This is a genomic window from Ramlibacter cellulosilyticus, from assembly GCF_014297465.1.
GTDB classification, from domain to species: domain Bacteria; phylum Pseudomonadota; class Gammaproteobacteria; order Burkholderiales; family Burkholderiaceae_C; genus Ramlibacter; species Ramlibacter cellulosilyticus.
In genome coordinates this window covers 56,575-113,131 of sequence record NZ_JACORT010000012.1, presented here as the reverse complement: position 1 = coordinate 113,131, position 56,557 = coordinate 56,575, and the positions used below count along the sequence as shown (strand labels likewise).

At 69.5% G+C, this 56,557-nt stretch carries 51 protein-coding genes and 1 pseudogene; 23 read left to right on the top strand and 29 right to left on the bottom strand.

The genetic code is table 11. The features are described from left to right. Positions 1-82: 82 nt before the first annotated feature. Positions 83-343 carry a hypothetical protein gene (locus H8N03_RS22695; protein WP_187078510.1) on the top strand — a complete coding sequence of 87 codons (261 nt, stop codon included), beginning with the start codon at positions 83-85 and terminating at the stop codon, positions 341-343. 4 nt (positions 344-347) lie between these two features. Here H8N03_RS22695 and yjfF read toward each other — a convergent pair whose 3' ends face one another. From yjfF to H8N03_RS22670, 5 genes are all read right to left on the bottom strand, one after another. Continuing rightward, positions 348-1,373, bottom strand: coding sequence for a galactofuranose ABC transporter, permease protein YjfF (yjfF, locus tag H8N03_RS22690; protein WP_435531681.1), 1,026 nt, complete (start codon positions 1,371-1,373; stop codon positions 348-350). After that, positions 1,370-2,416 (bottom strand): ABC transporter permease, encoded by a 1,047-nt coding sequence (locus tag H8N03_RS22685; protein ID WP_187078509.1) that lies wholly within the window; start codon positions 2,414-2,416, stop codon positions 1,370-1,372. The genes yjfF and H8N03_RS22685 overlap by 4 nt, the downstream gene beginning before the upstream one ends. Further along, positions 2,413-3,912, bottom strand: a complete 1,500-nt coding sequence (locus H8N03_RS22680; protein ID WP_187078508.1) for a sugar ABC transporter ATP-binding protein — start codon at positions 3,910-3,912, stop codon at positions 2,413-2,415. The genes H8N03_RS22685 and H8N03_RS22680 overlap by 4 nt, the downstream gene beginning before the upstream one ends. Before the next feature lie 151 nt (positions 3,913-4,063). Next, complete coding sequence (locus tag H8N03_RS22675; protein WP_187078599.1) at positions 4,064-5,020, bottom strand: ABC transporter substrate-binding protein; 957 nt, start codon at positions 5,018-5,020, stop codon at positions 4,064-4,066. A 40-nt stretch (positions 5,021-5,060) separates the two neighbouring features. Next, on the bottom strand, positions 5,061-6,497 hold the full coding sequence (locus tag H8N03_RS22670) for an aldehyde dehydrogenase family protein (protein ID WP_187078507.1): 1,437 nt from the start codon (positions 6,495-6,497) through the stop codon (positions 5,061-5,063). Between the two features lie 124 nt (positions 6,498-6,621). Between H8N03_RS22670 and H8N03_RS22665 the strand changes: the two genes are divergently transcribed. Further along, the gene (locus tag H8N03_RS22665) at positions 6,622-7,584 is read left to right on the top strand and encodes a LysR family transcriptional regulator (protein ID WP_187078506.1); all 963 of its coding nucleotides are present in this window, start codon (positions 6,622-6,624) and stop codon (positions 7,582-7,584) included. 201 nt (positions 7,585-7,785) lie between these two features. On the opposite strand, the gene H8N03_RS22660 is transcribed toward H8N03_RS22665, so the two are convergent. The 3 genes from H8N03_RS22660 to H8N03_RS22650 are packed head-to-tail and all read right to left on the bottom strand — an operon-like array spanning position 7,786 to position 10,356. Beyond that, entirely contained in the window at positions 7,786-8,703 is a 918-nt protein-coding gene (locus tag H8N03_RS22660; RefSeq protein WP_187078505.1) for a dihydrodipicolinate synthase family protein, read from the bottom strand. A gap of 7 nt (positions 8,704-8,710) precedes the next feature. Then, a complete protein-coding gene (locus H8N03_RS22655) occupies positions 8,711-9,586 on the bottom strand; it encodes an SMP-30/gluconolactonase/LRE family protein (protein ID WP_354005167.1) in 876 nt (291 codons plus the stop codon). 5 nt (positions 9,587-9,591) lie between these two features. Next, the gene (locus H8N03_RS22650; protein WP_187078504.1) at positions 9,592-10,356 is read right to left on the bottom strand and encodes an SDR family NAD(P)-dependent oxidoreductase; all 765 of its coding nucleotides are present in this window, start codon (positions 10,354-10,356) and stop codon (positions 9,592-9,594) included. Between the two features lie 147 nt (positions 10,357-10,503). On the opposite strand from H8N03_RS22650, the gene H8N03_RS22645 reads away from it, so the two are divergent. The 6 genes from H8N03_RS22645 to H8N03_RS22620 all read left to right on the top strand — a co-directional run bounded on the left by H8N03_RS22645 (position 10,504) and on the right by H8N03_RS22620 (position 17,238). Further along, on the top strand, positions 10,504-12,246 hold the full coding sequence (locus H8N03_RS22645; RefSeq protein WP_187078503.1) for an IlvD/Edd family dehydratase: 1,743 nt from the start codon (positions 10,504-10,506) through the stop codon (positions 12,244-12,246). A gap of 30 nt (positions 12,247-12,276) precedes the next feature. Beyond that, positions 12,277-13,350, top strand: a complete 1,074-nt coding sequence (gene chvE, locus H8N03_RS22640) for a multiple monosaccharide ABC transporter substrate-binding protein (protein WP_187078502.1) — start codon at positions 12,277-12,279, stop codon at positions 13,348-13,350. Further along, positions 13,347-14,879 (top strand): multiple monosaccharide ABC transporter ATP-binding protein, encoded by a 1,533-nt coding sequence (gene mmsA, locus H8N03_RS22635; protein ID WP_187078501.1) that lies wholly within the window; start codon positions 13,347-13,349, stop codon positions 14,877-14,879. The genes chvE and mmsA overlap by 4 nt, the downstream gene beginning before the upstream one ends. Next, positions 14,876-16,084 carry a multiple monosaccharide ABC transporter permease gene (gene mmsB / locus H8N03_RS22630; RefSeq protein ID WP_187078500.1) on the top strand — a complete coding sequence of 403 codons (1,209 nt, stop codon included), beginning with the start codon at positions 14,876-14,878 and terminating at the stop codon, positions 16,082-16,084. The genes mmsA and mmsB overlap by 4 nt, the downstream gene beginning before the upstream one ends. 10 nt (positions 16,085-16,094) lie before the next feature. Then, a complete protein-coding gene (locus tag H8N03_RS22625) occupies positions 16,095-16,847 on the top strand; it encodes a FadR/GntR family transcriptional regulator (protein ID WP_187078499.1) in 753 nt (250 codons plus the stop codon). A 124-nt stretch (positions 16,848-16,971) separates the two neighbouring features. Beyond that, entirely contained in the window at positions 16,972-17,238 is a 267-nt protein-coding gene (locus tag H8N03_RS22620; RefSeq protein WP_187078498.1) for a hypothetical protein, read from the top strand. 69 nt (positions 17,239-17,307) lie between these two features. Here H8N03_RS22620 and H8N03_RS22615 read toward each other — a convergent pair whose 3' ends face one another. Further along, positions 17,308-17,655 (bottom strand): KTSC domain-containing protein, encoded by a 348-nt coding sequence (locus tag H8N03_RS22615; protein ID WP_187078497.1) that lies wholly within the window; start codon positions 17,653-17,655, stop codon positions 17,308-17,310. 205 nt (positions 17,656-17,860) lie between these two features. Here H8N03_RS22615 and H8N03_RS22610 point away from each other — a divergent pair. The 3 genes and pseudogenes from H8N03_RS22610 (at position 17,861) to H8N03_RS22600 (ending at position 20,917) form a co-directional block, all read left to right on the top strand. After that, positions 17,861-18,959, top strand: a pseudogene (locus H8N03_RS22610) (IS30 family transposase). A 217-nt stretch (positions 18,960-19,176) separates the two neighbouring features. Beyond that, a complete protein-coding gene (locus tag H8N03_RS22605) occupies positions 19,177-19,770 on the top strand; it encodes a hypothetical protein (protein WP_187078496.1) in 594 nt (197 codons plus the stop codon). Between the two features lie 118 nt (positions 19,771-19,888). Then, positions 19,889-20,917 carry a DnaJ domain-containing protein gene (locus tag H8N03_RS22600; protein ID WP_187078495.1) on the top strand — a complete coding sequence of 343 codons (1,029 nt, stop codon included), beginning with the start codon at positions 19,889-19,891 and terminating at the stop codon, positions 20,915-20,917. A 19-nt stretch (positions 20,918-20,936) separates the two neighbouring features. On the opposite strand, the gene H8N03_RS22595 is transcribed toward H8N03_RS22600, so the two are convergent. Further along, entirely contained in the window at positions 20,937-21,932 is a 996-nt protein-coding gene (locus tag H8N03_RS22595; protein WP_187078494.1) for a LysR family transcriptional regulator, read from the bottom strand. 90 nt (positions 21,933-22,022) lie between these two features. Between H8N03_RS22595 and H8N03_RS22590 the strand changes: the two genes are divergently transcribed. The 4 genes from H8N03_RS22590 to H8N03_RS22575 are packed head-to-tail and all read left to right on the top strand — an operon-like array spanning position 22,023 to position 27,256. Beyond that, positions 22,023-23,234 (top strand): CaiB/BaiF CoA transferase family protein, encoded by a 1,212-nt coding sequence (locus H8N03_RS22590; protein ID WP_187078493.1) that lies wholly within the window; start codon positions 22,023-22,025, stop codon positions 23,232-23,234. A 6-nt stretch (positions 23,235-23,240) separates the two neighbouring features. Beyond that, on the top strand, positions 23,241-24,515 hold the full coding sequence (locus H8N03_RS22585; RefSeq protein WP_187078492.1) for a DUF1254 domain-containing protein: 1,275 nt from the start codon (positions 23,241-23,243) through the stop codon (positions 24,513-24,515). 34 nt (positions 24,516-24,549) lie between these two features. Beyond that, positions 24,550-25,518 carry a Bug family tripartite tricarboxylate transporter substrate binding protein gene (locus H8N03_RS22580; protein ID WP_187078491.1) on the top strand — a complete coding sequence of 323 codons (969 nt, stop codon included), beginning with the start codon at positions 24,550-24,552 and terminating at the stop codon, positions 25,516-25,518. 4 nt (positions 25,519-25,522) lie between these two features. Continuing rightward, positions 25,523-27,256, top strand: coding sequence for a carboxylesterase/lipase family protein (locus tag H8N03_RS22575; RefSeq protein WP_187078490.1), 1,734 nt, complete (start codon positions 25,523-25,525; stop codon positions 27,254-27,256). Between the two features lie 6 nt (positions 27,257-27,262). Here H8N03_RS22575 and H8N03_RS22570 read toward each other — a convergent pair whose 3' ends face one another. Further along, positions 27,263-27,697: a GNAT family N-acetyltransferase gene (locus H8N03_RS22570; protein WP_187078489.1), complete on the bottom strand. Its 435-nt coding sequence runs from the start codon at positions 27,695-27,697 to the stop codon at positions 27,263-27,265. 127 nt (positions 27,698-27,824) lie between these two features. Between H8N03_RS22570 and H8N03_RS22565 the strand changes: the two genes are divergently transcribed. Then, a complete protein-coding gene (locus tag H8N03_RS22565) occupies positions 27,825-28,253 on the top strand; it encodes a VOC family protein (RefSeq protein ID WP_187078488.1) in 429 nt (142 codons plus the stop codon). A 21-nt stretch (positions 28,254-28,274) separates the two neighbouring features. Continuing rightward, the gene (locus H8N03_RS22560; protein WP_187078487.1) at positions 28,275-28,682 is read left to right on the top strand and encodes a hypothetical protein; all 408 of its coding nucleotides are present in this window, start codon (positions 28,275-28,277) and stop codon (positions 28,680-28,682) included. Between the two features lie 186 nt (positions 28,683-28,868). Here the strand turns inward: H8N03_RS22560 and glsA are convergent, their stop codons facing one another. Then, entirely contained in the window at positions 28,869-29,861 is a 993-nt protein-coding gene (gene glsA, locus H8N03_RS22555; protein ID WP_187078486.1) for a glutaminase A, read from the bottom strand. Between the two features lie 104 nt (positions 29,862-29,965). Here glsA and H8N03_RS22550 point away from each other — a divergent pair, with 104 nt between their 5' ends. Next, positions 29,966-34,243 (top strand): DEAD/DEAH box helicase, encoded by a 4,278-nt coding sequence (locus tag H8N03_RS22550; protein ID WP_187078485.1) that lies wholly within the window; start codon positions 29,966-29,968, stop codon positions 34,241-34,243. 51 nt (positions 34,244-34,294) lie between these two features. Here H8N03_RS22550 and H8N03_RS22545 read toward each other — a convergent pair whose 3' ends face one another. The 10 genes from H8N03_RS22545 to H8N03_RS22500 form a co-directional block, all read right to left on the bottom strand. Then, positions 34,295-34,669: a hypothetical protein gene (locus H8N03_RS22545; protein WP_187078484.1), complete on the bottom strand. Its 375-nt coding sequence runs from the start codon at positions 34,667-34,669 to the stop codon at positions 34,295-34,297. A 384-nt stretch (positions 34,670-35,053) separates the two neighbouring features. Beyond that, positions 35,054-36,871: an AI-2E family transporter gene (locus H8N03_RS22540; RefSeq protein WP_494338058.1), complete on the bottom strand. Its 1,818-nt coding sequence runs from the start codon at positions 36,869-36,871 to the stop codon at positions 35,054-35,056. A gap of 279 nt (positions 36,872-37,150) precedes the next feature. Then, a complete protein-coding gene (locus tag H8N03_RS22535) occupies positions 37,151-38,104 on the bottom strand; it encodes a Gfo/Idh/MocA family oxidoreductase (protein ID WP_187078482.1) in 954 nt (317 codons plus the stop codon). Further along, on the bottom strand, positions 38,101-38,958 hold the full coding sequence (locus H8N03_RS22530) for a class III extradiol dioxygenase subunit beta (RefSeq protein WP_187078481.1): 858 nt from the start codon (positions 38,956-38,958) through the stop codon (positions 38,101-38,103). The genes H8N03_RS22535 and H8N03_RS22530 overlap by 4 nt, the downstream gene beginning before the upstream one ends. Next, complete coding sequence (gene ligA, locus H8N03_RS22525; RefSeq protein ID WP_187078480.1) at positions 38,958-39,344, bottom strand: protocatechuate 4,5-dioxygenase subunit alpha; 387 nt, start codon at positions 39,342-39,344, stop codon at positions 38,958-38,960. Before ligA ends, H8N03_RS22530 begins: the two co-directional genes overlap by 1 nt. Before the next feature lie 15 nt (positions 39,345-39,359). Next, positions 39,360-41,042, bottom strand: a complete 1,683-nt coding sequence (locus tag H8N03_RS22520; RefSeq protein WP_354005163.1) for a tannase/feruloyl esterase family alpha/beta hydrolase — start codon at positions 41,040-41,042, stop codon at positions 39,360-39,362. After that, a complete protein-coding gene (locus H8N03_RS22515) occupies positions 41,039-41,980 on the bottom strand; it encodes an amidohydrolase family protein (RefSeq protein ID WP_187078479.1) in 942 nt (313 codons plus the stop codon). The genes H8N03_RS22520 and H8N03_RS22515 overlap by 4 nt, the downstream gene beginning before the upstream one ends. A 7-nt stretch (positions 41,981-41,987) precedes the next feature. Then, positions 41,988-42,671, bottom strand: a complete 684-nt coding sequence (ligK, locus tag H8N03_RS22510) for a 4-carboxy-4-hydroxy-2-oxoadipate aldolase/oxaloacetate decarboxylase (RefSeq protein WP_187078478.1) — start codon at positions 42,669-42,671, stop codon at positions 41,988-41,990. 2 nt (positions 42,672-42,673) lie between these two features. Beyond that, positions 42,674-43,708, bottom strand: coding sequence for an amidohydrolase family protein (locus H8N03_RS22505; RefSeq protein WP_222623107.1), 1,035 nt, complete (start codon positions 43,706-43,708; stop codon positions 42,674-42,676). A gap of 43 nt (positions 43,709-43,751) precedes the next feature. Next, positions 43,752-44,441, bottom strand: a complete 690-nt coding sequence (locus tag H8N03_RS22500; protein WP_187078477.1) for a substrate-binding domain-containing protein — start codon at positions 44,439-44,441, stop codon at positions 43,752-43,754. 98 nt (positions 44,442-44,539) lie between these two features. On the opposite strand from H8N03_RS22500, the gene H8N03_RS22495 reads away from it, so the two are divergent. Further along, positions 44,540-45,454 (top strand): LysR substrate-binding domain-containing protein, encoded by a 915-nt coding sequence (locus H8N03_RS22495; RefSeq protein ID WP_187078476.1) that lies wholly within the window; start codon positions 44,540-44,542, stop codon positions 45,452-45,454. 19 nt (positions 45,455-45,473) lie between these two features. Continuing rightward, on the top strand, positions 45,474-46,223 hold the full coding sequence (locus H8N03_RS22490) for a molybdate ABC transporter substrate-binding protein (protein WP_187078475.1): 750 nt from the start codon (positions 45,474-45,476) through the stop codon (positions 46,221-46,223). Positions 46,224-46,431: 208 nt separating this feature from the next. On the opposite strand, the gene H8N03_RS22485 is transcribed toward H8N03_RS22490, so the two are convergent. From H8N03_RS22485 to H8N03_RS22460, 6 genes are all read right to left on the bottom strand, one after another. Continuing rightward, on the bottom strand, positions 46,432-47,415 hold the full coding sequence (locus H8N03_RS22485) for a Bug family tripartite tricarboxylate transporter substrate binding protein (RefSeq protein WP_187078474.1): 984 nt from the start codon (positions 47,413-47,415) through the stop codon (positions 46,432-46,434). Between the two features lie 4 nt (positions 47,416-47,419). After that, positions 47,420-48,124: an ABC transporter ATP-binding protein gene (locus H8N03_RS22480; RefSeq protein ID WP_187078473.1), complete on the bottom strand. Its 705-nt coding sequence runs from the start codon at positions 48,122-48,124 to the stop codon at positions 47,420-47,422. Beyond that, positions 48,117-48,908, bottom strand: coding sequence for an ABC transporter ATP-binding protein (locus H8N03_RS22475; RefSeq protein WP_187078472.1), 792 nt, complete (start codon positions 48,906-48,908; stop codon positions 48,117-48,119). The genes H8N03_RS22480 and H8N03_RS22475 overlap by 8 nt, the downstream gene beginning before the upstream one ends. Beyond that, on the bottom strand, positions 48,905-49,870 hold the full coding sequence (locus tag H8N03_RS22470) for a branched-chain amino acid ABC transporter permease (RefSeq protein ID WP_187078471.1): 966 nt from the start codon (positions 49,868-49,870) through the stop codon (positions 48,905-48,907). Before H8N03_RS22470 ends, H8N03_RS22475 begins: the two co-directional genes overlap by 4 nt. Next, positions 49,867-50,730 (bottom strand): branched-chain amino acid ABC transporter permease, encoded by an 864-nt coding sequence (locus H8N03_RS22465; RefSeq protein WP_187078470.1) that lies wholly within the window; start codon positions 50,728-50,730, stop codon positions 49,867-49,869. The genes H8N03_RS22470 and H8N03_RS22465 overlap by 4 nt, the downstream gene beginning before the upstream one ends. Before the next feature lie 104 nt (positions 50,731-50,834). Beyond that, positions 50,835-52,007, bottom strand: a complete 1,173-nt coding sequence (locus H8N03_RS22460) for an ABC transporter substrate-binding protein (RefSeq protein ID WP_187078469.1) — start codon at positions 52,005-52,007, stop codon at positions 50,835-50,837. Positions 52,008-52,249: 242 nt separating this feature from the next. Between H8N03_RS22460 and H8N03_RS22455 the strand changes: the two genes are divergently transcribed. Beyond that, positions 52,250-53,395 carry an ABC transporter substrate-binding protein gene (locus tag H8N03_RS22455; protein ID WP_187078468.1) on the top strand — a complete coding sequence of 382 codons (1,146 nt, stop codon included), beginning with the start codon at positions 52,250-52,252 and terminating at the stop codon, positions 53,393-53,395. A 106-nt stretch (positions 53,396-53,501) separates the two neighbouring features. On the opposite strand, the gene H8N03_RS22450 is transcribed toward H8N03_RS22455, so the two are convergent. After that, the gene (locus tag H8N03_RS22450; RefSeq protein WP_187078467.1) at positions 53,502-54,260 is read right to left on the bottom strand and encodes a GntR family transcriptional regulator; all 759 of its coding nucleotides are present in this window, start codon (positions 54,258-54,260) and stop codon (positions 53,502-53,504) included. Positions 54,261-54,439: 179 nt separating this feature from the next. Between H8N03_RS22450 and H8N03_RS22445 the strand changes: the two genes are divergently transcribed. Continuing rightward, the gene (locus H8N03_RS22445; protein WP_187078466.1) at positions 54,440-55,483 is read left to right on the top strand and encodes an aromatic ring-hydroxylating dioxygenase subunit alpha; all 1,044 of its coding nucleotides are present in this window, start codon (positions 54,440-54,442) and stop codon (positions 55,481-55,483) included. Position 55,484: 1 nt separating this feature from the next. Next, positions 55,485-56,441 carry a PDR/VanB family oxidoreductase gene (locus H8N03_RS22440; RefSeq protein ID WP_187078465.1) on the top strand — a complete coding sequence of 319 codons (957 nt, stop codon included), beginning with the start codon at positions 55,485-55,487 and terminating at the stop codon, positions 56,439-56,441. The last annotated feature ends 116 nt before the right edge of the window (positions 56,442-56,557 follow it).

Genomic DNA, 56,557 nt, shown 5'->3' with positions numbered 1-56,557 from the left:
GCTCACGCCCGGGGCCGCCCGCCGCGGGGTGCGGGAGAGGCCCAGGCCTGTGTCCGGAAATGCACAAATGGCCCCACTATCCTTGGACCCGAAACAACGGGCGCAGGGCATGACGGAGCAGAACCACGGCGAGCGCCTGGCGCAGGCGGAGGAGCGGATCGCGCTGGCGCTGCGGCGGATCGAGGCGCAGGAAGCGCGCATGCGCACGCGCCGCATGACGCAGCAGGAGCAGGAGCGCGCGGAGGCGCTGCTGCGTTCCATGCGCGAGACGCTGGACCTGTTCCGGATGCACCGCGACAGCCTGGTGCGGCTGATCGAGGTGCGGAAGATCGGCCGCGGCTGAGGCCTCAGGCGGCGCGCCGGCGCTGCTCGAACAGGCGCTGCAGGAGGCAGAACAGGAACAGCAGCCCGCCGATCGCGATGCGCGTCCACCAGGAACTGAGGCTGCCGTCGAACATGATCAGCGTCTGGATGATTCCCAGCATCAGCACGCCGAACAGCGTGCCGAACACGTAGCCCACCCCGCCGGACAGCAGCGTGCCGCCGATGACCACGGCCGCGATCGCATCCAGCTCCAGGCCCACGGCATGCAGGCCGTAGCCCGAGAGCATGTAGAAGGTGAAGACCACGCCGCCCAGCGCGGAGCAGAAGCCGCTGAACGCGTACACGCCCACCAGCGTGGAGCGCACGGGCAGCCCCATGAGCATCGCGGACTGCTCGTTGCCCCCGATCGCGTAGACCGTGCGGCCGAACTGCGTGAAGTGCGCGACGAAGGTCCCGGCGGCGACCATCGCGAGCGCGATCACCGCGCCCACGGAGACCTGCGCGTCCGCCCACACCGGGATCCGCGCCTGCGACACCGCCGTGTAGAAGCCGTCGGTGATGCTGATGGAATCGATGCTGATCAGGTAGCACAGGCCGCGCGCCAGGAACATGCCCGCCAGCGTCACCAGGAAGGGCTGCAGGCGGAAGCGCTCGATGAGGAAGCCCATGGTCGCGCCGAATACGGTGCCCATCACGAGAACGAGCGAGATCACCACCAGCGGGCTCCACTGGTGGCGCTCCACGAGCGCGGCGGACACCATGGTCGTCAGCGCGATCACGGCGCCCACCGACAGGTCGATGCCGCCGGACACGATCACGAAGGTCAGGCCCACCGCCACGATGCACAGGAAGGCGTTGTCGATCAGCAGGTTGAGGAACACCTGCGCGGAGAAGAAGCCCGTGTACAGCACGGACCCGAGCGCCGCCATCGCCACGAACAGCGTGACCGTGACGAGCAGCGGCACGTACTTGCGGTCGAGGCCACGGCGCCGCGGCGCGGGCGCCGGCAGCGGCTGCTCCTCGACGGCCAGGCTCAGGTTGGCGCTCACCGCGTCGCCTCCTGCACCGGCAGCGGCCGGCGGGCCCACTGCGCCAGCGCCTGCCGGAACTCGGGCGACTGCAGCAGCATCACCGCGAACACCACGGCGGCCTTGACGACGAGGTTCACCTCCGGCGGCACGCCCACCGAATAGATGGCATAGGTGAGCGTCTGCAGGACCAGCGCGCCGACCACCGTGCCGGCCAGGCTGAAGCGGCCGCCGGTGAGCGAGGTGCCGCCCAGCGTGACGGCGAGGATCGCGTCCAGCTCCATCAGCATGCCGGCGTTGTTGCCGTCCGCGCTCTTGACGGTCGAACTCACGATGAGACCCGCGATGCCGGCGCAAAGGCCGCAGAACACGTAGGCCCAGAACGTGATGCGCCGCGCGGGCAGGCCCGCCAGGTGCGCCGCCGCCGGATTGATGCCGACCGCTTCGATGAAGAGACCGAGGGCCGTGCGCCGCACCAGCAGCAGGAGCGCGACGAACACCGCGGCCGCCAGCAGGAAAGGCACTGGCAGGCCCAGCACGTAGCCGTTGCCGATGGTGAAGTACGGCGCGTAGTACACGGTGATGATCTGGCCGTTGGTGATCAGCTGCGCGACCCCGCGCCCGGCGACCATGAGGATCAGCGTCGCGATGATCGGCTGCATGCCGACCCACGCGACCAGCGCGCCGTTCCAGGCGCCGCACAGCATGGCGACGAGCAGCGCGCACAGGATGGCGACCGGCATGGGGAAGCGGCTCACGTGGGTGCTCACGCCGTCGTGGATCACCAGCGAGCCGCCGATCATCCACGCGGCGACGCCACCTGCGATGGCGACCACCGCGCCCACCGAGATGTCGATGCCGCGCGTGGCGATCACGAGCGTCATGCCGAGCGCCACCAGCGCCAGCGGCGCCGCGCCCTTGAGGATGTCGATGAGGCTGCCGTACAGGTGCCCGTCGCGCACCGTGACGCGCAGGAAGCCGGGGTTGAAGGCTGCATTCAGCACGAGCAGCAGCACCAGCGTGACCACCGGCCAGAACAACCGATGCTTCCAGACCCGGTTCATGCCTGCTCCGCGATCAGGTGGTACACGTCCTGCTCCTGGCAGCCCGCGGGCAGTTCGCCCACCTTGCGGCGGTCGCGCAGCACGGCGATGCGGTGCGCGACGCGCACGACCTCGTCGATCTCCGAGGAGATGAAGAGCACCGCCATGCCTTCGCCGGCCAGCCGCAGGATCTCGTCCATCACTTCCTGCTTGGCGGCGACGTCGATGCCGCGCGTGGGCTCGTCCAGGATCAGCAGGCTGGGCTGCGTGGCGAGCCAGCGCGCGAGCAGCGCCTTCTGCTGGTTGCCGCCGGACAGCTGTGCAATGGGGATGTCGAGGCTGGCCGCCTTGATGCCCAGCGCGCGCACGAAGCCTTCGGCCAGCCGCGCCTGCTCCTGCGCGCCCAGGTTCTTCATCACGCCGCGGCGCGCCTGCAGCGCGAGCACGATGTTCTCGCGCAGCGACAGGTCGGCGACGATGCCGTGCGTCTTGCGGTCTTCCGGCAGCAGGCCCATGCCGAGCGCCACGGCCTGCGCGGGCTGCTCCACGCGCACCGGCGCGCCGCGCACGCGCAGCTCGCCCTGGTCGGCGCGTTCCAGCCCGAACAGCAGGCGCGCGAGTTCGGTGCGGCCGGAGCCGAGCAGGCCCGCGAGCCCGACGACCTCGCCCGCGCGCAGCGCCAGGTCGGTGGGCTGCACCACGCCCTTGCTGCCCAGGCCGCGCAGCTCGACCAGCGCGTCGCCGCCGCTGCCGGTGGCAGGCGCAGGCGCCGCCTCACGCCGTGCGGCGAGCTCGCGCCCCACCATGGCGGACACCAGCGCGGGCGCCGGCAGGTGCTCCACGCGGTACTCGCTCACGAGCTCGCCGTTGCGCAGCACGGTGATGCGGTCCGCGATCGCGTACACCTGGTCGAGGAAGTGCGTGACGAACAGGATGGCCATGCCTTCGTCGCGCAGGCGGCGCAGCACGGCGAAGAGGCGCCGCACCTCGTCCTCGTCGAGGCTGGAAGTGGGCTCGTCCAGCACCAGGACCTTGGCGGAGACGCTCAGCGCACGCGCGATGGCCACCATCTGCTGCACGGCGACGGGATGGCTCGAGAGAAGGCGGGTGACGTCGATGTCCAGGCTGAGGCGCGCGAGCAGCGCGCGCGCCTGGTCCTCCATCGCGCGCCAATCGATGCGGCCCCACTTGCGCGGGTAGCGACCGGCGAACACGTTCTCCGCGACGGAGAGGTTGGGACAGAGGTTGACCTCCTGGTACACCGTGCTCACGCCGAGGCGCTGCGCATCGAGCGGCGAGCGCGGCTGCACGAGCTCGCCGGCGATGCGGATCGTCCCCGCATCCGCCGCATGCACGCCGGTCAGCACCTTGATCAGCGTGGACTTGCCGGCGCCGTTCTGCCCCATGAGCGCATGCACCTCGCCCGCCTGCAGGCGCAGGTCCACCCCGGCGAGCGCGCGCACGCCGAGGAAGGACTTGGTGATGCCGCCCAGTTCGAGGGCGGGTGGCGAGGTCACGGCCGCCTGCCCTCACCCCAACCCTCTCCCAGAGGGAGAGGGAGCAACAACGCCACGGCCCGATCCGGTGCCACCGCGGAACCGGCTTTGCCGGGCCGCTGGTGGCGCCCCCTTGAGGGGGAGGCGCCGAAGGCGCTTCGGGGGTGGGCCATCAGTACTTGCGGGTGGGGAACACCTTGGCGGCGCTTTCCATCGGGAAGATCGTCTCTTCCGTCACGATGCGTTTCGGCACGGGCTTGCCGGCCACCACGTCCTGCACCGCCTTCATCAACTGCGGGCCCAGCAACGGGCTGCATTCCACGGTGACGTTCAGCTTGCCGGCCATCATGGCTTCGAAGGCGCCCTTCACCGCGTCGATGGACACGATCTTGATGTCCTGCCCCGGCTTGAGGCCGGCTTCCTCGATCGCCTGGATCGCCCCGATGGCCATGTCGTCGTTGTGCGCGTAGAGCACGTTGATCTTCTTCGGGTCCGCCTTCAGGAAGGCCTGCATGACCTCCTTGCCCTTGGCACGCGTGAAGTCGCCGGTCTGCGAGCGCACGATCTTGAACTGCGGCTTGCCCTTGATCACCTCCTCGAAGCCCTTCTTGCGGTCGATCGCGGGCGCGGAGCCCACGGTGCCCTGCAGCTCCACGATGTTGACTTCGCCGCCCTTGATGTTGTCGACGACCCAGCGCCCCGCCTTGCGGCCCTCTTCGAGGAAGTCGGAGCCCATGAAGGTGACCCACAGCGAGTCGTCCTTCTCGTTCACGGCGCGATCGGTCAGGATCACGGGGATCTTCGCCGCCTTGGCTTCGCGCAGCACCGTGCCCCAGCCGCTTTCGACGACCGGCGAGAAGGCGATCACGTCCACCTTCTGCGCGATGAAGGAGCGGATGGCCTTGATCTGGTTCTCCTGCTTCTGCTGCGCGTCGGAGAACTTCAGCTCGATGCCCGCGTCCTTGGCGGCCTGCTTGATCGACTCGGTGTTGGCGGTGCGCCATTCGCTCTCGGCGCCGATCTGGCTGAAGCCGAGGACGATCTTCTTCTGCTGGGCGAAGGCGCCCAGGGGCATCCCGGCGATGGCCAGGAGGGCGGTGCCCGCGAGGGCGGCGCGGCGGCGGTTCATCATGGTGTCGTCTCCTTTGGGAGTTGGTGGGTCAACCGGTTCAGGCACACACGTAGGCGGTCTTCACGGTGGTGAAGAACTCCGCCGCGTGGCGGCCCTGCTCGCGCGGGCCGTAGCTCGAAGCCTTGCGGCCGCCGAAGGGCACGTGGTAGTCCACGCCGGCGGTGGGCAGGTTGGCCATGACCATGCCTGCCTGTGCGTGCCGGCGGAAGTGCGTCGCGTGCTTGAGCGAGGTGGTGCAGATGCCGGCGCACAGGCCGTAAGGCGTGTCGTTGGCGAGCGCGAGCGCGTGCTCGTAGTCGTTCGCGCGCAGCACGACGGCGATGGGGCCGAAGATTTCTTCGCGGGCGGCGCGCTGTTCGGGCGTGGCGAGGAAGAGCGCCGGCGCCATGAAATGCCCGCGCGTGCGCCGCTCGACGAGCTCGCCGCCGCAGACGTGCTCGGCGCCTTGCGCGCGCGCGATCTCCAGCCAGGACAGGTTGGTGTCCAGCTGCGCCGCGCTCGCGACCGGCCCGATGTCGGTGCCGCGCTCCTCGGCGTGGCCCACCGTGAGCTGGCGCATGCGCTGGCGCAGCTTCTGCACGAAAGCGTCGTGCACGCCGGCTTCGACCACGAGCCGGCTCGATGCCGTGCAGCGCTGGCCGGTGGAATAGAAGGCGCCTTGCACCGCGCATTCGACCGCGCGGTCCAGGTCCGCATCCGCGAGCACCACCAGGGGGTTCTTGCCGCCCATCTCGAGCTGCACCTTCGCGCGGCGCGCGGCAGCCTGCTGCAACACCTGGTGACCGGTGGTTTCGGACCCGGTGAAGGTAATGGCGTCGACGCCGCGGTTCTCCACGAGCACGCGGCCGACCTGCCGGCCGCTGCCCATGACCAGGTTGAACACGCCCGCGGGCAGGCCGGCGCGGCTGATGATGTCCGCCAGCGCCCAGCCGCAGGCCGCGACCAGTTCCGCCGGCTTGAACACGACGGTGTTGCCGTAGGCGAGCGCGGGCGCGATCTTCCACGCGGGGATCGCGAAGGGGAAGTTCCAGGGCGCGATGACGGCGACGACGCCCACCGGCTCGCGGGTGACCTCGACCTCGACGCCCGCGCGGGGCGACGCGAGCTTCTCGCCCGGAATGCGCAGCGCCTCGCCCGCGAAGAACTTGAAGATCTGCCCGGCGCGCGCGACTTCGCCCACGGCTTCCGGCAGGGTCTTGCCCTCTTCCCGCGCGAGCAGGCTGCCGAGTTCGTCCTTGCGCGCGAGCAGCTCGCTGCCGACCGCATCCAGCACGTCGGCCCGGCGCTGCGGCGTGCTGAGCGACCAGCTCGCGAAGGCTTCGTGCGCCGCATCGATCGCGGCCTCGGCCTGGCGGGCGTCGGCGCGGGCGTAGTCGGCCACGGGGGCGGACAGGTCCGACGGGTTCTCGCTCGTGCCCGTCGTGACGCCGCCTTCCCAATGTCCGTTGATGTAGTTCTTGAGGACTTCGCGCATGCCCCTCCTGCCTCCGTTCCGGGGTGGGTGCGGATACTAGGGCGAGCAGGGATACGCGACCAATCGCGTTTCGGCACACTGCGATACCGGAATCGGCATTCATGCAAACCCTAGGGACGGCGGCTTGGTCAACTACTCGCACTGGTTCATCCGCGCGCGGCTGAAGACGCGGCAGCTGCTGCTGCTCGTCGCCCTGGACGAGGAAGGCAACATCCACCGCGCGGCCGAGGTGCTGGCCATGACGCAACCGGCCGCGTCCAAGCTCCTGAAGGACCTGGAGGACGTGCTGGGCGTGCCCCTGTTCGAGCGGCTGCCGCGCGGCATGCGGCCCACCGTCTACGGCGAGGCGATGGTGCGCCACGCGCGCACCGCCTTGTCCAGCCTGAACCAGGCGCACGACGAAGTGCAGGAGCTCAAGGCCGGGCGCTTCGGGCAGGTGAGCGTCGGCACGATCACGACGCCGGGCATCATGCTGCTGCCGCAGGCCATCGCGCGCGTGAAGCAGTCGCACCCGAAGCTGCGCGTGTCGCTGCAGGTGGAAACGAGCGACGTGCTGATGGAACGCATGGCGCAGGCCCGGCTCGACATCCTCGTGGCCCGCCTGTTCGCGCAGCACGACAAGACGGCGCTGCGGTTCGAAGCGCTGGCGGAGGAGCCCGTGGTCGCGATGGTGCGTCCCGGGCACCCGCTGCTGGAAGTGGACCACCTCACCTTGCGCGACCTCAGCGGCTGGGGCTGGATCGTGCCGCCCGAAGGCAGCGTGCTGCGGCATCGCTTCGACCTGATGTTCCGCGAGGAGAGCCTGGAGGCGCCGGCGAACCTGATCGAGAGCGCCGCGCTGCTGTTCGTCACCAAGATGATCGGCCAGGGCGACATGATCGGCCTGGTGGCGGGTGACGTCGGGCGCTACTACGAGAGCCACAACCTGGTGGCGGTGCTGCCGATCGACCTGCCGTGCCAGATGGACGCGTTCGGCCTGATCACGCGCACGGACCGGCCGCTGTCGCCGGCGGCGCGCGTGATGCTCGCGGCGATCCGGACGGCGGCGGCGGAGTCGTATGGGGTGGCGCTGGAGGCGGGGGTTTAGGGCGAAACGCGGGGCGGGGGTGACGTCGAAACGCTGGGGTTCGCTGCGCGAAACCCAGCCTACGGGAAACGCGGCGACCCTGTGGGCTGCGTTTCGCGCAATCGAAACGCTGGGGTTCGCTTGCGCGAAACCCAGCCTACGGGAAACGCGGCGACCCTGTAGGCTGGGTTTCGCGCAGCGAACCCCAGCGATCCCCCCTCATCACCCCCACCGCAACACCAGCGGATCCAACCGCTTCGCCACCGCCAGCAGCCCCTCCCGCACCGCCGGATGCATCGCCGGGAACGGATGCCGCGGCGCTTCGCAATCGATGATCCCACCCGCCTTCATCAAGGCCTTGGCGGTGAGGATGCCGCCCTGCCGGTTCTCGTAGTTGATGAGGGGCAGCCAGCGCTCGTACGCCCGCGCAGCCTCGTCGCGGCGACCGGCCTGCCAGGGGTCGAGGATCGTGCGGATGCCGTCGGGATAGCCGCCACCCGTCATCGCGCCGGTCGCACCGGCTTCCAGGTCCGGCAGCAGCGTGATGCCTTCCTCGCCGTCCCACGGCCCTTCCACCGCTTCGCCGCCGAGCCGGATCAGCTCGCGCAACTTGCTCGCCGCGCCCGCTGTCTCGATCTTGAAGTAGGCGACGTGTTCGATTTCTCGCGCCATGCGGGCGAGGAATGCGGCGGACAGGGGCGTGCCGGCTACGGGCGCGTCCTGGATCATGATCGGGATGGCGATGCGGTCCGAGAGGCGCGCGTAGAACTCGTGGATCTTCTCCTCGCCCACGCGCAGCGTCGCCCCGTGATACGGCGGCATCACCATCACCATGGCGGCGCCCTGCTCCTGCGCGCGGCGGCTGCGGGCAGCGCATACCTCGGTGCTGAAGTGCGTGGTCGTGACGATCACGGGCACGCGGCCGGCGACGTGTTCGAGGATGGCGCGCGTGAGGACCTCGCGCTCCTCGTCGGCCAGCAGGAACTGCTCGGAGAAGTTCGCCAGGATGCACAGGCCGGTGGAACCCGCATCGATCATGAAATCCACGCAGCGCTTCTGGCTCGGGAGGTCCAGGCTGCCGTCCTCGCGGAAGGTGGTGGGCACCACCGGAAAAACGCCCTGGTAGCGGGTGGCGTGCATGTCGTCCTCAAGGATGGGTGGATGGGGCGAGCGCGAACCGGGTCTCCGGCAGGCCGCGCCAGCGCGTGGCGGCGGCGAACACGCCGCCGGCCTGCGGCTCCTCGCGCAGCCGCTCCTTCGACAGCCCACCGCGCGCGGAAGTCACGTACAGGACATCGAGCCCCGGCCCGCCGAAAGCGGGACAGGTGAGGCGCGACACGGGGAAGGCGATGCGCTCGGTCTCCCGCCCATCGCTGTCGTAGCGGACCACGCAGCGGCCTTCCCACTGCGCGTTCCACAGCCCGCCCTGCGCGTCGATGCAGGAGCCGTCCGGAAAGCCTTCGTCCTCGCGCAGGCGCACGAACACGCGCGGCGTGCCCATGCGACCGTCCGCGTGGTAGTCCAGCGACCAGATCGTGCGCGTCGGCGAATCCGCGTAGTACATCGTGGCGCCGTCCGGGCTGAAGCAGATGCTGTTGGCCACGGCGGCAGCCGGAAGCGGCAGGCGTTCCACGCGCAGGTCGGGATGCACGCGGTACAGGCCGCCGATGCTCGCCTCCTCCGGATTGAACATGCCGAAGAGGAAGCGGCCCTGCCGGTCGCAGCGGCCGTCGTTGATGCGGGTCGTGGGCTGGTCGGCCTCGACCGGGATCACGGGCGAGAGCGAATCGCCGGCGGTGTCGAACACCGCGATGCCCGATGCCAGCCCCAGCAGCAGCTTCGTGGCGCTGCCCCCGCAGAACGCGAAGCTGCCGACGCGCTCCGGCAGCTTCCAGGTGCGCACGCTGCCGCCGGCCTCCAGCCGGCAGATCTTCGATCCCTCGATGTCGGTCCACCAGAAGGCCGCGCCGTCCCACAGCGCGCATTCGCCGAGGCGGTCGCCGGCGTCCACCACGAGCCGCACGTCGCTCAAGTCCAGCCTCCGTCCACCACGAAGTCCTGCGCGGTGCACATCGCGCTGTCGTCCGCCGCCAGGAACAGCGCCATGTGCGCGATGTGCTGCGGCAGCAGCGGCTGCTGGAGGCACTGCCCGCGCGCGATGTCGGCCTTGCCTTCCTCGGTGAGCCACAGGCGCACCTGCTTCTCCGTCATCACCCACCCCGGCACCAGCGTGTTCACGCGAATGTTGAACGGGCCGAAGTCGCGGGCCAGGCTGCGGGTGAGGCCCTGCACGGCCGCCTTGGACGTGGTGTACGCGGGCATGCCGCCCTGCTTGAGCTTCCAGCTCACGGAGCCGAAGTTGACGATGGAGCCGCCGCCGGCCTGCTTCATGTCCGCGGACACGCTGCGCGCGGCGAAGAACTGGTGCTTGAGGTTCACCGCGAGCGACTTGTCCCAGTACTCGGGGGTGGTGTCCTCGATCCTGTGGCGCGTGTCGTTGGCGGCGTTGTTCAGGAGGACGGTGATCAGGCCGAAGCGCTCGCGGACGGCATCGAGCGCGCGCTCCAGTGCCGCGATGTCCGTGAGGTCCGCTTCCACGAACAGGGGCGCGTGCCGGCTGCCCTCCAGCGAACGCGCGAGCGCCTCGCCCGGCTCGCGCGCGATGTCGAGGAAACCCACCTTCGCGCCCTGCTCCGCGAACGCCTGCACCAGCGTCGCCCCGATGCCGGTGGCGCCCCCGGTGACGAAGACGGTGCGGTCCGCGAGGCTCGGATAGCGGGCGAAGGCAGGCATGGCGGGACTCCCCGGCTGAGAAAGGACGGGATTATGTAGTCAGACTTCATGCTGTCAAGAAGCGGATTTCCTGCGGGTTTTTCCGGAGGGAATGCATATTTAGTCTGACTATATTTGCCGCTCCGCAGTCGCAGCCCAGGACCCCGCATGGCCAAGCCCCCCGTCAGGCTCCGTTCCGCCGAGTGGTTCGGCACCACGGACAAGAACGGTTTCATGTACCGCAGCTGGATGCGGAACCAGGGCATCCCGGACCACGAGTTCCAGGGCAAGCCCATCATCGGCATCTGCAACACCTGGTCGGAGCTCACGCCCTGCAACGCGCACTTCCGCAAGCTGGCGGAGCACGTGAAGCGCGGCATCTTCGAGGCGGGCGGCTTCCCCGTGGAGTTCCCCGTGTTCTCCAACGGCGAGTCGAACCTGCGACCTACCGCGATGTTCACGCGCAACCTCGCGAGCATCGACGTGGAAGAAGCCATCCGTGGCAATCCCATCGACGGCGTCGTGCTGCTGGTGGGGTGCGACAAGACCACGCCGGCGCTGCTGATGGGGGCGGCCAGCGTCGACGTGCCCGCCATCGCCGTGAGCGGCGGGCCCATGCTCAATGGCAAGCACCAGGGCCGCGACATCGGCTCGGGCACGGCGGTGTGGCAGCTATCCGAGCAGGTGAAGGCGGGCCACATCACCCTGCACGAGTTCATGGCGGCCGAAGCGGGCATGTCACGCTCGGCCGGCACCTGCAACACCATGGGTACCGCCAGCACGATGGCGTGCATGGCGGAGGCGCTGGGCGTGACGCTCCCGCACAACGCCGCCATCCCCGCAGTGGATTCCCGACGCTACGTGCTGGCGCACCTGAGCGGCATGCGCATCGTGGAGATGGTGCTGGAGGACCTGAAGCTGTCGAAGCTGCTGACGCGCCAGGCCTTCGAGAACGCGATCCGCACCAACGCCGCGATCGGTGGCTCGACCAACGCCGTGATCCACCTGAAGGCGATCGCGGGCCGCATCGGCGTGGAGCTCGCGCTGGAAGACTGGACCGCCATCGGGCGCGGCACGCCGACGCTGGTGGACCTGATGCCGTCCGGTCGCTTCCTGATGGAGGACTTCTATTACGCGGGCGGCCTCCCCGCCGTGCTGCGCCGCCTGGGCGAAGCCGGCCGGCTGCCGCACCCGGACGCGCTCACGGCGAACGGCAAGTCGCTCTGGGAAAACGTGAAGGACGCGCCCGCCTACAACACCGAAGTGATCCGCGAGTGGGAGAACCCGCTGGTGGAGGACGGGAGCATGCGCATCCTGCGCGGCAACCTCGCGCCGCGCGGTGCCGTGATCAAGCCCTCCGCGGCGACGGCCAGCCTGCTGAAGCACCGCGGTCGCGCCGTCGTCTTCGAGAACCTCGAGGACTACAAGAAGCGCATCGCCGACCCGGCGCTGGACGTCACGCCCGACTCGGTGCTGGTCCTCAAGAACTGTGGCCCGCGCGGCTACCCCGGCATGGCCGAGGTAGGCAACATGGGCCTGCCGCCGAAGGTGCTGGAACAGGGCGTGACCGACATGGTCCGCATCTCCGACGCGCGCATGAGCGGCACCGCGTACGGCACCGTCGTCCTGCACGTCGCGCCCGAAGCGCGCGCCGGCGGCCCGCTGGCCGTGGTGCGCGAAGGCGACTGGATCGAGCTCGATGCCGATGCCGGCCGCCTGCACCTCGACGTGCCCGAGAGAGAACTCGCGGACCGCCTCGCCACCTGGGCGGCCACGCAGAAGCCGGAGCCCGCGGACGGCTCCGGCTACCGCAAGCTGTACGTCGAGCACGTGCTGCAGGCCGACGAAGGCTGCGACTTCGACTTCCTGGTGGGCCGCCGGGGCGCCGGCGTGCCCAGGCATTCCCACTAAGACGCAACCCGCCCCCTCAAGGAGACAGGCATGAAACTCACTACACGACGCTTCCTCGGCGGCCTGGTCGTCGGCGCCGCCCTGCTGGGCCTGGCCCCCGCCGGCTTCGCGCAAGGCAAGGGCCTGGTCGGCATCTCGATGCCCACCAAGTCCTCGGCGCGCTGGATCGACGACGGCAACAACATGGTCAAGGTGCTCAAGGAGCGCGGCTACCAGACCGACCTGCAGTACGCCGACGACGACATCCCCAACCAGCTCGCGCAGGTGGAGAACATGATCACCAAGGGCGCCAAGGTGCTGGTGATCGCGGCCATCGACGGCACGACGCTGTCCAAGGCGCTGCAGAGCGCGGCCGACAAGGGCATCAAGGTCATCGCCTACGACCGCCTGATCCGCGGCTCGAAGAACGTCGACTACTACGCCACCTTCGACAACTTCCAGGTGGGCGTGCTGCAGGCCACCTCCATCGTCGACAAGCTGGGCCTGAAGCAGGGCAAGGGCCCCTTCAACATCGAGCTGTTCGGCGGCTCGCCCGACGACAACAATGCCTTCTTCTTCTACGACGGCGCCATGTCGGTGCTCAAGCCCTACATCGACAGCGGCAGGCTGGTGGTGCGCAGCAAGCAGATGGGCATGGACAAGGTCGGCACGCTGCGCTGGGACGGCGCCGTGGCGCAGTCGCGCATGGACAACCTGCTCTCTGCCTTCTATACCAAGGACAAGGTGCATGCGGTGCTCTCGCCGTACGACGGCCTCTCGATCGGCATCCTGTCTTCGCTCAAGGGCGTTGGCTACTGCACGGCGCAGCAGCCCTGCCCGATCGTGAGCGGCCAGGACGCGGAGATCCCCTCCGTGAAGTCCATCCTGCGCAACGAGCAGTCGTCCACCGTCTTCAAGGACACGCGCGAGCTCGCGAAGGTTGCGGCCAACATGGTCGATGCCGTGCTGGCCGGCAAGCAGCCGGACATCAACGACACCAAGACCTACAACAACGGCGTGAAGGTCGTGCCCTCGTACCTGCTGAAGCCGGTGAGCGTGGACGCCAGCAACTGGAAGACCGTGCTGGTCGGCAGCGGCTACTACAAGGAGTCGCAGGTCAAGTGACCAGCCTCCTGGAGATGCGCGGGATCACCAAGTCCTTCCCGGGCGTGGTGGCCCTGCGCGACGTCAACCTCTCGGTGCGCGCCGGCGAGATCCACGCGGTCGTCGGGGAGAACGGCGCGGGCAAGTCCACGCTGATGAAGGTGCTGAGCGGGGTGTACCCGCACGGCAGCTACGAAGGCGAGATCCGCTTCGGCGGCGAGCCGCGCCAGTTCCGCGACATCCGCGCGAGCGAGGACCTGGGGATCATCATCATCCACCAGGAGCTCGCGCTGGTGCCGCTGCTCTCCATCGCGGAGAACATCTTCCTGGGCAACGAGCCGGCGCGCCACGGCGTGGTGGACCGCCACGCCGCCTACGTGCGCACGCGCGAGCTGCTGGCGAAGGTAGGCCTGCACGAGTCGCCCGCCACGCTGGTGGACGACCTCGGCGTGGGCAAGCAGCAGCTGGTGGAGATCGCCAAGGCGCTGTCCAAGGAAGTGAAGCTGCTGATCCTGGACGAGCCCACCGCCAGCCTGAACGAGACGGACAGCGAGGCGCTGCTGGACCTGCTGCTGGAACTCAAGGCGCAAGGCATCGCCTGCATCCTGATCTCGCACAAGCTGGGCGAGGTGGAACGCGTGGCGGATACGATCACCGTGCTGCGCGACGGCAGCACCGTGCAGTCCTTCGACTGCCGCGCCCAGCCGGTGAGCCAGGACGTGATCATCCGCAACATGGTGGGCCGCGAGATGGCGGACCGCTACCCGCGGCGCGAACCGCAAGTCGGCGAAGTGGTCTTCGAGCTGCGCGACTGGACGGTCCACCACCCGGTGCACGCCGAGCGGCAGGTGGTCAAGGGCGTGAACCTGCAGGCGCGACGCGGCGAGATCGTCGGCATCGCGGGCCTGATGGGCGCCGGCCGCACGGAGCTGGCCATGAGCGTCTTCGGCCGCTCCTACGGCCAGAAGATCTCGGGCCGCGTCCTGCTGCGCGGGCAGGAGATCGACGTTTCCACCGTGCAGAAGGCCGTGCGCCACGGCTTCGCCTACGTCACCGAGGACCGCAAGGGTTACGGCCTGCTGCTGGACGACGACATCGCCCGCAACGTGTCGCTGGCCAACCTGCCCGCGGTGGCGAAGCAAGGCGTGGTGGACGAAGGCCGTGAGTTCGGCGTGGCCGACGGCTACCGCAAGCAGCTGCGCATCCGCTGCAAGGACGTGTTCCAGCCCGTGGGGCAGCTCTCCGGCGGCAACCAGCAGAAGGTGGTGCTGGGCAAGTGGCTGTTCACGCAGCCGGAGGTGCTGGTGCTGGACGAGCCCACGCGCGGCATCGACGTCGGCGCCAAGTTCGAGATCTACAGCCTGATGGCGCAGATGGCCGCCGAAGGGAAATGCATCGTGATGATCTCCTCGGAGATGCCCGAGCTGCTGGGCATGTGCGACCGCATCTACGTGATGAACGAGGGGCGCTTCGTCGCCGAGTTCGACCGGATGGAGGCGAGCCAGGAGGGGATCATGCGGGCCATCGTGAACGCTGGGAGCATGCAATGAGCACGCAAGTGGCGGACGTCCCGCCGAAACCGGAAGCGACGGGCCGCGGCGCCCTCGCCTTCCTCAAGGCGCACCTGCGCGAGTACGGCATGCTGCTGTCGCTGGTGGCCATCATGGCCTTCTTCCAGTACATGACCGGCGGCACGCTGATGCAGCCGCTGAACCTGACCAACCTGGTCCTGCAGAACAGCTACATCGTCATCATGGCGCTGGGCATGCTGCTCGTGATCGTGGCCGGCCACATCGACTTGTCGGTGGGATCCGTCTGCGGCTTCGTCGGAGCCCTTGCTGCGGTGCTGATGGTGGAGATGAACTGGCACTGGCTGCCCGCCTCGCTGCTGTGCCTGGGCGCCGGTGCCGTGATCGGCGCCGCGCAAGGCTGGTTCGTCGCCTACTGGCGCATCCCGTCCTTCATCGTCACGCTGGCAGGGCTGCTGGTGTTCAAGGGACTCGCGCTGATGATCCTGAAGGGCCAGTCGGTCGGACCCTTCCCGCCGGAGTTCCAGCTGCTGTCCACGGGCTTCCTGCCGGATCCGCTCTCCGGCGAGTCTTACCGCCTCAGCTCGCTGCTGCTTGGGCTGCTCGCGGCCGGCGCATTGGTGTTCTTCAAGCTGCGCGAGCGCGCCCAGGCGGCGAAGCACGGCATGGAGGTGGAGCCCCTGCCCTTCTTCCTGGGCAAGAACCTCGTGTTCGTCGCGCTGATCGTGCTGCTGTCGGTGCTGCTGTCCGCTTACAAGGGCCTGCCCAACGTGTTGCTGGTGATGGCGGTGCTGATCGTCTGCTACGACTTCCTCGCGCTGCGCACCACCGTCGGCCGGCGCATCTACGCGCTGGGCGGCAACGAGAAGGCCGCGCGCCTGTCGGGCATCAAGACCGAGCGGCTGGCTTTCCTCACGTTCGTGAACATGGGCCTGCTCGCCGCGCTGGCGGGCCTGATCTTCGCCGCGCGCTTGAACACCGCGACGCCCAAGGCGGGCCTCGGCTTCGAGCTGGACGTGATCGCCGCCTGCTTCATCGGCGGGGCCTCGGCCTCGGGCGGCGTGGGCAAGGTCTTCGGCGCGGTCGTCGGCGCCTTCATCATGGGCGTGATGAACAACGGCATGTCGATCCTGGGCATCGGCATCGACTACCAGCAGGTGATCAAGGGCCTGGTGCTGCTCGCCGCGGTATTCGTCGACGTGGCGAACCGCAAGCGCTCGCTATAGTCGGCAGGACATGGCCGTCGAACCCTCCCACCGCGCCTCCAGCTACCGCAGTCCGCCGGAGCGCAAGAGCATGCACCCGCAGATCGTGCGGGACCTCGGCCTGCGCATCGTCGGCGGCGAGTTCGCGCCCGGCAGCCGCCTGCCGGGGGAGCCGGTGCTGCTTGCGAGCTACCAGGTGAGCCGCTCGGTGCTGCGCGAGGCGATCCGCGTGCTGGTGGCCAAGGGCCTCGTCGTCTCGCGCCAGCGCGCGGGCGTCATCGTGCGCCCGCGCAGCGACTGGCACCTGCTGGACCCGGACGTTCTGTACTGGCTGATCCAGTCGCAGCCCACGGGCGAGTTCGTCACGACGCTGATGACGGTGCGGCGCATCTTCGAGCCGGCGGCTGCGGCGCTGGCGGCACGGGTCGCTTCCGAGGAGCAGCTGGAAGGCATCGCCGAAGCCTATGCCGGCATGGAGGCGGCGCGCACGCCGCAGGAGCTGCTGGAGCCCGACCTCGCCTTCCACCGCCGCATCGCGGAGGCGACGGGCAACGACCTGCTGGCGTACATCGGGAACATGCTGTCGCTGGCCCTGCGCGAATCGATCCAGCTTTCCAGCAAGCTGCCGAACACGCACGCGCTCTCGCTGCCGCGGCACAAGGCGATCCTGACCGCGCTGCTGCACCGGGATGCGCTGGCGGCGCGGCAGGCGACGCTGGTGCAGCTGGAGGAGACGCGGGAGGATATTTCGCGGATCCTGGATACGGAGTTCCGGGCGGCGTAGGCGGGTTTCTTCTCCGTAGTGATGCGATGCCCACGGGCGCACGCCGATCTGCATTCGAGCCGCCGTCCGACAGATGGCCCGCGCTGAGGTCCTAGTCTTCGAGGACACGCTTCGGAGACACACCATGCCCAGCGACAAGAAGCTCGATCCGACCGGTGAACGCGCCGCGGCCACCGAGGCCATGGAATCGACACCGATCAGCGGCAAGGAGCATGAATACCGGGCTGACGGTGATCACCGCCCCAGCCAGGACCCAGCCGAGGTGAAGGGTGACACCATCGCCGGCGTCGGCCGCGCCGCGGTGGAGCAGGAGGCAGCGCCCGACGCAGGGCGCGAACCTGCGCGTCCCATCAGCCAGGGCATTCCGGGTGGGGGGCGTTCGCCGGCATAGCGCCTTTGCGCTCTTGGGCGTGTCTGCTCCCGACGCAGAGGAAATGCAGTCTCGCCCAGCTGGAGGCACCTACCGCCGATACTTCTTGGGGATGGGGTGCGTCCGGCAGTCGAACGGTCCGTCCGTGCCACTCCCGCGAATGCGGCTTTCGAAGAACTGCCGCTTCGAACTGGCCTGTTGGAAGCCTTTCACTGTCGCAGCGTCCATCTCGCAGTAGTGGTAGTAGGTCGTCTTGAGCCGAATGACCATATACCGCTCTGCCCTGTCGTAGCAAAAGCGCGAAACGTCACTGCTCTCTTTGACGTCCTCGCACGCGAAGTCATCAAGTGAAACGAGGCCGTGATACTTGACTTGTACGGTCTCCGCCGCGGCAAGTTGGCACCCCAAGACGAGCGCCGAAAGGATGATGAACCTCACGTGATTCCAATCCAAGTGAATCCGGTTCGGAGCTTACGCGATGTGCGCTTATGGGCGGAGACGGACAGCCACTCGGTTGGAACTGCTGCAGCAACGACCTCTGGCGGTCGCTCCTGGAGGCCGGCAAGAACGACTGCTTTGCAGGGCGGATTCAATCGGTCGATGCAACACACTAACCACCGCGTAGGTGGAAGGAGTGTTGCCGATGAAGCGACGGTCACGGATCTACTACGGACAGCCAGAAGGCGCTGATGTGGGAGCGCTGGAAGCAAGGCTGGACACTGCATGAGATCGGCAAGCTGTTTGATCGGCCTCACACGTCGATCCACCAGATTCTTGCGGCGACGGGAGGATTCCGGCCGCCGCAACGAACGCGATCACCAGCTACGCTGACGCTGGCCGAACGGGAGGAGATCTCCCGGGCGATGGTGGCCGGCGAATCTATTCGATCAACCGCGGCTCGACTTGGGCGATCACCATCGACGATCAGCCGAGAGATAAAGCGCAACGGCGGCTACGACGGCTATCGCGCCAGCCTGGCCGATGCGGCGGCTTGGGATCGAGCGCGGCGCCCCAAGACCTGCAAGTTGCGGAACAACCGCGCGTTGGCCCGGCTCGTAGCTGAGAAGCTCCGGCTGCTCTGGGCGCCGGAGCAGATTGCAGGTTGGCTCAAGCATACTTATCCGGGCGACCAGAGCCTCCACGTGTCACACGAGACCATCTACCGCAGCCTGTTCATTCAAGCGCGTGGCGCCTTGAAGAAGGAGCTGCTGGAACACCTAAGACGCACCCGCGGGATGCGCCGCTCTCGGCACCACACGCAGAAGACGGCGATCCACGGGCAGATCGCCGATGCCGTTTCGATCAGCGAGCGACCCGCTTCGGTCGAAGACCGAGCCGTGCCTGGTCACTGGGAAGGAGACTTGGTCTTCGGCAGTCGCAACAGCCAGATTGCCACGCTGGACGAGCGACAGACGCGATACGTGATGCTGGTGAAGCTCGATGGCAAAGACTCGCAGACGGTCGTCAACGCACTGATCAAGAATGCCCGCAAGCTGCCGCAGGAGCTCTATAAATCCCTGACCTGGGATCGAGGCACAGAGATGCATGCCCACAAGCAGTTCACCATGGCCACCGACATCCAAGTCTTCTTCTGCGATCCCCAGAGCCCCTGGCAACGCGGAAGCAACGAGAACACCAACGGTTTACTCCGTCAGTACATGCCGAAGGGCATGGACCTCTCGGACTTCTCCCAGACCCAGCTCAACGCAATAGCGAGACAATTGAACGAGAGGCCGCGCTAGACGCTCGGCTTCCACACGCCCGCTGAGATGTTCAGCGAATGTGTTGCATCGACCGGTTGAATCCGCCGTCTTAAGCGGTCGGTCACCGAAGTTGCATCTAGCCTAAACGGGGCTGCCAGCGCACTTGCAGCGTGATAGCAGGTCTCGACCCAAAACAGCAGCTCGAAAGAGTCTCGAAGCCACCAGCACGCGACCACGGCCTGTGTACCATCAGCCCGTGGATTTCCTTCTTCTCCTGCCCCTGGCGCTGGTCGCCTTGTGGATCGCCAGGGCCCGGCAGCAGCAACGGCGCATCGCCATCCTCGCCCGCTACCTGTCCGGCCACGACATCGAAAAGAACATCGAGACGCTCTCGCAGGGCTACTCGCGCGCCCTGGGCGAAGCGGACCCCGCCCGCAGCGAGCAGGTCTGGGGCGTGCTGCGCGGGACCGAGGAAGTCCTGTGCCGGCAGGTCCGCAAGCTCGCCGAGGACTTCGCGGGCGTCGAGCCTGCGGCCACGCGCGTGAGCAAGTTCCCGGTCTGGCTGCCCCGCTCGCCCGCGTTCGACAAGTCCTTCGACATGCGCGAGGCGCTGCGCATGCACGCCCGCGGCATCTGCCGTGCCGTCGAAGAACAGGGCGCCTCCCCGAAGGACCGCGCCTTCGCCATCCTGGCCGAGATGCTGCTGATGCAGCACACCTGCCACTGGTATTGCCGGTCGAAGTCCGTGGCATCGGCCCGCATGCTGGCCAGCCACCGCACGTCCCACGAGCAACTCGTCGGGGCCGTGTTGCCGCGGACGCGACAGGAGTATCTCGGGCTGGTGGCCTGAGGACGGCAGGCGGCGTCTCGCGGAGGCGCTCCGGGATGGCACCCGTGCCCCTTGCCGTCGCTGCAACCCATGGGGAATGGGCTACCATGCTGCACTGCAACACAGCAGGCGAGGCGCCGTGGAAATCGAGGATCCCTACGCCACACTGGGACTGACACCCGAGGCGAGCGATGCGCAGATCAAGGCGGCATGGCGACGCCTCTCGGCCCGCTGGCATCCCGACCGAAATGCCACTCCCCAGGCCTTGGAGAGAATCCAGCGCATCAACCGCGCAGTGGAGCAGATCCGCAGCGCGCGCGAAGAGGCGCGCGACACCGCCGACGACGCACCACCTCCGGCCGCCGCCCCCACCCCGAAGGACGAGCCCGTCGAGCTGACGATCACCCTCAGCCTGGAAGAAGCCGCCTCGGGCTGCATCCGCAACGTGCACGGTGAGGTCACCCGTGTCTGCGCCACGTGCTGCGGTACCGGCAAGGCGCCGGAACCCGTGACCTGCCATCACTGCCATGGCCAGGGCCAGGCGCGGCAGATGTTCTGGTTCCCGTGGCTCGCCACGCCTTTGCCCTGCGACGCGTGCGAAGGCCGGGGATCGACGCTCGTGTCCTGCTCCAGCTGCGGAGGAAGCGGAGAGTCGGCACCGCTTGCCTACCGGGCTCGCGTGCGGATTCCGCCTGGCGTGCGCGACGGCCACCAGCTGCACGCCCGCGTGAAGCTGCAGGATGGCAAGGACCATCAGTCGCTGAACGTGCGCGTGGCCTTGCGCCCTCACGCGTTCCTGTCGCTGCAGGAAGACGGAACCATCCGGGTCGATGTGCCGGTCGACGGGTTCGCCTGGGTGGCAGGCAGGTGGACGGAGGTGCCCACGCTCGACGGCATGCGCCGCATGCGCCTGCAACGCGGCGCCTTGACCTATCGGATCAGGGAAGCCGGCTTTCCCGTCCGGCCCTCGGGAGCTCGTGCAGACTGCCTGGTCTCTGTCACGCCGCTGTTCCCGGCCGAATGGAGTGAACGACAGGCGGCGTTGCTGGATGCGCTGATTCACAGCAACACCCAGGATGAATCGACCGAGGCGGGGGCCCGGGTCCGCGCCTGGAATCGGATGGTCGCGGCATGGGCGCAGCCCGATGGCGACACACCCGAGAACTGACATGTCGCATCGTGTATGTTCAGGAACGCGCTGAAGTTCTCCCGGGTGCGGCGGCCGTGGCGCGGCTGCCGCGCGCGGGCTGGCCGAAGCGCCGCAATGCGTCCCCCAGTGCGCGCACCAGCGGTGGCGCCGCCCCCGCCGAACGCCGCGTGTAGAGCCCCAGCGAGGGCAGCGGCACCACCGGCGCGACCGGCAGCCGCCGCATGCCGCCGCGGGCGAGTTCGTCCTGCGCGTGTTCGAGCCGCACCGCGGCCAGCAGCGAGGGATCGAGGCGCAGGAGGCTGCCCACCGTGACGGACGAGAGCACCTCCACCGCGGGCTCCGGCGGTTGCAGGCCCTCGTTCAGAAAAGCCGTCATGAGCGCCTGCCGCACGAGCGTGTCCTTGGGCGGCGCGACCCACGCCTGCGAGGAGAGATCGGCCCAGGCCAGCGTGCGCCGGCGCGCGAGCGGATGGCCGTCGGCGCACACGACGCACAGCTCGTCGGCCAGCAGCAGTTCCGGCCGCAGCAGGGGCAGCAGGTCGCTCGCCAGCAGCTCCGGCGTGATGGCGCCGAACACCGCGTCGAGCTCGCCGTCCAGCAGGCGCTGCACCAGCTCGCGCACGCGGCCCTCCTGCACCTGCACGCGCGCACCGTGCACCTTCTGCCGCAGGTGCGCGATCGCGCGCGGCACGGAAGCCGTGACCGACAACGTGCCGAGCCGCAGCACGCCGCTCGCGCCTGCGCGCAGCGCGTCGACCTCCTCGCGGCCCCGCTCCAGCTCGCCCAGGATGACGCGCGCCCGGTAGACGGCGGCCTGCCCCAGCGCGTTGGCCGCCACGCCTTGCGGCGTGCGCTCGAAGAGGCGGGCGCCGAAGCCGTCCTCCACCTCCACCAGCATCTTGCTCAGCGCAGGCTGGCTGAGGTTCAGGCGTGTCGCGGCGGCGCGCATGGTGCCCGCCTCGGCCAGCGCCACCAGCAGGTCGAGGTGCCGCAGGCGCAGGCGGCGCACGAGGAAGTCGGTGGAGGCGGTCATGGGCTCCGCAGTGACGTGATCACCCGAAGTTATCACGGCATCAGGATTCTCGATTTTCCAGCGATCAGGCGCGCGGCTATCGTGCGCAGCGTGCCATCCAGCAGTCCTTCCCCCAGCCGCCGTCCGGCGGCACCCCTCGCCGGCGTGCGTGTCGTCGACCTCGGCCAGTACATCGCGGGCCCCGGCGCGGCCATGGCCCTCGCGGAGCTCGGCGCCACCGTGATCAAGGTGGAGCCCCTGGCCGGTGACCAGGCCCGCCACATCGGGCGCTATGGCGAATCGATGATCCGCGCCTACAACCGGGGCAAGCGCTCGATCGCCCTGGACCTCAAGAGCGACGAGGGCCGCGAGGTGGCGCTGCGTCTCATCGCCCGCAGCGACGTCGTCATCCAGAACCTGCGCCCCGGCGCCGTGGACAAGCTGGGACTCGGCCCCGCCACGGTGCGCGAGCGCTTCCCGCGCGTGATCTACCTGTCGATCACCGGCTTCCCGCGCGGCGGGCCCTCGCACGAGCGGCCGGGCTACGACATCGCGGCCCAGGCCGAGAGCGGGCTGATGGCGGTCACCGGCGAGCCGGACGGCCTGCCGCAGAAGGTGGGCGTGCCCGTGGTCGACGCAGCCGCCGCGCAGCTGGGCGCGCAGGCCGTGCTGGCCGCCCTCTTCGGCCGCGAGCGCAGCGGCACCGGCGAGACGCTGGAGGTGTCGCTGCTGGAGACGGCCCTGAACCTGCAGTCCGCGACCTGGTGCGAGTACCTGGCGGGCGGGCCGGAACCGAAGCGCATGGGGCACGGGCAGCCGCACAACGCCCCGGCCGCCGAACTCGTGCCGACGCGCGACGGCCACATCGTGCTGTCCGCCTATGCGCAGGAGCACTGGCAGCGCCTGTGTCGCGTCCTGGGCCAGGAGCACCTCGCCGGGGATCCGCGCTTCGCCACCAACGCCCTGCGCGTGCAGCACCGCGCGGAACTGCGCCAGGTCTTGCAGGAGTGCCTCTCGCGCTTCACGAGCCAGGAGTGCGTGGACCTCCTCGGCGGCCAGCAGATCGTGTGCGGCGCCGTGCGCTCCTACCGCGAGGTGCTGGCGAGCCCGGACGTCGTGGGCGGCGGCTTGCTCGTGCAGGCCCGCACCGGTGACGGTGGCGGCTACCGCGCACTGGGCCTGCCTTATCGCTTCGGCGACGCGCCGCGGCCCGAACTGCCCGCCGCGCCCGAGGCGGGCGCGGACGCGGCGCTCGTGCTGGCGGAAGCCGGGTACACCGAATCCGAGATCGCGGCGCTGCGCGCGTCGCGTGCCGTTGCCTGAAGCACCATGGACCTCTCCACGATCTCCACCCTGAGCACCCGCGACGCCGCGCGCGCGGCCGTGATCCAGACCCTGCCCCTCTTCGAGATGATGCGCATGCGCGCCGCCACCACGGCCCGGCGCCACCCCACGCTGGGCTTCGCCGGCAGCGACGCGGCTTCGCGCCTGCGCTGGGTCAACCAGTTCACGCACACGCACCGGCGCCTCGGGCCCGAAGATCGCGAAGTGGTGAGCCCGAACAACGACACGGTGTACAGCAATGCCTGGCTCGACCTCTCGGGAGGCCCCGTCGTCATCGCCACGCCGGACATGGGCGAGCGCTACTGGACGCTGGGCCTGCTGGACGCGTGGACCAACCCCTTCGCCTACGTCGGCCGGCGGACCACCGGCAACCGCGCGCAGCGCACGCTGGTGCACGGCCCCGGCTGGCGCGGCGAGGTGCCGGCGGACATCACGCAGGTGATCGCCGCGCCGGGGCAGGACGTGTGGCTGATCGGCCGTGTCCTCGTCGACGACACGCCGGTCGACGTCGAACACGTGCGTTCGCTGCAGCTGCAGTTCTCGATGCGGCGTCCCGACGGCGGCGATGCCGCCGTGCGCCTCGACACGCTGCTGGACGGCCGCGTGCCCGAGGCACCGCCCGCGCCGCTGTACCAGGCCATCGTCGACCAGGCCCTGGAGCGCAACCCTTTCCCGGCGGGCGAACGGCCGCTGTGGCCCGTCTCCCGCGACCTGCTGCCGCAGGCGCTGTCCTCCGTCTACGAAGAGCTGCGCCAGGCGGACCAGCCGCAGGGGCTGGGCGGCGGCTGGGCCCTGCCGGTGGCGGTGCGCACGCATTGGGGCGACGACCTGCTCACGCGCGCTCGCGTGGCGCGCAACCTGATCGGCGCCCTCGGCATCGAGGAAGCGATGTACCCCACGGCGGAAGTCGACGCGGACGGCCAGGTGCTGCACGGCTCGCACGCGTACGAGCTGCGCTTTCCGCCCGGCGGCGGGCCGCGCGTCGGCGCCTTCTGGTCGCTCACGATGTACCGCCGCAGCGACTGCTTGTTCGTGGCCAACCCGATCGACCGCTACTCGATCGGCGATCGCACGCCCGGTCTGCGCACCGACGCGGACGGCAGCCTCGCCATCCGCGTGCAGGCCAGCGACCCCGGCCCGGGCTTCAACTGGCTGCCCGCGCCACCCGGCGAGCCGTTCTACGTGGTGCTGCGCCTGTACCAGCCGCAACGCGAGCACCTGGATTTCCACTACCGTTACCCGCCGCTGCGCAGGCTCTGACGCACACCATCCACAAGAACCAGGAGACGAACGCATGACCCTCACCCGCCGCCAACTGCTGGCCGCCACCGGCCTCGCGCCTTTCGTGCTTCCCGCCGCCGCGCAGGCCTGGCCGGCCCGGCCGGTGCGTCTGATCTCGCCGTATGCCGCCGGCGGATCCAGCGACATCCTCACGCGCGTGCTGGGCGACTTCCTGGGCACGCGCCTCGGGCAGGCCGTGGTGGTGGAGAACAAGCCGGGGGCCGGCACGCGCATCGCCAACGACCTGGTCGCGAAGGCGGCGCCGGACGGCTACACGGTGCTCCACGCGGCGGCCCCCATCGCCATCGGCGAGGCGCTCTACCCCAACCTGCCGTACGACGTGCGCAAGAACTTCGAGCCGGTGGTGAGCACGGCCATCGCGCCGCTGTTCCTGGTGGTCAACGCGAACGCGCCGTACAAGACGCTGGCCGAGTTCGTGCAATGGGGCAAGGCCAACGCGAACGGCTTCACCTTCGGCTCGCCGGGCGCGGGGTCGGCGCCGCACCTCACCGCGGAACTGTTCATCCGTGCCGCCGGCGGCAAGGGCCTGGTCGCGCAGTTCCAGGGCGACGCGCCCGCGTACACGGAGCTGCTGGCCGGCCGCATCGACGCGACGCTCACGGCGATCTCCACGGCGAAGCCGCACGTGGAGTCCGGCAAGCTGCGCGTGCTGGCGGTCGCGAACGAGCGGCGCACGCCGCTGCAGCCCGACACGCCCACGTTCGTGGAGTCCGGCGTGCCTGGCGTGGTGGGCTACGGCTGGTACGGCCTGATGGTGCCGGCCGGCACGCCGGCGGCGATCGTGCAGCGCCTGAACACGGAGACGAATGCGGCCATCGCCGATGCCGAGGTGCGCCGCAAGGCCGAGGCCGCGGGGCTGCAGCTGCGCGGCGGCACGCCGGCGGAGTTCCGCGCCTTCCTCGATGCCGAGGCGAAGAAGTGGGCGCAGGTGATCAAGGCTGCCAACATCAAGGCGGAGTGACGCCGTGGCCGCGCGCACGTTGATCTGGGCGGTGCTCGGTGCCGCATGCCTCGCAGGCTGCGCGGCGACAGGCCTCGCCTCGTCGCTGCAACGCACGACCGCCTCGGGCCCCGTGGTGGGCGTGGACGCCTCGCGCAGCGACGGCACCCTGAGCTGGAAAGGCCTCCCCTTCGCGGCGCCGCCCGTGGGCGCGCTGCGCTGGAGGGCGCCCGCGGACCCCGCGCCGTGGACGCAGCCGCGCGCCGCCGACCGCTTCGCGGCGGCCTGCGTGCAGACCGGGCGCCTGTACGGCCCGGGCCTGAACAACCGCTACGACGCCACCATCGGCAGCACCCTCGGCCAGACGCTCGGCTCGGAAGACTGCCTGTACCTGAACGTGTGGACGCCCGCGGAGCGAGCCGCCGCGCCGCGGCCGGTGATCGTCTTCGTGCACGGCGGAAGCAACATCACCGGCTACACGGCGGACCCGGTGTACGACGGCGCGGCGCTCGCGCGCACCGCCGGCGCCGTGGTCGTCACCGTCAACTACCGGCTCGGCATCTTCGGCTTCCTCGACCTGCCGGCGCTGAAGACCGGGAACGCGCAGGACGATTCGGGCAACTTCGCGCTGCTGGACATCGTGAAGGCGCTGGAGTTCGTGCAGCGCGACATAGCCGCGTTCGGCGGCGATCCGGCGCGCGTGACGCTGATGGGGCAGTCGGCGGGCGCGGTCAACGTATATGCCCTGCTCGCCTCGCCGATGCTGGCGGCGCGCACGCAGCCGCTCTTCCACCGCGTGATCGCGCTGAGCGGCGGCATCTCCACCGCCGCTTCGCTGCCGCGCGGCGCCATCCCCGGGGTGCTGCCACGGTCGGTATGGTCCACGCGCGGCCAGGCCTTGCTGGCGCAATCGCTGGTGGCGGACGGGTCCGCCGCGGATGCGGCGGCCGCCACCGCGCTCGCCGCCACCCGCAGCGCGGCCGAACACGCGGCCTACCTCCGCGCCAGGACCCCGGACCAGTTGCTCACCGTGGTGCGGACGCGCCTTGCGCCGCTGGGGATGTCCGCGTCCAACCCCATCCCGGACGGCGTGGTCGTCGCCGCGGACCCCATCGCGGCGATCCGCGCGGGGCAGTACGTGCGCGTGCCCGTGCTCGCCGGCATCACGCGCGACGAAACCAAGCTGTTCCCGCAACTGCTGGCGCTGCGCCCCGACCTCGGCGGCGTGAGCGGACGCCTGCTCGACGACGCCGCCGTGTTCCGCCTGGCGCACGGCTACGACGCGGAGGCGCCGCCGGCTTCGCGCATCGAGGACTGGGTCCCGGCCGCTTACCTGCCGGCGGATCGACCCGCGACCGGTTTCGACGCGCGCACGCGCGAACTGAACCGCCTGTGGTTCGAGGCGATCCGCGACGACGTGCTGGGGGCGCTGCGCTCGCGGCAGGACGCCGTGTGGGGCTACCGCTTCGACTGGGACGCGCTGCCGCCCCCGTTCGACGTGGTCTTCGGCGCGGCGCACACCTTCGACCTGCCCTTCGTGTTCGGCAACTTCGGGCCCAGCCTGTATGCGCGGATCGCGTTCACGCGGGCGAACGAGCCGGGGCGGCTGGCGCTCTCGCGCGTGATGATGCAGTCGGTCGGGACCTTCGCGGCGACAGGCGATCCGAACACGCCGGCGCTGGGGACGCGGTGGCCCGCGTGGCCGGGGCGGATGGTGTTCGACGCGGACGCGCGCAGGGCGGAGATCCGCGCGGAGTGAGCGCGCTCAGTCCGCCTCGAGGTGCCCGCGCGCGATGGCCGTCGCTTCATCCGCGAAGATCGCCATCCCCGTCAACAGGCGCCGGAATCCGAGCTTGCGGTAGAAGCCCTCCTTGCCCGGCACCGAGTACAGGATGATCTTGCGGTGGCCCCGCGAAACCTCGACCAGGCGGGACACCATCTCGCGCCCGAGGCCGGTGCCCTGGTGCCCGGGCAGCACGGCGACGTCGCAGATGTACGAGCAGTCCGCGCCATCAGCGAGCGCGCGGCCCGCGGCGACGAGCCGACCGGCCTCGTCGAACACGAAGAACCGGAAGCGGCTGTTGCCGAACACCGTCCGCAGGACCTCCGGCGGCTTGTCCCCCAAGGGGGCCAGGCGGTAGAGGCGGGCAAGTTCTTCCCAGTCGATGCGGTGGATGTCGTCGGTCCAGGTGAGGGGCACGTAACACTCCTTTTCGTCTGTGCGGCCGGGGCCTACAGTGTGACGCTTGTCGCCGCGCGAAGCTCAGCCGCGGCTTCGCATGCCAACATCCCGGCACACACACCGTCACCCCGAAGGAAGATCCCGCATGGAAACCCAGGAACTGCACCGCGGACGCCTCATCGACCACGTCCAGCTCGTGGTGCGTGACCTCGCGGCCTCGCAAGCTTTCTACACCGCGGTGTTCGACGTCCTGGGGGTGCCGATGGGGGGCACCGGCGAGAGCTGGTTCTGGGCCGACGAACTGTTCGTCTCCACCGCCGACAGCCGCGCCGCGCAAGGCACGCTCACCGGGCGGTGCCACCTCGCCTTCCAGGCGAAGGACCGCGCGATGGTCGACGCCTTCCACAAGGCGGCCCTCGCGAACGGCGGCAAGGACAACGGCGCGCCCGGCGAGCGGCCCTACCACCCGGGCTACTACGCCGCCTTCGTGCTCGATCCGGACGGCAACAACATCGAGGCCGTGTACCACGGCGAGGGGAAGCGCAGCGCGCCGTCGGTGCGGATCGTGTTCTGAAGGCGGCGACGCCCCCCGCCGATGATCGCCCTCCCCTGGATCGTCTTCGCCCTGCTCGCCGTGTTCTGGACGGGCGGGGCCTGGATCATGGTCGCCCTCCTGCAGTGGGTCATGGAAGCACTCGCCTCGGGGGCCGCGTCGCAGGCGGCCCGGGAGGTGGCACCGCTGCAGCTGCCGGAATGGATGAAGGTCTGGATCGATCCGGACTGGCTGCCGGCCCTCCAGGGCGCGGTGCAATCCGCCATCGACGGCGCGGGCGCGGTCCTGCCGCTCGCGACCCTGGCCGCGGCCTGGCTCGTGCCCGCGGTCTGGGTCACCTGGGCGCTGGGGATGATCGTGCTGCTCGCCACCGCTGTCGGCGCGCACATCCTGGTGCGGCGCTTCGCGCAGCGGAGGGCGGGCCGTCCGCCAGCGCCTGGCATGGCCTGAGGCCCGTTCAGGCGTGGATCTTCTCCCCCCGCGCCAGCATCTCGATCCGCCGCGCCGCCTACGGCCGGGCCGCCCCCGTCACTCGTGCAGCCTGTCCAGGCCCTGCTGCTGCCGCTTCCTTTCTTCGGCCGCGCGCTCCGCGTTCCGCCGCTGCTGCCAGGCCTCCCCGTCGATGGTGCCCGTATCTCAGCCGTCCTTCGCGGCCTCACCCTCCAGCCCCACGGCGGCGATCTCACCCGAGGAGCCGCTGCCCCCGAAGATCCCCAGGTCCCACTCGCGGGACCAGGCCTTCAGCACCGCGACGCCGCGCACGCTGTGGCCGTGCGGATCCAGGCGCGGCGAGTACACGGCCAGGCCCATGCGCCCGGGCACGACGGCCAGGATGCCGCCGCCCACGCCGCTCTTGGCCGGCAGGCCCACGCTGTAGGCCCAGCTGCCGGACGTGTCGTACATGCCGCAGGTGAACATGAGCGTCAGCACGTCGCGCAGGTGCTCCTGGCGTATCGCGCGGCGCCCCGTGCGGGGGTGCACGCCGCCGTTGGCCAGCGTGGCGGCCATCCCCGCCAGCTCCCGCACGTCGGCGGTCACCACGCATTGGCGGTTGTACAGGCGCAGCGCGCCGTCGATGTCGTCGCCGATGACGTCGAAGTGCCGCAGCAGGTGGGCGATGGCGCGGTTGCGGTGGGCCGTCTCCGTGGAATCGGTCGCCCGCGGATGCAGGCGCGCGGGCCGGCCGAGGTAGTCGCCGAACATGCCCATCATCCAGCCGTCCGCCTGCTGCCGGTCCGCGTGGTGCAGCATGGCGGAGATGGCGATGGCGCCCGAGTTGATCATCGGGTTGTACGGCAGGTGGTCCTCCTCCAGCTCGGTGAGCGAGTTGAAGGCCTCGGTGGTCGGCTCCACGCTCACCTTCCGGTGCACCTCCCGGCGCGACAGGCGATCCAGCGCCAGCCCGTAGAGAAAGGGCTTGGAGATCGACTGGATGGCGAACTCCTTGGCGTCGTCCCCGGCGGAAAAGACATGCCCGTCCACCGTTGCCATGGCGATCGCGAAGCGTTCGGCTTCGCCGTCCTCCAGGGCTTCGGTGGGGCCGGAGACCTCGCCGTCCCGCAGCGGGCCGAAGCGCTCGATGAGCTCGCGAAGGTAGGTGTCGGGTGCAGTGGCGGTACGCGGATCCATGCGGCACCTTAGCGGATCCGGGCCGGGCGGGGGGCCGCCATGTTCGCGACCTGCCACCCGCCCTTGCGCGAGCGCAGTCTTCCCGAATCCCGGAAAATCGCAGCTTGTCCCCCCTCACCTTCCACCCCGCCGTTTCCGCCTGGTTCCAGGCCCGCTTCGGCCAGCCGACCGATGTCCAGTCGCAGGCCTGGGCGGTCACGGCGCAGCGCAGGCACGCGCTGATCGCGGCGCCGACGGGCTCCGGCAAGACGCTGGCGGCTTTCCTGGCCGCCATCGATGAACTGGTGCGCGAGGGGCTGAACCAGGGACTCTCGGATGAGGTCCACGTCCTCTACGTCTCGCCGCTGAAGGCGCTGTCGAACGACATCCGCAAGAACCTCGAGGAGCCGCTGGCCGGCATCCAGGCGGAGTTGCTCCGCGAAGACATGCCGGACGTCGGCATCCGCGCCGCCGTGCGCACCGGCGACACGCCCACCGCGGAGCGCGATCGCATGCGTCGCAAGCCGCCGCACATCCTGGTCACCACCCCGGAATCGCTCTACATCCTGCTCGGTTCGGAGTCGGGCCGCGCGATGCTCAAGTCGGTCAAGAGCGTGATCGTCGACGAACTGCATGCGGTGGCGGGCAGCAAGCGCGGCTCGCACCTGATGCTGTCGCTGGAGCGGCTGGAAGCGCTGTGCGCGAAGCCGCCGGTGCGCGTGGGCCTCTCGGCCACCGTGAAGCCGCTGGACGCGATGGGCCGCTTCCTCGTCGGCCAGCGCCGGCGCAAGGTGGCGATCATCGACGCCGGCCACGTGCGCGAACGCGACCTCGGCATCGAGGTGCCGCGCTCGCCGCTGGGCGCCGTGCTGCCGACCGAGGTGTGGGAGGAGCTGTACGACCGCCTCGCCAGCCTGGTCGCGGAGCACCGCACGACGCTGATCTTCGTCAACCAGCGGCGCATCGCCGAACGCGTGGCGCGCCACCTGGCCGAGCGGCTGGGCGAGGAACACGTCGCCGCGCACCACGGCAGCCTCGCGCGCGAGCACCGGCTGGACGCCGAACAGCGCCTGAAGCAAGGCGAGCTGAAGGCCCTGGTGGCGACCAGTTCGCTGGAGCTGGGCATCGACATCGGCGACGTGGACCTGGTGTGCCAGCTCGGCTCGCCGCGCTCGATCAACGCCTTCCTGCAGCGGGTGGGCCGCGCCGGCCACGCCATCGGCGCGATCCCCAAGGGCCGCCTGTTCCCGCTGGCGCTGGACGACCTGCTGGAATGCACGGCCCTGCTGGCCGCGGTCGATCGCGAGGAGCTCGATCGCATCCGCGTGCCCGGGAAGCCCCTCGATGCGCTGGCGCAGCACATCGTCGCCGAGGTCGCCTGCCAGGACTGGGCGCTGGACGCGCTGTACGAATGCCTGCGGCACGCGGAGCCTTATCGCGCACTCACGCTGCAGGAATTCGAGCAGGTGGTGCAGATGCTGGCGGACGGCTATGCCACGCGGCGCGGACGTCGCGGCGCGTACCTGCACTACGACGCGGTGAACCGCATGCTGCGCGCGCGCCGCGGAGCGCGCCTGGCCGCCGTCACCAATGCGGGCGTCATCCCCGACCAGTTCGACTACGAAGTGGTGCTGCAGCCCGAGGGCCACAAGGTCGGCACGCTCAACGAGGATTTCGCCTTCGAGAGCCTGCCGGGCGACGTCTTCCAGCTGGGCAACATGTCCTATCGCATCGCGAAGGTCGAGACCGGCAAGGTGCTGGTGGAGGACGCGCGCGGCCAAGCGCCCAGCCTCCCCTTCTGGCTGGGCGAATCGCTGGGCCGCACCGACGAACTGTCCGAAGCCGTCTCCCGCGTGTGCGAGACCGCCGACCAGTTGCTGGGCGACAGCGTGGAGTCGTGCGAAAGCTGGCTGCGCGAGGCCTTGCACCTGCCCGCTCCGGCGGCGCAGCAGCTGGCGCTGTACCTCGCGTCCGCGAAGCGCGCCCTGGGCGTGCTGCCCAGCCGCAAGCAGGTGGTGATCGAGCGCTTCTTCGACGAGGTGGGCGACGCGCACCTGGTGATCCACTCCCCCTTTGGCTCGCGCATCAACCGCGCCTGGGGGCTGGCGTTGCGCAAGCGCATGTGCCGCAAGTTCAATTTCGAGCTGCAGGCCAGCGCGCTGGAGGACAGCATCGTGCTGTCGCTCGGGCCGACGCACAGCTTCGCGCTGGAGGAACTGCGGCATTACGTGAAGCCGGCCGGCGCGCGCGACCTGCTGGTCCAGGCGCTGCTGGACGCGCCGATGTTCGGCACGCGCTGGCGCTGGAACGCCACGGCGTCGCTGGCGGTGCGGCGCATGAACGGCGGGCGCAAGGTGCCGCCGCAGTTCCAGCGCTCCGATGCGGAGGACCTGCTGACGGTGGTCTTCCCGGACCAGCTGGCCTGCGCCGAGAACCTGGCCGGCGAGCGCGAGATCCCGGAGCATCCCCTGGTGGCGCAGACGCTCTACGACTGCCTGCACGAGACGATGGACATCGATGGCTTCGAGGCGCTGCTGCGCGGCATCGAAAGCGGCGCGATCGCGATGGCCACGCGCGACGTCTCCTCGCCCTCGCCGCTGGCCTATGCGGTGCTGAACGCGAAGCCCTATGCCTTCCTGGACGGCGGTGCGGCCGAAGAGCGCCGCACCAAGGCGGTGAAGACGCGGCCGCTGGAGCTGCAGACACCCCAGGACGTCGGCAAGCTCGATGCGCAGGCGATCGCGCAGGTGCGCGAAGACGCGTGGCCCGAGATCCGCGATGCCGAGGAACTGCACGATGCGCTGGTGGTGCACGGCTTCCTCGCGGAAGAGGAAGCGCCGTACCCCGCGTTCGTCGAAGAACTCCTGCAGCAGCACCGCATCGCGCGCGTGCGCGGCTTGCTGGTCGCGGCGGAGCGGCTGCACGAGATGCAGGCCATCTTTCCGGAAGACCCGTGCGACATCGCGCCGGTCTCGCCGACGCAACCGGCGCGCGAGGATGCGCTGCGCGAGATCCTGCGCGGGCGCCTGGACCTGCTGGGGCCCGTGACGGCGCAGACGCTTGCGGCACCCCTTGGCATCACGGGCCACGAAGCGCTCGCCACGCTGGCGCAGCTGGAAGCGGAAGGCGCCGTCATGCGCGGCGGCTTCAGCGCGCCGAACGCGGACGAATGGTGCGACCGCCGCCTGCTGGCGCGCATCCACCGCGCCACGCGCGAGAAGCGCCGCGCCGAATTCCAGCCCGTCGCGCCGGCGCAGTTCATGCGCTTCCTGTTCCAGTGGCACCAGCTCTCCACCAGCGAGGGCGACGAACGCCGCAGCGGCGAGGCCGGGCTGGCCGACGTGCTGCGCCAGCTCGAAGGCCATGCCGCGCCGGCCGGCGCCTGGGAGGAAGACCTGCTCGCCGCACGCGTGGGCGACTACTCGCCCTCCATGCTCGACAGGCTGTGTGCCACCGGCCGCGTCGTGTGGTGGCGCCCCAGCGAAGCCGGCGATGCAGCGGCGCGCAAGACCGGTCCGATCCGCGGTACGCCCATCGTGCTGTGCGAACGGGAGGCCCTGCCGCACTGGCAGCAGGCAGCCGGCGCCGAACCGGCCGGTGAGGCTGCCCTGTCCAGCGCCGCCCGCGCCGTGCTGGAAGTGCTGCGCACGCACGGCGCCAGCTTCTTCGCCGACCTGCAGCACGACGCCCGCATGCTCGGCACGCAGGTCGAACAGGCGCTCTCCGAGCTGGTGGCGCATGGCCTCGTCACCTGCGACTCTTTCTCCGGCCTGCGCACCCTGGTGATGCCGGAGGACAAGCGCAACAAGCTGCGGCGCAGGCGCGGCGCGCACGATCCCATGGACGATGCGGGCCGGTGGTCACTGGCACGCCGCGCGCGGCCCTCGGTCGAAGCGCCGGGTGCCCTGGCGGCGCCGCACGTGGAACACGTCGCGCGCGTGCTGCTGCGCCGCTACGGCGTCGTGTTCCGCAAGCTGCTGGAACGCGAGGACGGCCTGCCGCCCTGGCGCGAGATCTACTACGTGCTGCGCCGACTGGAAGCGCGCGGCGAGGTGCGCGGCGGCCGCTTCGTCAGCGGCTTCTCGGGCGAACAGTTCGCGCTGCCGGAAGCCGCCGCGGCCCTGCGCAAGACGGCGCAGGCGCCCGGCCACGAACGCGTGGCGGTGTCGGGCGTCGACCCGCTGAACCTGGCCGGCATCGTCACGCCGGGCGACAAGCTGCCGCGCCTGCCCGGCAACCGCGTGCTGTTCGAGGGCGGCGTGCCGGTCGCGGTGCAAAGTGGCGGCGAGGTCCGCTACCTGCGCGAACTGGCGCCGCCAGCGCAATGGGAGATCCAGAAGCTCCTGGTCCGGCGCCAGCAGCCGGCAAGCTTCATGGAGCCTGGCAGCGCCGGCCCGCAGTAGTCGCGGCCGGCGGAGGCAAGAAGGCTGCGGCCTGCCAGCGGGCCGCCAGCTTCACCTGGCTGAGACGCCGCCAGCCTGGAGCGGCGTGCCCGCCCTCTCTTCCAGGAAATGGTTGATCAGCACACGCGTCGCCCCGTCGCGCGCCTCCACGGCGGAACGCCATTCCTGCCACTCCGTCGCAGCATCGGACCGGTGGGGCAGCGAGCGGAAGCGCTCCCAGGCGGACCGTTCAGCGCTCAGCGCCCTCTCGTAGTCCTCGACCACGGCTGCTTCATTTCCCCCGCCGCCCAGGGGGGCTGCGCCATGTTGCGGCGAGCTTTCGACGGGCGCGAACCTGTCGCCAGCGGCCACCTGCTGCGATCGGCGCAGCTGCGCCTCGTCGCGGCTGTGCTGGTCCCTCATCTGGCGTGCTTGCGTTTCATCCATGGCGCTGCTCCTGGTCGCCCCCATTCTGCGCCTGGTGGACCGGACAGCGCGCCTGCGCAGCCGTGACGGCCCGAGTGCGGATGGTGAGACGCTGCATCTTCCGACGAAGTTGCCGGAATTCTCCGACGGCGCAGTTTCGTTCCATGCACTTAACTACGCGGCGTGTAGCACACGTGGATGCGCAGGCATGAGCAGCACCAGCAGCAGTGAACGCGAGCCGGACACGTTGCCGCGCGCCGGGACGAGATCCGGCAACGGGGCGGAAAGTGTCCTGCCCTACATGGGACAGGACGAGGACGAGAAGCCAGGCGGGAGCCCGGCACCGGGCGAAGCGCCCCTTCGCGACGACGGGACGGGAAAGGGGAACGAGGCACGGCATGCGCCTCATGCGGCCGTCGTCCGCCCCGCGAGCACGAATGCGACCACCTCCGCGAAGGAACGCACCACCAGGTCCACGGGCCCCCGCACCAGCATCTCGTCGGCCAACCCCACCTCGTAGGGCGGCTTCACGGTCAGCACCATCGCATACGGGAACGCGTCGCGGACCCGGAGCGAGAGGGACTGCCAGATCTCGTGGTCCTCCTGGAGCGGGTAGGCCAGCACGACCGTCGAGACCAGTCCGGAGGATGCGCGGGCGCTCCATGCGAACGCGGCGCTCGAACCGTGGCTCGCATCGAGATCCATCGGGATGCTGCGCGACGCGATGCCTTCGTCGCGAAGCGACTGCTCCAGCATCGCGCCGAGCAGTTCGTCGCGCGGGGAGCCCAGCCCGACGCAGATCACCAGCGATGTCTTGACGTCCGCGGCGGGTCCGGGCCAGAGGCGCAGGCGCTGTTCGCGGACTTCCGCCAGGTGCGCGCCGACGTCCGCATCGAGCAGCGACGCCGAGCGGCGGCGCCGGCTGGCGTCGCCGGCCGGCGCGTTCCGGGCGAGCACGTCCATCGCCCGCCGTATCGTGAGGCGCACCCTCTCCAGCTGGTCCCTTTCGATGCGTGCCTGCTTCGCGTCGGCGGAGGCCAGCGCAAGGGCAGGCAGCAGGACCTGGTCGCAATAGCGCGCAAAATTGCTGCGGCGCAGATAGCGGCGCGCCGGCGCGACGATGTTCTGCGGCTCCCCGGTCAATGCCTGCTGGTACAGGCGCAGGCCCTCGGTCAGGCCCGGGGTCTCGCCGAAGATGATGGTGATCGGCTCCAGGGTGCGGATGTGCCGCCCCGCCACGACGAGGCACAGCGTCATCGGCGTGGAGAGCAGCAGGCCCAGCGGACCCCACATGGCGCCCCAGAAGAGCGCGGAGACGATCACGCCCAGCGGCGCGAGGCCGGCGCTTTGCCCATACACCTGCGGTTCGACGAAATGGGCGACCAGCACCTCGAGGACCACGTAGCAGCCGATGCTCCAGAGCATCAGCGACCAGCCCGGATCGACCGCGGCCGCGAAAGCGGCGATCACGGCGCCGGCGCCGAGCGCGCCGACATAAGGAATGAACCGGGCGAGTCCCCCCAGGGCGCCCCACAGCGCGGCATGCGGCACGCCGACCAGCCAGAGCGCGAGGGCCAGCACGAGGCCGAACGTCGCATTCACCACCAGCTGCGAGAAGAAGAAGCGCGCCACGCCCTGGGCTGCGTCCTCGATGGCCTGCATGGTCCTGCCCACCTCGGCCTCGCCCGCCAGGCGGATCATCCGTTCCCTCAGGGTCTCGTGGCCCACCAGGATGAACACCAGCAGCACCAGCACGATGCCGGCCTGCGACACGGGCCCCCACAGCGACGAGAAGACCACGGCCGCGGTGCTTCCTTGCGGCGGCAGGCCTTCCGACGACGTGGGAGGCGGCGGTCCGGCAGGGTGCGGCTGCGCCTTCGGGTGGCCCGCGGCCGAGGCGGGATCCTGCGGAACGACGCCGGCGATTTCCGAATGGATCCGCTCCAGGGGGCGGACGGTCACGTCCATGACGTGCTGCAACTTGGCGCGAACGGCTTCCTTGTACCGGGGAAGGTCCGTGGCGACGGCAATGAACTGCGACGTGATGAAGATGCCCGCCAACGCGATGCACGCAGCCGCGACCAGGACGGAGAGGGCGGCGCCCGCCACCTGCCCGATCCCGCCGCGCGCCAGCTTGCGCTTGAGGGGGGCCAGCACCAGGCTGAGGACCCCGGCCAGCGCGAGGGGGGCAAGGATGTCCTGCCCGACGTACAGCAGCGCCAGGACGCAGGTCGCCGCGATGATCCGCGAGGCAGTGGATGACGGGGCTGAGGTGATGGGGGAGATCCCTGGCCGGCCGATCGCGGCCTGGTGCAGGGATTATTGTCGCGGGGACGTGCTGTCGGGGGCGGTCAGACGTGAAAAGCGCCGCAGGTGCGGCGCTTCCTGGGGAGCCCTGGGTCCCCGCCTTCGCGGGGATGACGAAGGGGGCGGGGATGACGAAGGGGGCGGGGATGACGAAAAATCTCCGTCATTCCCGCGCAGGCGGGAATCCACGAGGGTTTACTGCAGCTGCCGCTCCAGCTCGTCCAGCACCTCGTAGCAAGGCAGCACCTGCGCCACGCTGGAATTCGGCTCGCGGCCTTCGCGGATCGCGGCGATGAACTCGCGGTCCTGCAGCTCGATGCCGTTCATGGAGACGTCGACCTTGGACACGTCGATCTTCTCTTCCTTGCCGTTGACCAGGTCGTCGTAGCGCGCGATGTAGGTCGCGGTGTCGCCGATGTAGCGGAAGAAGGTGCCGAGCGGGCCGTCGTTGTTGAAGGACAGGGACAGCGTGCAGATGGCGCCGTTCTCCGCCTTCAGCTGGATGCTCATGTCCATCGCGATGCCGAGGGTCGGATGGATCGGCCCTTGCACCGCGTTGGCCTTCACCACGCGGCTGCCGGTCTGGTACTGGAACAGGTCCACGGTGTGCGCGGCATGGTGCCACAGCAGGTGGTCCGTCCAGCTGCGCGCCTGGCCCAGCGCGTTCATGTTCGTGCGGCGGAAGAAGTAGGTCTGGACGTCCATCTGCTGGATGTTGAACTCGCCCGCCGTGATCTTCTTGTGCACGTACTGGTGGCTGGGGTTGAAGCGGCGCGTGTGGCCGCACATGGCGACCAGGCCCGTCTGCTTCTGGGTCTGCACAACGGCACGGCCCTCTTCGAGCTTGTCGCACAGGGGGATCTCCACCTGCACGTGCTTGCCGGCCTTCATGGCGGCGATGGACTGCGCGGCGTGCATCTGCGTGGGCGTGCAGAGGATGACGGCGTCGACGTCGGGGCGCGCGAGCGCCTCGTCGAGGCTGGTCGTCACGTGCTTCGCGCCGTACTTCTTCGCGACCTCTTCGGCCTTGCCCAGCTCGCGGCCGATGATGGAGGTGATCTCCACGCCCTCGATGTTCTTCAGCCCGTCGAGGTGCTTGATGCCGAAGGCGCCCGGCCCGGCGAGTGCGATGCGCACGGTCTTGGTCATTGATTGTTCTCCAGGATCATGTGGCCCACGGCGGTGTTGGACGCGGGGACGTGATAGAAGCGGTGCTTCATGGTGGGCTTCTTGCCGCCGTTGACGTCGGCCATCGCGCCGCGCGCGATCAGCCACATCACCAGCTCGATGCCCTCGCTGCCGGCTTCCTGCACGTACTCGATGTGGCCGACGCTGGCGAGGCCCTCCGGGTCGTCGACCAGGCGGTCCAGGAAGCGGTTGTCCCACTCCTTGTTGATCAGGCCGGCGCGCGGGCCCTGGAGCTGGTGGCTCATGCCGCCCGTGCCCCAGATCTGCACGTTGAGGTCCTCGTCGAAGCTCTCCACGGCCTTGCGGATCGCCTGCCCCAGGCGGAAGCAGCGCATGCCGCTCGGCACCGGGTACTGCACCACGTTCACGGCGAACGGAATGACCTTGAAGGGCCACTCCTTGGGCTGGCCGCACATCAGCGACAGCGGCACCGTGAGGCCGTGGTCGACGTCCATCTTGTTGACGATGGTGAGGTCGAAGTCCTGCTGGATCACGGAGTGCGCGATGTGCGCGGCGAGCTCCGGCGCGCCCTGCACGTCCGGCACGGGGCGCGGGCCCCAGCCCTCGTCGGCCACCTTGAACTCGGCGGCCGTGCCGATCGCGAACGTGGGGATGATGTCCAGGCTGAAGGCCGTGGCGTGGTCGTTGTAGACCAGGAACACGACGTCCGGCTTGTTGTCCTTGATCCACTTGCGGGAGAAGTCGTAGCCGGAGAAGACCTTCTGCCAGTACGGCTCCTGGGTCTTGCCCAGGTCCATCGCCGCGCCGATGGCGGGCACGTGCGAGGTGTAGACGGATGCGGTGATGCGGGCCATTATTTCTTTTCCTCCTTGCCGGTCCAGGTCGCCGAGCGGCCGCCGCCGACCATCATGTCGCGGTAGGCCTCCTCGGTCATGCCGGTCATGGAGCCGGCCATCTGCTGGAAGCTCTTGCCGTCGGTGGCGCCGATCTTGGCCAGGAAGTAGATGTTGCCGCCGAGCGCGATGCAGCGGTTCAGGTCGCGCGCGAGCACGGCCTGCTTCTGGTCTTCGCTCATGGGCCACTGGTCCAGGTAGGCGCGCTCGTCGGCCTTGAACTTCTCGCGGTTCTCGGCCTTCATCAGCGACATGCAGAACTGGTTGAGCCAGTAGCCCTTGCGGCTCTGCTCGGCGTCGAAGATCGTGGTGCCGGGGATGCCGGCATAGGGTTTGTCCAAGGGCATGTCAGCCTCCTCGTGTCATTGCAGGCAGGCGAAGCTCGCCGCCGCGTTGGGGTCGCCGGCGCGGTAGCGCGGCACTTGCGGCCATTCGCACAGGGGCCGGCTGCGCTTCACCGCGAACGGCGGCTTCGCATCCTGTTCGACCAGCACGAGGCCGGTCGGTGCCCGCCCTTCCTCCACCCAGGCGACGAGCGCCGGGAAAAGGTCGGCATTCGCGGGTCCGCCGGTGCCCACGTGGTCCACGTTGGGCGCCGTGAAGGCCTTGAAGAAGCCATCGACGGTAGCACGGCCCATGCGCTGCACCACGGCCTGGTGGTATTCGAGGCCGGCATACGGGCTCTGCGCGTAGTCGCCGAGGTTCTCCAGCAGGATCAGCTTGCCGCCCGCGGCGCGGAAGGCGGAGAGGTCCGGGTTGGTGGAGTCCATCAGCGCCGACACTTCGCGCGCGCGCGGCAGGTGGTCCTGGATGCGGTAGCTGCGCAGGTCGGCGTTCGGGTTGCGGGCATAGAAGTACTGGATCGCGCCCGCGCCGTAGAACCAGGCGATGCCGTTCGCCTGCACGGGCGGGAAGGCCGGCGCCTGCGTGCCCGTCCACCAGGCTTGCCAGCCGCCAGTGGGACCGAAGGACGGCGTACCCTCGCCGCTCGGGCCGCGGCCCGGGTAGCTGGTGAGGCCGTTGGCGAGCTCCACGCCGAGGTCCAGTCGCGAATGCAGCGTCTGCACGGCGCGGATCTGCGCTTCGGTCAGGCAGTTGTCGCCGGGCGTGCCGACGCAGCGCAGCTTGTTCACGTCGAAGCGCGTGCGGCAGGCCACCGGGTCGGACACGAGCCCGTCGGCGACGCCGTCGGCCGTGTCGCAGGCGCCCAGCACCGCCTCGTGCACCAGCTTCACCTGCGCGGGGTTGATCCAGCCCGCGCCCGTGAGCGCGAGCCCGTCGCGCAGGCCGGCGTGCTGCAGGCCCGTCCAGTGGATCACGGGCACGCGGCTGAAGATGCCGTCGAAGTCCTTCGGGTAGCGCTGCGCCATCGTCAGCCCTTCGCGGCCCCCTTCGGAGCTGCCCACGAAGTACAGCTTGCGCGGTCCCTGGCCGTACGACACCTTCATCAGGTACACGGCCACGTCGCGCACTTTCTTGTACGAGGCGTGGGCGAAGTTCACCAGCGCCTCGTCGTTCAGCGCGAAAGCCTGCGGTGGCTCGCCGGGCTTGTTCTGGTGGCCGGAGTCGGTGCCGTAGGTGACGTAGCCCTGCGCCAGCGGCCCGGGCTGGTCGTACCGCGCGGCCGGCACGAGCGCCTCGCCGGTGATCAGCACGCCGTTGAAGCCGCCGCCGCCGTACTGCACGGAACGGCCGTTCCACGCCACCGGCAGGTTCACCTGGAAGTGGATCGGCGGCGCGTTCGGGTCGACCGGGGCGATGTGGCCCAGCACCTTGCAGCGTGCGGGCAGCGCCGGGACGATGGTGGCGGCGGGCGTGGGGCCGCGCTCCAGCGTGCTCGCGGTGGAGGCCGTCACCAGCACCGCCGAATCGATCTTCGCGCCGTTGCTCGGCAGGCCGATGTGGTTCGGGTGGATGGCCTGACCCGCGAGGTTGCCGCAGAAGCCGGGCGGGTTGGAGCCGAGCGCGGTGGCCTTCGGCACCTGGCCGCAGCCGGCCAGCACCGCCAGCGCGCCAGCGGCGGCGAGAAAAAGTCCGGCCCTCACTTGCCGCCCTCTTCCGGCCAGTACAGCCGGTTGGGGTTGTCCACCAGCAGCTTCTGCTGCAGTTCCTTCGTCGGCGCGATGTGCGGGATGAAGTCCACCAGCAGCCCGTCGTCGGGCATGTGGCCCTTCAGGTTCGGGTGCGGCCAGTCGGTGCCCCACAGCACGCGGTCGGGAAAGGTCTCGACGACCTTGCGCGCGAAAGGCACGACGTCGCGATAGGCGTTGCGCTCTCCATTCAGCGCGGGCGGGCCGGAAACCGACAGGCGCTCGGGGCAGCTCACCTTGCTCCACACGTTCGGGTGCTCGCGCATGAACTTGAGGAACAGCTCGAACTCGGGTCCGTCGATCGGCTTGCTCACGTCGGGACGGCCCATGTGGTCCACCACGACGGTCGTCGGCAGCCCGGTGAAGAAGTCCCAGAGCTCGGGCAGGTCCACCGCCTCGAAGTAGATGACGACGTGCCAACCGAGCTTCGAGATGCGGCCGGCGATCTCCATCAGTTCGTCCTTGGGCGTGAAGTCCACCAGCCGCTTGACGAAGTTGAAGCGCACGCCGCGCACGCCGGCGGCGTGCATGGCCTGCAGTTCCTGGTCGGTGACCGAACGCTTCACCGTCGCCACGCCCTTGGCCTTGCCGTTGGCGCGCTGCAGCGCATCGACCAGCGCGCGGTTGTCCGCGCCGTGGCACGTGGCCTGCACGATCACGTTCTTGGCGAATCCGAGGTGGTCGCGCAGCGCGAACAGCTGCTGCCAGCTCGCGTCGCACGGCGTGTACTTGCGCTCGGGCGCGTACGGGAACTGTTCGCCCGGGCCGAAGACGTGGCAGTGCGCGTCGACGGCGTTGGCGGGCAGCTGGAACTGCGGCTTGGTCGGACCGCTGTACCAGTCGAGCCAGCCGGGGGTTTTCTCGAAACCGCCGGAAGTGGGTTTTCCGCTCATGGTCGCCTTAATCGATGTAGCGCAGGCCGGCTTTTTCCAGCGGCTCGCGCATCTTGTACATGTCCAGGCCCAGCACGCCGCTGGCCAGCCTGGCGCGCTTCTCGCCTTCGTTCGCCTCGCGGGCGGCGGCGGCGTCCAGCGTCTTCTTCGCCATCGCCTTCGGCACGCAGACCACGCCGTCGTCGTCGGCCACGATCACGTCGCCGGGATGCACCAGCGCACCGGCGCAGACCACGGGGATGTTCACGGAGCCGAGGGTGGCCTTCACCGTGCCCTTGGAGCTGATCGCCTTGCTCCACACCGGGAAGCCCATCTCGGTGAGCGTCTTCACGTCGCGCACGCCGCCGTCGATCACCAGCGCGCGGGCGCCGCGGGCCTGGAACGAGGTCGCCAGCAGGTCGCCGAAGAAGCCGTCGGTGTTGGGGGTCGTGAGCGCCGCCACGACGATGTCGCCGGGCTGGATCTGCTCCGCGACCACGTGCAGCATCCAGTTGTCGCCGGGCTGCAGCAGCACGGTGACGGCCGTGCCCGAGACCTGCGCGCCCGCGTAGATGGGGCGCATGTAGGTGTTCATCAGGCCCACGCGGCCCATGGCCTCGTGGACGGTGGATGCGCCGTACTGGGCCAGCTTGTCGGCCACGTCGTGGTCCGCGCGCTGGATGTTGCGGTAGACGACTCCGAGTTCGTACATGGTCAGCGTCCTTGTTGCTTGAGCTTCGCGTCGAGGCGCGGGAAGACACGGCGGGTGTTCGCCTCGAAGATGGCGTGCTTGTCCTCGGGCGAGAGGATGGTCGACGCGTCGATGTACTTCTTCGTGTCGTCGTAGTAGTTGCCCGTCTCGGGGTCGATGCCGCGCACGGCGCCGATCATCTCGGAGGCGAACAGCACGTTCTTCACCGGAATCACGGTGTTCAGCAGGTTGATGCCCGGCTGGTGGTACACGCAGGTGTCGAAGAACACGTTGTTCATCACGTGGTCCTTCAGCACCGGCTTCTTCATCTCCTGCGCCAGGCCGCGGAAGCGGCCCCAGTGGTAGGGCACCGCGCCGCCGCCGTGCGGGATGATGAAGCGCAGCTGCGGGAAGTCCTTGAACAGGTCGCCCTGGATCAGCTGCATGAAGGCCGTCGTGTCGGCGTTCAGGTAGTGCGCGCCGGTGGTGTGGAAAGCCGGGTTGCACGAGGTGGAGACGTGGATCATCGCCGGCACGTCGTACTCCACCATCTTCTCGTAGATGGGGTACCAGTGCCTGTCCGTCAGCGGCGGCTCCTTCCAGTGGCCGCCGGAAGGATCGGGGTTCAGGTTGATGCCGACGGCGCCGTATTCCCTGATGCACTTCTCCATCTCGGGAATGCAGGTCTTCGGGTCCACGCCCGGCGACTGCGGCAGCATGGCCACCGGCACGAAGTTCTCGGGGAACAGCTGGCTCACGCGGTAGCACAGCTCGTTGCAGATCGCCGCCCAGGTGCTGGAGACGTTGAAGTCGCCGATGTGGTGCGCCATGAAGCTCGCGCGCGGCGAGAACAGCGTGAGGTCGTTGCCGCGTTCCTTCATCAGGCGCAGCTGGTTGTTGACGATGGTCTCGCGGATGTCGTCGTCGCTGATCTTCAGCTCGGAAGGCTTCGGCATCTGCGCCGGGTCCTTGATGCCGGCGATCTGCCGGTTGCGCCACTCTTCCAGCTGCTTGGGGGCCGTGGTGTAGTGGCCGTGGCAATCGATGATGATGCTCATCTCGTGTCTTCCTCGGGTGGCCGCGCGGACGCGGCGGGGTTCTTCAGGCGGGATCCATGCCGTTGCGGCGCTTGGCCGCCTCGGCGTCCGGCGAGGCCATGAAGGCCAGCATCGCGTTCACGGCCTCGGCGTTCTTCGAGGTCGCGCACAGTGCGCCGGAAAAAGTGGTGGTGATCTGGACGGCGGCGGGCATGGGGCCGATGACGTCTATGCCTTCCAGGTGGATCAGCTCGCTCAGTTGCTGGAAGCCCAGGGCGACGTCGCCCCGCGCGACGAGCGCACCCACCGGGATGCCGGGCTGCGCCTGCACGAGGCGGCCCTGCAGCTCCTGCGCGATGCCCCAGCGCTCGAACAGCTTCACCAGTGCGACGCCGCTCGGGCCCGTGGAGTAGCCCACGGTGGGCGCGGCGAGCACCGCGCGCTTGAGCGCTTCTTCGCTGGACACGTCGGGCCGCGGCGCGCCCGCGCGCACCGCGATGGCGACGCCGGAGTCCACGAGGTCGACGCGCGTGCCGGGCACGACGCTGCCGCCGGCGGCGAGCTTGTCGATCGCATCCGCTGCGAGGAAGACGACGTCGAAGGCTTCGCCCGCGGCGACGCGCTTGGCGGCATCGACGCCGCCGACGGACTCCACGTCCACGGCCTGCCCGGAGCGCTGCTCCCAGGCCCTCGCCAGCTCGTTGAGCACCTGGCGCGTGGCCATGGAGGAGATTCCCTTGAGCGTGGCGGTCATGCGGCGGATTGTGGGCGCGTGGTTCCCCCCGTCAAAGCCAGCCGTGCGACTAGCAGCTATATCGCTTCGGCATAATTGCTGCTCAGGTATTCACGCCCATGGATCTCAAGCAGCTCGAATATTTCGTCCGCGTCGCGGAGCTCGGCAGTTTCACCCGGGCCGCGATCGAACTGGACGTCGCCCAGCCGGCGCTGAGCCGGCAGGTGCGCCTGCTCGAGGTCGAACTGCGCCAGAACCTGCTGGTGCGCAATGGTCGCGGCGCCGTCCCCACCGAAGCGGGCAAGCTGCTCCTGGACCACGGCCGCGGCATCCTGCACCAGGTGGAGCGGGCGCGCGAAGACCTGGGCCGCCTGCGCGGCGGGCTCGCGGGCCGCGTCGCCGTCGGCTTGCCGAGCAGCGTCGCCCGCGTGCTGACCGTTCCCCTCACCCGCGCCTTCCGCGAGAGCCTGCCGGAAGCGCGGCTGTCGATCAGCGAAGGCCTGTCCAGCGGGCTGCAGGAAGGCCTGAACTCGGGGCGGCTGGACATCGTCGTCCTGTACAACGCGCAGGCTTCGCGCGAGCTGGACCTCACGCCGCTGATGGAGGAAGAGCTCGTGCTGGTGCAGGCGCGTCCCCCGGGCCTGCACGAAGACCCCCCGCCGGGGCCGATCCCGCTGGAGGAAGTGGCGAAGCTGCCGCTGGTGATCCCCACGCGGCCCAACGCGATCCGCATGCACGTCGAGGCGGAGATGGCGGACATCGGCTGCCGGCCGAACGTGGTGCTGGAGATCGATGGGGTCTCGGCCATCCTGGAACTGGTGCTGGACGGCGCGGGCTGCGCCATCCTGTCACGCAACGCCCTGCTCCACTCGCCCCGGCCCTCCGCGTACACCGCGCGGCAGATCGGCACGCCGCCGCTGCGCATCCGGCTGTCGCTCGCGACCAGTCTGCAGCGCCCCGCCACGCCCGTGCAGAAGGCGACGCTGGAACTCATTCGCGAGAAGGCACCGGGCGTGGTGGCCCACCTGCTCTGAACCCCCAAGGACGACCCCCATGCGCTCATTCCGACTGGCCGCCGCCCTCGCCTGCACGCTTGCCGCCGGCGCGGCGCATGCGGCGGAGATCAAGGTGCTCACCGCCGGCGCGTTCAAGCCCGTGCTCGTCGCGCTGCAGCCGGCGTTCGAGAGGGAGACGGGACACAGGCTGAAGATCGAGAACGACACGGCCGGCGCGCTGCAGAAGCGCATCGCCGGCGACGAAGCCTTCGATGTCGTCGTGTCCAGCCCGGCGTCGCTGCAGCCGATCGCCGCGAAGCTTTCGCACGATGCGCCGCGCCCGGTGGCGAAGGTCGGCATCGGCGTGGCGGTGCGCCAGGGCGCGGCGAAGCCGGACGTTTCTTCGGTGGACAGCTTCCGCGCCTTGCTGCTGGACGCGCGCAGCGTCGCTTACATCGACCCGGCGGCGGGCGGCTCGAGCGGCATCTATCTCGACCGGCTGTTCGAGCGCTGGGGGATCGCCCCGCAGATCCGCGCCAAGGCGGTTCTGGTGCCTGGCGGCCTGGTCGCGCAGAAGGTGGTGGACGGCAGCGCGGACGTGGGCATCCACCAGATCAGCGAGATCCTGGCGGTGCCGAACGCGGTGCTGGTGGGTCCGTTGCCGGAGGAGATCCAGAACTACACGGTGTATGCGGCGGCGATGTCGGCGAAGCCGGCGGACGTGGAGGCGGCGAGGGACCTGGTGAATGCGCTGCGGAGCCCGCAGGCGCTGGAGATCCTGAAGGCGAAGGGGATGGAGGCGCCGTGATACCTTGTCATCCGGCGAGGGGATGGAGGCGCCGTGATGCCTTGTCATCCGGCGAGGGGATGGAGGCGCCGTGATGCCTTGTCATCCGGCGAGGGGATGGAGGCGCCGTAGGCTGGGTTTCGCGTAAGCGAACCCCAGCGCATCCGCGCAGCGCCGGGGTGCGCGTTCGCGCAACCCAGCCTACGAAACGCCGGCGCGCCGGACGCCGTCACATCTTCGGAATCTTCGCCTGCCCGATCACCCCGCTCCAGCGCTTGATCTCGCTGGAGAGCAGGCTCCCGAGCTGCTGCGGCGTGCTGGACTTCGCGTCCACGCTCAGGTCGGCCAGCTTCTTCTTCAGGTCCGCGCTCGCCAGCGCCACCTGGCATTCGTGCGCCAGGCGGTCGATGACGTCCTTGGGCGTCTTCGCGGGCGCGGCCAACGCGTTCCACGAGGCGATGTGCAGGCCCTTGAGCGCGCCGCCGCTTTCCGAGGCGGTGGGCACGTCCGGCAGGCCGAGCGGCCGCTTCTCGCCGAAGGTCGCCAGCGCGCGCAGCGCCTTCGACGTAATCTGCGAGCGGATCGGCGCCAGGATCTCGATGCCCGCATCCACCTCGCCGCCGCGCAGCGCGGTGACGACCGCCGGCGTGCCGTTGAACGGCACCACCTGCGCCTGGATGCCGGCGGTGGTCTTGAAGAGTTCCGCCGCGAGGTTCTGCGTGCTGCCGACCGCGATCGTGGCGATGTTCAGCTTGCCCGGCTTCGCCTTCGCTTCGGCGAGCAGGTCGCCCAGCGTCTTGAAGGGCGAGTTCTCCGGCACGACCACGGCGATGTCGAAGGTGCCGAGCAGCGAGATCGGCGCGAAGTCCTTCTCGGCGTCGAAGGGCAGCTTGCTGAACAGGCCCTCGCTCACCGCGGTGCCGTTGCTCATGAGGAGCAGCGTGTAGCCGTCCGGCTCCGCCTGCGCCACGAGGTTGCCCGCCGTGACGCCACCGGCCCCCGGGCGGTTGTCGATGACGAAGCTGGTGCCCATCTGCTCGCCGAGCTTCTGGCCCACCGCGCGCGCGGTGAGGTCGGCCACGCCGCCGGCGCCGAAAGGCACGACGATGCGGATCGGCTTGGCGGGCCACTTGGACTGGGCGTGCGCCCAGGGCGCGGCGACGGCCGCGCCCAGCGCTGCCACCACGCGGCGACGGGAAATCGAGGTGTTCATGGCCTTATCGTGCCACGCCCAGGAGCCGGTCGAGGAGCTCGGGCGCGGTGCGCAGGGCGGCGGCGGTATCGGAATGCACGACGGTGCCGTGGTCCAGCACGATCGCCCGGTCGGAGATCGCGAGGATCGCCTGCGGATGCTGCTCCACGATGATGGCCGACAGGCCCTCCTCGCGCGTGATGCGCGCGATCGCCTTGAGCAGCTCCGCCACGATGATGGGCGCGAGGCCTTCCAGCGGCTCGTCCAGCAGCAGCAGCTTCGGGTTCACGACGAGGGCGCGGCCCACGGCCAGCATCTGCTGCTCGCCACCGGAGAGCTGCGTGCCCAGGTTGGTCTTGCGCTCGGCGAGGCGCGGGAACATCTCGTACACGCGCTCGGGCGTCCACTTGCCCGGACGCGCGACGGCCGTGAGGTTCTCGTGCACCGTCAGCGACTTGAAGATGTTGCGCTCCTGCGGTACCCAGCCGATGCCGGCGGCGGCCCGCTGGTACGACGCCAGCTTGTGCAGGGCGGCGCCGCCGAGCGTGATCGTGCCGCCATGCTGGCGCGTCGCGCCCGCGAGCGTGTTGATCAGCGTGGTCTTGCCGGTGCCGTTGCGCCCGAGGAGCGCGAGCGTCTGGCCTTCGCCGAGGGCGAAGGACACGTTGTTCAGGACCACCGCCTCGCCGTAGCCGGCGCTGAGCTGGTCGACTTTCAGCAGGTCAGACATGGGGCTGCGGCTCCGTCGGCAGGCGTTCGTTGATCTCGTCCCCGTGGCCCAGGTACACGGCCTTCACCTCGGGGTTGGCCGCGATCTCCCCGGGCGAGCCCTCGGTGAGCACGGCGCCGTTCACGAGCACGGTCATGCGGTTGGCGAAGCTGAAGACGAGGTCCATGTCGTGTTCGATCAGCAGCACGGACACGTCGGCCGGCAGCGCGGCGACGGTCTGCAGCAGCTCCTCGCGCTCGCCGGCCGGCACGCCGGCGACGGGCTCGTCGAGCAGCAGCACGCGCGGTTCGCAGGCGAGCGCGATCGCGATCTCCAGCAGGCGGCGCTTGCCGTAGGCGAGGTGTTCGGTCTTCTGCGTGGCGACTTCGCCCAGGTGGAACTGCTCCAGCAGCTGCTGCGCGCGGTCAGCGACCGCGGCGTTGCTGCCGAGGGACTTCCACCAGCGCGCGCCCAGCCCGCGCTGCTGCGACACCACGAGCGCCAGCGTCTCCAGCGGCGTCATCGACGCGAACAGCTGGTTGATCTGGAAGGTGCGCACCATGCCGCGCCGCACGCGCTGGTGCGGCGCGAGGCGGCTGATGTCCTGCCCTTCCAGCGTGATGCTGCCCGCGGTGGGCTCCAGCACGCCGGTGAGCAGGTTGATCAGCGTGGTCTTGCCGGCGCCGTTGGGGCCGATCAGCGCGTGGCGCGCGCCGCGCGCGAGGTTGAGGGTGACGTTGTTCGTCGCGGTGATGCCGCCGAACTTCTTCACCAGGCCCTGGCAGGAAAGCACGATGTCGCTCATGCCCTTGCTCCCTTGAACCAGGTCCACGGCTTCAGCAGGCGGTCACGCCCGACGATCACGAGGACGACGAGGAACAGGCCGATCCAGAACATCCAGTACTGCGGCGTGATGTTGGACAGCACGTCGCGGATCGCCATGAACACGACGGCGCCGATGATGCCGCCGTACAGCCAGCCGATGCCGCCGATCACCACCATCAGCATCACGTCGGCGGAGCGGTCGAAGGACAGCGCTTCCATCGACACGTAGCCGGAGGTCAGCGTGAAGGCCGCGCCCGCTGCGCCGGCGATGGCCGCCGCCACGGTGTAGATCGCGACCAGCCGCGCGTGCACCGGCACGCCGATAGCCATCGCGCGCAGGCGGTTGTCGCGGATGGACTTCAGCGTGGCGCCGAAGGGCGAGTTCACGATCACGCGCGAGATGAGGAAGAACAGCAGCAGCAGCGTGAGCGAGAAGTACGAGGCCGTGCGGCCGTCGAAGCCGAACTCGAACTGGCCCAGCACCGGGGCGATGGTCAGGCCCTGGATGCCGTCGGTGCCGCCGGTCAGCCAGTCCAGCTTGTTGGCCAGTTCCAGCAGGATCAGCGCGAGGCCCAGCGTCACCATCAGGCGCGTGAGGTCGGTGCCGCGCAGGATGGAGAAGCTGGCCACCAGCCCGAGCACCGCGCTCGCGGCCATGGCGGCCAACAGGCCGAGGTGCGGGTCCGGGCTCACGTGCTTGGCGAAGAGCGCGGCGGCGTAGGCCCCCAGGCCGAAGAACGCCGCGTGGCCCAGCGACACGATGCCGGCGTAGCCGAGGACGAGGTCCAGCGAGATCGCGAACAGCGCCCAGATCGCGGTCTCGTTGATCAGGGGCGCCTGCGCCGGGAACAGCACGGGCGCGGCGAAGGCGGCGAGCCACAGCACGGGCTCCCACCACTTCATGCGCGTCGCGCGCAGCAGGTTGGTCTGGGGGACGCTCATGCCTTCCCCCCTTGCCGCACGAACAGGCCGTTCGGCCGCCACAGCAGGATGACGATCATCAGGCTGTACACGATGAAGGCGCCCATCTTCGGGATGTAGTACTTGCCGGCCACGTCGGCGATGCCGAGCAGCAGCGCGGCAAGCAGCGGGCCCGTGATCGACGACGTGCCGCCCACGGCCACGACGATCAGGAAATAGATCATGAACTTGAGCGGGAAGGTCGGGTCCATGCCCAGCACCTCGGCGCCGAGCGCGCCACCCAGGCCCGCGAGGCCGGAGCCGAAGGCGAAGGTGGAGAGGAACACCACGTTGACGTTGATGCCCATGCCGGCGGCGACGCGCTGGTCGTCCACCGAGGCGCGCAGGCGGCTGCCGAAGCGCGTCTTCGCCAGGATGTACTGCAGGGCGACGGTCAGCGCCGCGCACACCGCGATGATGAACAGGCGGTAGTGGCCCATGCCCAGCGCACCGATCTCCGTGCGGCCCTTGAGCCACTCCGGCAGCTGCATGATCTGCTGCGTGGAGCCGATGTAGTAGTCCACGGCGGCGACGGACATGAACACGAGGCCGATGGAGAACAGCACCTGGTCCAGGTGGGGCTTGTGGTACAGGGGGCGGTACAGCGTGCGTTCGAGCACCGCGCCCAGCAGCGCCGCGCCCAGGAAGGCGAGCGGCAGGCAGACCAGGAAGGGCACGTCGAGGCGCTGCATCAGCAGCACGGTGATGTAGCCGCCCGCCATGGCGAACGCACCGTGGGCCAGGTTGATGAAGTTCATCAGGCCCATGGTGACGGCCAGGCCGACCGCCAGCACGAACAGCAGCATGCCGTAGGCGATGCCGTCGAAGAGGATGGTGAGCATGTCTTGAGGGGTTAGGGCCTAGGGGCTAGGGGTTAGGGAGGGAACCGTTGTTCCCCTAGTCCCTAGCCCCTAGCCCCTAGCCCCTGCGGCGCTGCGCGCCGCGGTCACTTCGTCTTGCCCGGGTCCTTCACGTCCTTGATGACGTCGAACTCCACGTTCCAGAGGGCGCCGTTCTTCTTCTCCACCTTGCGCAGGTAGATGTTCTGGGTGATGTCGCGGGTCTGCGCGTCGATCAGCACCGGGCCGCGCGGGCTCTCGAACATCATGCCCTTCATGGCGCCGACGAGCGCTTCGCCGCCGCCCTTGCCGCCGGTCTTCTTCAGCGCTTCGTAGATGATGCGCATGCCGTCGTAGCCGCCCACGGCCATGAAGTTCGGGCGCAGGCCCTTGTTGGCCTTCTCGAAGGCTTCCACGAACTTCTTGTTCGCGGCCGACGGGTGGAAGGTGGAGTAGTGGTGCGAGGTGACCACGCCCAGGGCGACGTCGCCCATGTCGTTCAGCTGGTCGTCGTCGGTGATGTCGCCGGTGCCGATCAGGCGGATGCCGGCCTTGTCCATGCCGCGCTCGCCGAACTGCTTCATCAGCGCCGCGCCCGCGCCCGAGGGCGTGAACACGAACAGCGCGTCGGGCTTCAGGTCACGCACCTTCTGCAGGAAGGGGGCGAAGTCCGGGTTCATCAGCGGCACGCGCAGCGACTCGGTGATCTTGCCGCCGTTGAACAGGAAGCGGTCCTTGAAGAACTTCTCGGCGTCGATGCCCGGGCCGTAGTCGGACACCAGGGTCACGACGTTCTTGATGCCGTTCTTCGGCGCCCAGTCGGCCATCGCGACCGCGGCCTGCGGCAGCGTGAAGCTGCTGCGCACGATCAGCGGCGAGGCTTCGGTGATGCTGGAGGTGGCCGCGGCCATCACGACCAGCGGGGTCTTGGACTGGGTCGCGATCGGCGCGACGGCCAGCGCGGAGGGCGTGATGCCCATGCCGGCGAGCACGTTCACCTTGTCGTTCACCACCAGTTCCTGCGCGAGGCGGCGGGTGTTGGCGGGCACCGACGCGTCGTCCTTGACGATCAGCTGCACCTTCTTGCCGGCGACGGTGTCGCCGTTCTGCGCCATCCACAGCTTGGCGGCGGCCTCGATCTGGCGGCCGGTGGTGGCCTGCTGGCCCGTCATCGGCAGGATCAGGCCGATCTTGAACACGTTGTCCTGCGCCAGGCTCAGGCCGCTGGCGCCCAGCAGCGCGAGGGCCGCGGCGGTCTGGAGAAGGGTTCTCTTGTGCATGGCGTGGGGTCTCCTTGGTTGATTGGCAGCAGGCACGTGCGAGGCTGCCTGCGGAAAAAGCGTGCGGTGCGCATTCTGAGGGGCAGAACCGCGGACGCAAACCTCGAGGCGGTCTAGCAGTTATGAGCCTTTGCGATAACGAACCGCGAGTTATTTCACACGAATGTGAAGCAACCGCTTGCCGTTACAGGTCGACACAACTACCATCCGGCCGAGTTCCAGTGTCTTAGGGAGTATTGCTCATGCCGCGTTACGCATCCGTCTCAAGCCTCGCCCGCGCCGTCCTGCTGTCGTTCGCACTGGCCGCAGGCACGACCGCCGGGGCCCAGGAGATCACGCTGGGCCAGGTCGGCCCGTTCACGGTCATCCCGGTGCCGGATGCGCCGGAGATCAACGCCGGCATCCAGGCGTACCTGAAGCAGGCGAACGCGACGGGTGGCGTGCGCGGCAGCAAGCTGGGCTTCTTCTCGATGGACGACCGCTATTCCGGCGAAGGCTTCGTCGAGCAGTTCGGCAAGGCCATGGAGAAGCGGCCGGTCGCCCTGCTCTCGCCCATCGGCTCCGCCGCGATGAGCGAGATGTACAAGCAGAAGCTGCTGGACAAGTCGGACGTCGTGATCATGAACGTGATCCCCGGCGCCGAGAGCCTGCGCAACCCCGGGCATCCGCGCGTGTTCCACATCCGCGCCGGCGACCGGCAGCAGATCGAGAAGATCGTCCACCACGCCAAGACGCTCGGCACCACGCGCATGGCCGTGCTGTACCAGGACCTGGTGATCGGCACCTCGGGCTTCGCGATGGCGGAGCAGGCGGCCAAGGCCGAAGGCTTCCCCCAGTTCAACGGCGTGAAGTCGGCCCCGGACGCCGCCGGCCTGGCCGCCGCGGCCGAACAGGTGAAGAAGCTGGAGCCGCAGGCCGTGCTGGTCGTGGGCGCCCCGCGCTTCATGGGCGACGGCGTCGCGGCCCTGCGCAAGGCGGGCGTGTCGCAGTCGCTGTTCGTGCTGTCGTACGTGCCGGCCGGCATGCTGGTGAAGCTGGCAGGCCCCGAGGGCGCGCGCGGCGTGGGCATCGCGCAGACCTTCCCGAACCCGAACGGCATCACGCTGCCGATCCAGCGCGAATTCCAGGCCGCCATGAAGGCGGCCCATCCGGACCTCAAGAACTACACGCCCTTCCACCTCGAGGGCTACCTGTCCGCGCGCACGGTGGCCGAGGCCATCAAGCGCAGCAAGGACAAGGACGTCACCCCGGCCACGCTGGAAAAGGCGCTGCGCACCGCCGGCGAGATGGACTTCGGCGGCTATCGCGTGGACTTCACCAAGGGCAACGTGGGAAGCAGCTGGGTGGACATCGGGGTGGTGACGGCGGAAGGGAAGATCCGGTACTGATCTTCGGTGGGGTTCGCTTCGCTCACCACCACCCTACAAGGCCGGAGTCCTGTAGGGTGGCGCGGCGACAGCCGCGGACGGTGAGCGACAGCGAACCCCACCGTCGTCATCGCTGCCGGATCAACCGCACCCCCGGCATCCGGTGCAGCCCTTCCGCCTGCACCGCCTCCCGCAGGTTGCGCTGCGCGATGCGCGAATGCTCGCGCATGATCGCCTCGGCCCGGGCGCCTTCGCGGCGCTCCACGGCGTCGAGCACCTGCCGGTGCTGGTCCTGCGCGACGATCAGCATGTCGCGCGCCCGCGGTGAATTGGCCTGCACCACGACGAAGCCCGACGGCGAGGCGAACGGCAGGTTCACCACCCGCTCCAGCTCGCGGGCGAGCACCGGGCTCGCGGCCATCTCCGCCAGCAGCACGTGGAAGCGCTGGTTCAGCGCCACGTAGCGGGTGAAGGCTTCGTCGTCCAGCGCGGGCTGCTGCAGCACCGCGTCGATTTCGCCGAGGCAGGCGCGCGCGTCCGCGAGCACCACCGGGGCCACGCCGCGCTCGGCGGCCAGCCGCGCCGACAGGCCTTCCATCGTGCCGCGCAGCTCGATGGCATCGGACACGTCGCGTTCGGAGAAGGTGCGCACGGCATAGCCGCCGTTGGGGAGCGCCTCCAGCAGGCCCTCCTGCTCCAGGCGCATCAGCGCGGCGCGGATCGGCGTGCGCGACACGCCCAGGCGTTCCACCAGCGTGAGCTCGGCGATGCGCGTGCCGCCGGGCAGCTCGCCGGCCAGGATCATCTCCCGCAGGCGCAACTGGGCCTTCACCGCCTGCGAACCGCCGGATTCGTCCGTGGGGGAGGCGGGCATCCTGGCGCTCATGCTGAGGTTCCTGTATACATTCGACCGAGATTAACCGCGGGCCATGCGGGCGTCAATCCACCTTCGCCAGAGGCAGACCGCGGCGCGCGAACGCGCTTGTCGGCCGATCCCTGTATACAACCGGTATCCCGTGACGTATCATCACGGCCACTTTTCCCCAACCCTGCCGGACCCCGCCCATGTTTCCCAAGAACGCCTGGTACGTCGCCTGCATGCCGGACGAGATCGACGACAAGCCTCTCGGCCGCACCATCTGCAACGAGAAGATCGCCTTCTACCGCCAATCCGACGGCAAGGTGGCGGCCGTCGAGGACTTCTGCCCGCACCGCGGCGCGCAGCTCTCGCTCGGCTACGTCTGCGAGGGCAACCTGGTCTGCGGCTACCACGGCCTGGTGATGGGCTGCGACGGCAAGACCGTCGCCATGCCCGGCCAGCGCGTGCAGGGTTTCCCGAAGATCAAGTCCTTCCCGGTCATCGAGCGCTACGGCTTCGTGTGGGTGTGGCCCGGCGACGCGGCGCAGGCCGATCCCGCCAAGCTGCACCACCTGGCGTGGGCCGAGAGCCCGGACTGGGCGTACGGCGGTGGCCTGTACCACATCCACTGCGACTACCGCCTCATGGTCGACAACCTGATGGACCTCACGCACGAGACCTACGTGCACACCGGCAGCATCGGCCAGAAGGAAATCGACGAGACGCCGGTCACCACGAAGACCGAGGGCGACCACGTGATCACCAGCCGCTTCATGCAGAACGTGATGGCGCCTCCCTTCTGGAAGGCCAACCTGCGCGGCAACGGCCTGCCCGACGACCAGCCGGTGGACCGCTGGCAGGTCTGCCACTTCTATCCGCCGTCGCACATCATGATCGAGGTGGGCGTGGCGCTCGCCGGCAAGGGCGGCTACGACGCCGACCCGAAGTTCAAGGCGTCCAGCATCGTCGTGGACTTCCTCACGCCCGAGACCGAGACCTCCATGTGGTACTTCTGGGGCATGGCGCGCAACTTCAACGTGAAGGACACCAACCTGACCGCGCAGATCCGCGACGGCCAGGCGAAGGTGTTCTCCGAGGACACCGCGGTGCTGGAGGCGCAGCAGAAGAACCTGCTGAAGTACCCCGAGCGCAAGCTGCTGATGCTGAACATCGACGCGGGCGGCGTGCAGTCGCGCCGCATCATCGACCGCCTCATCGCCGCCGAACAACCCCAGAAGCAGGCCGCCTGACATGACCCAGATCGCAGTCAAGGTCGCCCGCAGGAAGCAGGAAGCGCAGGACATCGCCAGCTTCGAGCTGGTGAAGCCGGACGGCTCCGCCCTGCCCGGCTTCAGCGCCGGCTCGCACATCGACGTGCAGGTGCCCGGCGGGCTCACGCGCCAGTATTCGCTGTGCAACGACGCGGCGGAGCAGCACCGCTACCGCATCGCCGTGCTGCGCGACCCCGCCTCGCGCGGCGGCTCGCGCGGCATGCACGACGCGGTGAACGAGGGCGACACGCTCCTGATCAGCGAGCCGCGCAACCACTTCCCGCTGGTGCACGCCGAGCGCACGCTGCTGCTCGCGGGCGGCATCGGCGTGACGCCGCTCCTGTGCATGGCGCAGCGCCTGGCGAAGATCGGCGCCGAGTTCGAGATGCACTACTGCACCCGCTCGCCCTCGCGCACCGCCTTCCGCGACGAGATCGTCGCGTCCGACTGGGCCGAGCGCGTGGACTTCCACTTCGACGACGCCGACGCGGAGCAGAAGCTGCAGCTGGAGGAAGTGCTGGCCAGGCCTGCGCCCGGCACGCACGTCTACGTCTGCGGCCCCACCGGCTTCATCGACTGGGTGGTGAAGACCGCGGAGCGCCTCGGCTGGGGCAAGGACCAGGTGCACCTGGAGTACTTCGGCGCCGTGGCGCAGGACACCACGGGCGACCGCCCCTTCCAGGTGAAGGTCGCCAGCAGCGGCGCCACCTACGAGGTGGCCGCCAACGAGACCGTGGTGCAGGCGCTGCAGAAGCACGGCATCGAGATCCTCACCTCCTGCGAACAAGGCGTGTGCGGCACCTGCATCACCCGGGTGCTGCAGGGCGAGTGCGACCACCGCGACCTGTACTTCACCGACGACGAGAAGGCGAAGAACGACCAATTCACGCCCTGCTGCTCGCGGGCGAAGACGGAAGTGCTGGTGCTGGATTTGTGACGTGGATGCTGGGGTGCGCTGCGCGCAACCCAGCCTACGCAAGCCGCGTCCGTAGGCTGGGTTGCGCGCAGCGCACCCCAGCAAGACCGCCCGCCCGACCGTTTAAGATCACCGCT

Coding starts and splice junctions, on each gene's coding strand:
- H8N03_RS22685 (WP_187078509.1), bottom strand. CDS start 2,416: ATGAACCGGGTCTGGAAGCATCGGTTGTTCTGGCCGGTGGTCACGCTG.
- H8N03_RS22675 (WP_187078599.1), bottom strand. CDS start 5,020: ATGAACCGCCGCCGCGCCGCCCTCGCGGGCACCGCCCTCCTGGCCATC.
- H8N03_RS22670 (WP_187078507.1), bottom strand. CDS start 6,497: ATGCGCGAAGTCCTCAAGAACTACATCAACGGACATTGGGAAGGCGGC.
- H8N03_RS22660 (WP_187078505.1), bottom strand. CDS start 8,703: ATGCACGCCACCCGCTACCAGGGCGTTTTTCCGGTGGTGCCCACCACC.
- H8N03_RS22650 (WP_187078504.1), bottom strand. CDS start 10,356: ATGCCTGCCTTCGCCCGCTATCCGAGCCTCGCGGACCGCACCGTCTTC.
- H8N03_RS22645 (WP_187078503.1), top strand. CDS start 10,504: ATGGCCAAGCCCCCCGTCAGGCTCCGTTCCGCCGAGTGGTTCGGCACC.
- chvE (WP_187078502.1), top strand. CDS start 12,277: ATGAAACTCACTACACGACGCTTCCTCGGCGGCCTGGTCGTCGGCGCC.
- mmsB (WP_187078500.1), top strand. CDS start 14,876: ATGAGCACGCAAGTGGCGGACGTCCCGCCGAAACCGGAAGCGACGGGC.
- H8N03_RS22625 (WP_187078499.1), top strand. CDS start 16,095: ATGGCCGTCGAACCCTCCCACCGCGCCTCCAGCTACCGCAGTCCGCCG.
- H8N03_RS22620 (WP_187078498.1), top strand. CDS start 16,972: ATGCCCAGCGACAAGAAGCTCGATCCGACCGGTGAACGCGCCGCGGCC.
- H8N03_RS22595 (WP_187078494.1), bottom strand. CDS start 21,932: ATGACCGCCTCCACCGACTTCCTCGTGCGCCGCCTGCGCCTGCGGCAC.
- H8N03_RS22585 (WP_187078492.1), top strand. CDS start 23,241: ATGGACCTCTCCACGATCTCCACCCTGAGCACCCGCGACGCCGCGCGC.
- H8N03_RS22580 (WP_187078491.1), top strand. CDS start 24,550: ATGACCCTCACCCGCCGCCAACTGCTGGCCGCCACCGGCCTCGCGCCT.
- H8N03_RS22565 (WP_187078488.1), top strand. CDS start 27,825: ATGGAAACCCAGGAACTGCACCGCGGACGCCTCATCGACCACGTCCAG.
- H8N03_RS22560 (WP_187078487.1), top strand. CDS start 28,275: ATGATCGCCCTCCCCTGGATCGTCTTCGCCCTGCTCGCCGTGTTCTGG.
- glsA (WP_187078486.1), bottom strand. CDS start 29,861: ATGGATCCGCGTACCGCCACTGCACCCGACACCTACCTTCGCGAGCTC.
- H8N03_RS22545 (WP_187078484.1), bottom strand. CDS start 34,669: ATGGATGAAACGCAAGCACGCCAGATGAGGGACCAGCACAGCCGCGAC.
- H8N03_RS22535 (WP_187078482.1), bottom strand. CDS start 38,104: ATGACCAAGACCGTGCGCATCGCACTCGCCGGGCCGGGCGCCTTCGGC.
- H8N03_RS22530 (WP_187078481.1), bottom strand. CDS start 38,958: ATGGCCCGCATCACCGCATCCGTCTACACCTCGCACGTGCCCGCCATC.
- ligA (WP_187078480.1), bottom strand. CDS start 39,344: ATGCCCTTGGACAAACCCTATGCCGGCATCCCCGGCACCACGATCTTC.
- H8N03_RS22515 (WP_187078479.1), bottom strand. CDS start 41,980: ATGAGCGGAAAACCCACTTCCGGCGGTTTCGAGAAAACCCCCGGCTGG.
- ligK (WP_187078478.1), bottom strand. CDS start 42,671: ATGTACGAACTCGGAGTCGTCTACCGCAACATCCAGCGCGCGGACCAC.
- H8N03_RS22505 (WP_222623107.1), bottom strand. CDS start 43,708: ATGAGCATCATCATCGATTGCCACGGCCACTACACCACGGCCCCCAAG.
- H8N03_RS22500 (WP_187078477.1), bottom strand. CDS start 44,441: ATGACCGCCACGCTCAAGGGAATCTCCTCCATGGCCACGCGCCAGGTG.
- H8N03_RS22495 (WP_187078476.1), top strand. CDS start 44,540: ATGGATCTCAAGCAGCTCGAATATTTCGTCCGCGTCGCGGAGCTCGGC.
- H8N03_RS22490 (WP_187078475.1), top strand. CDS start 45,474: ATGCGCTCATTCCGACTGGCCGCCGCCCTCGCCTGCACGCTTGCCGCC.
- H8N03_RS22485 (WP_187078474.1), bottom strand. CDS start 47,415: ATGAACACCTCGATTTCCCGTCGCCGCGTGGTGGCAGCGCTGGGCGCG.
- H8N03_RS22480 (WP_187078473.1), bottom strand. CDS start 48,124: ATGTCTGACCTGCTGAAAGTCGACCAGCTCAGCGCCGGCTACGGCGAG.
- H8N03_RS22475 (WP_187078472.1), bottom strand. CDS start 48,908: ATGAGCGACATCGTGCTTTCCTGCCAGGGCCTGGTGAAGAAGTTCGGC.
- H8N03_RS22470 (WP_187078471.1), bottom strand. CDS start 49,870: ATGAGCGTCCCCCAGACCAACCTGCTGCGCGCGACGCGCATGAAGTGG.
- H8N03_RS22465 (WP_187078470.1), bottom strand. CDS start 50,730: ATGCTCACCATCCTCTTCGACGGCATCGCCTACGGCATGCTGCTGTTC.
- H8N03_RS22460 (WP_187078469.1), bottom strand. CDS start 52,007: ATGCACAAGAGAACCCTTCTCCAGACCGCCGCGGCCCTCGCGCTGCTG.
- H8N03_RS22455 (WP_187078468.1), top strand. CDS start 52,250: ATGCCGCGTTACGCATCCGTCTCAAGCCTCGCCCGCGCCGTCCTGCTG.
- H8N03_RS22450 (WP_187078467.1), bottom strand. CDS start 54,260: ATGAGCGCCAGGATGCCCGCCTCCCCCACGGACGAATCCGGCGGTTCG.
- H8N03_RS22445 (WP_187078466.1), top strand. CDS start 54,440: ATGTTTCCCAAGAACGCCTGGTACGTCGCCTGCATGCCGGACGAGATC.
- H8N03_RS22440 (WP_187078465.1), top strand. CDS start 55,485: ATGACCCAGATCGCAGTCAAGGTCGCCCGCAGGAAGCAGGAAGCGCAG.